Source organism: Actibacterium sp. (assembly GCF_055134745.1).
In genome coordinates this window covers 1-55996 of sequence record NZ_JBSRVX010000055.1, presented here as the reverse complement: position 1 = coordinate 55996, position 55996 = coordinate 1, and the positions used below count along the sequence as shown (strand labels likewise).

Here is a 55996-nt window from a genome sequence, read left to right as displayed (position 1 = left end):
CCCGACAGGCCCAGACTGCCGCCCAGCATCAGCCCCAGAATGGCGCGCGGCAGGCGGATTTCACGCATCACCAGCACCTCGGCCTGCCCCTGCCCCCCCAGCAGCGCGCGCAGGCTGTCACCCAGCCCAAGGCCCGCCGGACCGATCAGCAGCGATGCGGTGAACAGCAGTGCCACCAGCAGCGACAGAAGCAGGATGAGGGTGCGGAATGTCATGACATTCCCCCCGACCACAAAGGGCCGCGCCCGAACCGAGGGGGGGGCGTAAAGCGCCCGCCCCGTGGGGGCGGTTCGGGCGCTGCCCGGCGTTGCCGCCGGGCGGAACAGGATGGACCGGATAACACCCCGTCAACCAAATACCCGCGATCATGGCGCGGCCCTTGGGGGCAGACCGAAAGGATCATCCGCGCAGCGTTCACTCCCCCGCCTCCCACCGCTGCCGCGCATCCACCAGCGCCGCCACCGCGTCCAACACAAAAGGCGTCCCGCAGACCCAGTTGGCATCCGTCACCGGCGCATCCGCCCGGGTCAGCCCGGCCAGCGCGGGGTGATCCATCAGCGCCTCGGCCTGCGAGGCACCGGGATAGCGGCTGGCGGTGATGATCATGTCGGGGGCCAGCATCACCAGAACCTCCAGCGGGATGGTGCCGCCGCCCGGCACCCCGGCCTGCCCGGCGATATTGTCATAACCGGCTGCGGCCAGAATATCGCCGGGCAAGCCGCCCTGCCCGGTCGTATAGCCATTGGCCGAATAAAGGGCGGCGCGCGGGCGGCGCGCGGGATCGGATCGCAAAGCTGCCAACCCGGCTTCGAACTGCGCGATCATCTGCGCCGCGCGGGTCTCGCGCCCCAGCAGGTCGCCCATCCGCGTCAGGTTCCGGCGCACATCGTCCAGCGATGTTTCGACCGGGAATTCTTCGACCGCGATCCCCAACCGGCGCAGCATCGCCACGGCGGGACGCGATGTATAGGTGCCCGCCAGCACCAGATCGGGGCGCAGCAGGAATACCTCTTCGGCGCGCCCGTGGTTGATCGGGTATTGCCCCGCCTGCCCGGCCATCGCCGACAGGCGCGGCTCGCGCGACAAGAACGACACCGAGGCCAGTTGCCCCGGTGCCGCCAGCAGCATCGCCAGCTGATCGGTGCACAGGTTCAGCGAGACGACGCGCTGGGGCGCGGCCCCCAGCGGCACAGCCGTCAGGATAAGCGCCAGCGCCCCGATCCCGCCCTGGCAGACCCGCAACGCCGCAGCGATCCTGCGCGAAGGGCAGCGCCCGGCCCAAGGCCGGGCGACACACCACCCAAACCACCGGAAAACGGCGCCGACATACCTCATCGCCCCCTTCCCCATATGGTTTGGCCCCACCATCCTAGAACCGCTTGCGCAGGCCGATATAGAAGGCCCGATCGGATGTGCCATAGCCCGGAACCATCTGATATTCCGCATCAAAGACGTTTTCGATCCGCAGATAGGCATCCGTGCTGTCATTCACGGCATAGCTGAACGCGGCATCCACCACCGTCATATCGGGCAACCCGGCCCGGTCCGCCCCGTGCAATGCGGTCAGCGTCGTGGTCAGGTCCGGCGTCAGGTCATAGCTGGCCGATGCCGACAGCAGATGCCGCGGCGTGCTGGTCAGCCAGCTTGAACTGTCCAGAACCACCTGCGACTGGCTGTCGGTATAGGTATAGGATGCCTCGACCCCCAGCCGATCCGTGATCTGGCCGCCCGCCGACAGTTCCAGCCCGCTGCGCCGCGATGTGCCGACCGCCTGATAATAGGCAAAGGTGGTATTGTTATAGTCAATGATATCCTTGGCTTCGATATAGAACGCCGTGGCCTTGACAAAGCCCTGCGCGCCAAAGGTTTTCTCGATCCCCAGTTCGGCGCTGGTGCTGGTTTCGGGCTGCAGCGCCGCATTGCCGGCAAACGCATCGAACAGCTCATAATTCGATGGCGCGCGGTATCCGTTGGCCAGGCTGGCGCGCAGGATCAGATCTTCGCGAGGGCGAAAGGCCCCGGCCAGACGCCCGGTGACAAAATCGCCGAATTGCGAATGATCGTCCAGGCGCAGGGTGGCCGTCAGATCGGTGCGCGCATCGGGGGCAACCGACAGTTCGCCGTAAGCGCTGTTGGTGCGGCTGTCATAGCCGGTGACGCCAAAGCCGAAATCGTTTTCATAGGTCTGCTTGACCGTTTCCAGCCCGAAGACCAGCCGCCATACCGCCCCCAGATCGCTGGCGCCGCGATAGCCCAGCGTCTGGCGCTGGCCGGTATAGTTGAAACTGAACGGGCCAAACCCGTTGGTGCCAGTCAGGGTGCGGTCGATGTTGAACAGGGCCAGCTCCAGCTGGTTTTCCACCGTGCCCGTGTCAAACTGCACCGCGGCGCGCAAACCGGCGGTGTCGTTTTTGGTCACGTCATCGGGTGTGCCGTCAACGGGGCCGCTTTCGTCATAGTCGAACCGGCCCTTTTCGCCGAAACCCGACAGGATCAGCAGCGCGCCATTGTCCAGCGCCTTCTGGCTGTAAAAGCTCAGCCTGTCGGCGCGAAAGCCGTCAGCCTCGGGATTGCCGGCATTTTCATCGGCGGCGGAAAAGCCGTCCGTTTCGACATGCGACAGGGTAAAGGCCAGCTCATCCGCGCCGCGCCGCGCGGCAAAGCTGTAGCTGCCCTTGAGCGTGCCATAGCTGCCAAATTCCAGCCCGACCTCTTGTTCCACGCCGTCCTTTGTGGCGCGTTTGGTGGTGATATCGACCACGCCGCCAATGCTGCCCGACCCGTACAGCGCCGATTGCGAGCCTTTCAGAACCTCGATCCGGCCGATATCCATCGTCGTCAGGCTGCCGAAATCGAAGGCCACCTGCGGGCCGGAGGGGTCAGAGACATCAATGCCATCAACCCGCACCGCGATATTGGTCTGGCTGACGCCGCGAATGGTCATCCCGGTCTGCGATCCCAGCGGGCCACGGGCGCGGATATTCACGCCCGGCAGGCGTTTGAGAACATCCGTGGCGCGGGTATCGCCGGTTCTGGCGATGTCATCGGCGGTCACGATCTCGACCGAGCTGCCCGAACGGGCGGTATCGGTGTCTTCCAGATTGGCGGATGCGGTGATGCGATCCAGCACGATCACCTCTTGCGCGGTCACGCCAAAGGGGGCGAACCCGGCCAGAAGTGCGGCGGTTGCTGTAGCTGTGGTTTTCATGGTCTTGCCCTGATGCAACGGGCCCGCAGGCCCGCATGGTCCGATGATATGTCATTGAACAGGGCATGGCCCCGCCGCCGACGGTGAAACGTCACCGCTGCGGACAGGCCGCCTCCGGCACACGCCCCGCGTGCAGGAAAGGGTGATCACCTCGGCAGGTCTCCTGGCTTGCGGGTCTGGGCTTGGCTGGCCTTCCCGGGGATCGCCCCAGTGGCATAGTCAGCTTTCGCTCGCCGCTTACAGTTGCGGGGGCAGCCGCGGATTGGCCTGACAGGCATCACCGCGTTCCCTTTTCATCCGCCCCGAAGGGCGGAACCGAAGTAGGATTGTGATGAACGGATCACCGAGCAGAGTCAACTCTCATTGCGACCCTGCGCACAGGGATCGGGTTTGCATTGTCCGCAGGACGCTCTGCACGATAGCATCGCAGGGCAAGCCCCGATCGGGCATGGTGCAAGGGGGGATATGATGGCCAAACTGATTATCGAGGCGCGGATTAATGAATATACGATGCGCGACCAGAACCGCCACGTGCCCTGGACCGTTTCTGAAATTGCCCGCACCGCCCGCGATTGTGCCCGGGCCGGGGCGGCAGTGATCCATTTTCACGCCCGCAGGCCCGATGGCGCCCCCGATTTCAGCTATGACACCAATCGCGACATCATCCGCGCGATCCGGTCGGAATGCGATGCGCTGGTCAGCCTGACATTGGGGGCGCATGCCCTGCAGAATGCCGGGACGGATCAGCGAATCGAGCATGTCATGCGTCTGGCCGAGGACGGGTTCGCGCCCGATTTCGCGCCGGTCGACATGGGGTCGACCAATGCCGACCGCATCAATGACGATGGCAGCTGGTTTGCCAGCGAAGACCGCGTCTATGTCAATTCCATCGCCACGCTGAAACATTTTGTGCGGCGGTTCCGGCAGGCCGGCATCCGGCCGCAATTCGTGCATTGGAACATGGCGATGCTGCGCAGCACGCAGATGTTCATGGCGGCCGGGCTGGTCGATCCGCGCGCCTATGTGCAACTGGCGCTGGGGGCCACCAACCTGTCGATGCCGCCGCCCAGCGCAGCGGGTCTGGCGACCTATCTGCCGTTCTTGCCGGATTTTCCGCTGGAATGGTCGGTGTTCTGCACCGGCGGGTCGATGCTGCCGCTTCTGTCGGGGATTTTGCAGGCGGGCGGGCATGTGTCGCTGGGGCTGGGCGATCATGGCTATCGCGAACTGGGTGCGCCGACCAATGCCGATGTCATCGCCCATGTCGTCGAACTGGCCCGTCAGGCCGAGCGCGAACCGGCAACGCCGGATGAGGTGCGTGCCCTTTTGGGCCTGGGGGGCTGAGTGTCAGCCCGCCCCCTTGGCCAGCCCGGTCAGGATCGGGCAGTCGGGGCGGTGATCGCCCGCGCAGGCAGTGATCAGATCGGACAGGGTGGCGCGCATCGCCTGCAATTCGGCGATCTTGGCGTCGATCTGGGCAAGATGGGTCTGGGCGATCTGTTTGACATCGGCGCTGGCGCGGGCCTTGTCGGTGTAAAGTGCCAGCAGCGCGCGGCATTCTGGAATCGTGAAGCCAAGCGAACGGGCGCGGGCCAGAAAGATCAGGCTGTGCACATGGGTATCGCTGAAATCGCGATATCCGTTTTCACCCCGGTCCGGGGTGATCAGGCCGATCTCTTCGTAATAGCGGATGGTTTTGGCGGGCAGGCCCGCCCGATCCGCCGCCTGCCCGATATTCATATCTTCGCCCCCACAAAGCGCAGCCGCAGCGCGTTGGTCACGACGAACACGCTGCTGGCCGCCATGGCCCCCGCCGCCAGCATCGGCGACAGCATCGGCCCGCCGAACATGTGCAGCGCCCCCGCCGCGACCGGGATCAGCAGCACGTTATAGCCGAAGGCCCAGAACAGGTTCTGGCGGATATTGCCCATGGTGCGGCGGCTGAGGTCAACGGCGTTGACCACGCCGACCAGATCGCCCGACATCAGCACAACATCGGCGGTTTCGATCGCCACATCGGTGCCGGTGCCGATGGCGATGCCGATATCGGCGCTGGCCAGCGCGGGCGCATCGTTGATGCCGTCACCGACAAAGGCCAGCCGGCCTTGTGTCTTCAACGTATCCAGCGCCTCGACCTTGCCCTTGGGCAGCACGCCCGCGATCACCGTATCGATGCCCAGTTGCGCGGCGATGGCATCGGCGGTGGCCTGGGTATCGCCGGTGATCATCGCGGTTTTCACCCCGGCGGCGTGCAAGGCATCAATGGCCACACGCGCCGAGGGTTTCACCGGATCGGCCACGCCCATCACCGCCACGGCCCGCCCGTTGATGGCCGCGAACACCGGGGTGGCCCCGGATGCCGCAAGGCGGGCGGCCTGTCGGGGCAGATCCCCCGGCGCAATGCCTTCGCGCACCAACAGCCGTTCGGCCCCGACGACCACGGTTTTGCCTTCGACAACCGCGCGCAGACCAAAGCCGGGGATTTCCTCGAATTCGGTGGCGGGCGGCAGCGGGGCATCCCCCGCCGCCTTGGCGATCGCCCGCGCCACCGGGTGATCTGACAGGCTTTCGACCGCGGCGATCAGGCGGTGCATCTCAGCCGCATCCACGCCATCGGCGGTGATGGTTTCGACCAGTTCGGGCCGCCCCATCGTCAGCGTGCCGGTCTTGTCGAACGCCACGACCTGCACACCCTGCAAGGCCTGCAACGCATCGCCCCGCCGGAACAGCACCCCCAGTTCCGCCGCGCGCCCGGTGCCCACCATGATCGACACCGGCACCGCCAGCCCCATCGCGCAGGGGCAGGCGATGATCAGCACCGACACCCCCGCCACCAGCGCCGATTGCAGCGCGGGCGCGGGGCCGAAGACCAGCCACAAGATCACGGTCAGCACCGCCGTTGCCAGAACCGCCGGCACGAACCACGCGGTGATCCGGTCGACCAGCCCCTGAATGGGCAGCTTGGCGCCCTGGGCGTCCTGAACCATGGCGATGATGCGGGCCAGCACCGTGTCATGGCCGATGCCGGTGGCACGATAGGTGATCGCGCCCTGCCCGTTGATCGTGCCGCCCGTGACCGCATCGCCGGGGCCTTTTTGCACCGGCACCGGTTCGCCCGTGATCATGGATTCGTCCAGATAGGATGTGCCGCTGTCCACCTGCCCGTCCACCGCCACGCGTTCGCCCGGACGCAGGCGGATCAGATCGCCCAGCGCGATGGTGTCGATGGCGCGTTCCTGCGGGCCGGTTTCGGTCACCACCAGCGCCGTGTCGGGCCGCAGCCCCATCAGCGCGCGGATCGCGGCGCCGGTGCGGCCCTTGGCGCGGGCCTCCAGCATCCGGCCCAGCAGGATCAGGGTGACGATGACGGCGGCGGCCTCATAATACACATCACGCGCGCCGTCGGGCAGGATGGCCGGGGCAAAGGTGGCCACGGTCGAATAGACCCAAGCCGCCGCCGTGCCCAGCGCCACCAGTGAATTCATGTCCGGCGTGGCCCGCAGCAGCAGCGGCACGCCATGGCGAAAGAACCGCCGCCCGGGCCATGCCAGCACCAGCGTGGTCAGCGCGAACTGGATCAGGTTATTGGCCGTATGGCCGATGCTGCGCGCGATCAGGTCGTGAAAGGCCGGGATGAAATGGCCGCCCATCGCAAGAATTACCACCGGCAGGGTCAGAATGCCCGCGATCCACAGATCGCGCCGCAATTGCGCGCCTTCGGCCTGTTGCGGATCGACATGCTGTTCGCTGTCGGCCACCGGTCTGGCCTGATAGCCCGCGCCCTGCACCGCCGCGATCAGGGCGGCGGTATCCTGGTCACCGGCCACCTGCACCCGCAATTGCCCCGTGGCCAGGTTCATCGTGGCCGCCGTGACGCCCGGCTGGGCCAGCGCCGCCTTTTCGATCCGCCCGACGCAGGACGCGCAAGTGGCACCGGTTACATCCAGCAAGACCTGCGATGTATCCACCCCGAACCCGGCGGCGCGCACCGCGTCGATCACCGGCGCAATGGGGCCGTCAAAACTTATATCGGCGGTCTTGGTGGCCAGATTGACCTGGGCCGACCCCACCGATGGCACCGCGTTCAGCGCCGTTTCGGCCCGGCGCACGCAGGATGCGCAATGCAGGCCGTCAAGGTGAAGGCGCGTGGTTTGCTGGGCAGTCATGGCATGGACCCTTTCATGGTTCCTGTCTCAGATAGGGGTTCCAGTCACCGGAAGGTCAAGGGGCAATCGCCGCTTTTCCGCCGCCCCACCCTTGACGAGGCCCAAGCCGGACCCCATTAGCAAACCAGCACATACCAAGGAGCCTGCCATGCCCTTTGATCGTTCCATCAAGATCGCCCCCTCGATCCTGTCCGCCGATTTCGCCAATTTCGGCGCCGAGATCCGCGCGATAGAGGATCAGGGCTGCGACTGGGTGCATGTCGATGTGATGGACGGGCACTTCGTGCCGAACATCACCTTTGGCCCGCAGATGTGCCGCGCGATCCGCCCGCATGTGAAAACGGTGATGGATGTGCATCTGATGATCGCGCCCGTCGATCCCTATATCGACGCCTTCGCCGATGCCGGCGCCGATATCATTTCCGCGCATCTTGAGGCAGGCCCCCATATCCACCGCACCTTGCAGGCCATTCGCGGCGCTGGCTGCAAGGCCGGTCTGGCGATCAATCCCGGCACCGGGATCGAGGATGTCGAATACCTGCTGGATATGATCGACCTGATCTGCGTGATGACGGTGAACCCCGGCTTTGGCGGCCAGAAATTCATTCACAGCCAGATCGACAAGGTGCGCAAACTGCGTGCCCTGATCGGTGATCGCCCCATCCATATCGAGATCGACGGCGGCATGACGCCGCAAACCGCGCCGCTGATGGCGGCGGCGGGCGCGGATGTGTTCGTGGCCGGTTCGGCGGTGTTCAGCGGCGGCAGCGTTGACAAACCAGCCGTCTATGGCGCCAATATTGCCGCGATCCGGGCCGCGGCCCAGGCGGCCGCGCGCTAGGCCACCCCTATAACGGAGATGACGATGGATATCCGCCCCCTGACCCCCGGCCTGGCCGTTTCACCGCAGATATCGGCCGCGGATGTGCCCGCCATTGCCGCGCTGGGATATAAAACGCTGGTCTGTCACCGCCCTGACGGCGAAGCCCCCGATCAGCCCCCCTGCGCGCAGATCGAACAGGCGGCCCGCGCGGCGGGCATGTCATTTCACTATCAGCCCTACAGTCCGGGCATGGCGATTGATCCGGTCGTGGATGCCTTTGCCGCCGTTCTGGGGCAATCGACCGATCCGGTTCTGGCCTATTGCCGCACCGGCACCCGCTGCACCACGTTATGGGCGCTTGGCGCTGCCGCCACGACCGACATGGATACGATCCTGTCTGCGGCGGCAACGGCAGGATATGATCTGTCCGGCCTGCGCCCGCAACTGGCGGCACGCCAAGTTGGCTAGATGCCAGCAAGGCCTCTCAAACTTCTTGCCACAGTAACTTTCGTAAAATATCAATTGTAAGTCGGTTACATTATTTCTGGGAGGAAATACCACATGAAACGAATTCTGTCGGGCGCGGCAATGGCCGTAGCCCTGTTTGCAGGCGCGGGTCAGGCGCTGGCCGCCGATGTCACGCTGAAGATGTCGAACTGGTTTCCCCCCGGCTATTACGGCTGGACGGAAATTCTTGGACCATGGGTGGAACAGGTCGAGCGCGTGACCGAAGGCCGGGTCAAGATCGACGTTCTGCCCAAGGTCGTGGGCACCGTGCCGGGCCAGTTCGACGTTGTGCGCGACGGTCTGGCCGATATCGGCTATATCGTGCCGGGCTATACCCCGGGTCGGTTCGACTTGATCGGCTTTGGCGAATTGCCGCTGCTGGCGGGTGACGTTCAAAAGCTGGGCCCGTCCTTCGATGCGGTTTATCGCAAGCATCTGGAACCGCTGGGCGTTTTTGATGGCGTGCATGTGCTGTCCATCTTTGCGATTTCGCCCCTGCAGATGCACACCAAGAACAAGAAAGTTGAAACACCGGCAGATGTCAGCGGCCTGAAACTGCGCGCCTCCAGCGCGGTTCTGACCGATGCCGTCAAGCTGATGAATGGCGTTCCGATCGTCAAATCCGTGTCGGAGGCATTCGAATTGCTGTCTTCGGGCACGATTGACGGCCAGATCACCACCCCATCGGCGGCTTATGGTTTCAACATGCTGGACCTGCACAACCAGCTGCTGCTGGTCGATGGCGGCTTCAGCAATTCGGTCAATATGCTGGCCATGAATGAAAAGTCCTGGGCCAAGATTTCGCCCGAGGATCAGGCCGCAATCACATCCGTGTCCCAGTCCGCGCTGGCAGCCCTTGCATCGAAAGTGTCATGGGAAAAGGATCTGGAAGCATTCGAAGCCATGCGCGCGGCCGGTTATACCATCACCGAAGCGACGCCCGAAGCCACGGCCGAATTCGCCAAGGTGCTGGCCCCGATCGAAGCCGCCTGGCTGGACAAGGCCAAGGCAGCCGGCCTGGCTGATCCCGCCGCAGTTCTGGCCGAATACCGCGCGATGATCGCCAAGTAATACCTTCGCGAAAACGCGATCACGCATATCTGAAACGGGCGAGGCAAGAACTCGCCCGTTTTTTTATGTTTAACGGGTATATGGTTAGGCGAAGCAGTTGCTTTTTGCGCAAAACACTGCTCGAATATCACTATCGGATAATTTGCCGAAAATATGGGAGGACTACCATGAACAAGATTCTGACTGGCCTTGCGCTTGCAACGGCCATGGCGGCCGGCACCGTGGCGGCACACGCGGAAACTGTCACCATCCGCTATTCCAACTGGCTGCCGCCCACCTATTATGGCTGGATCGAGGTGATTGAACCCTGGACCAAGGAAATCGAGCGCGTCACCGAGGGTCGCGTCAAGGTAGAGGTATTGCCCAAGGTGGTGGGCAGCGTTCCGGGCCAGTTCGACGTGGTGCGTGACGGTCTGGCCGATATGTCGCTGATCATTCCGGCCTATACCCCGGGCCGGTTCAACATGATCAACTTCGCGGAACTGCCGCTGCTGCCGGGTGATGTAAGCAAGATCGGCGCCGCCGTGAACCAGATCTATCGCGAAGATCTGGAGGGCAAGGAAAAGTTCGACGGCGTAAAAATTCTGGGCGCCTGGGGCATTTCGCCGATGCAGCTTGCCACCAAGGGTAAATCGGTCACGACCATGGACGATTTGAAGGGGCTGAAGATTCGCGCCTCTAACGCCGGGGCGACCGAAGCCCTGAAGCTGACGGGCGCGGTGCCGGTGCAAAAGTCGATCGCCGAGACCTTTGAACTGTTGGCCGGGGGCACGATCGACGGCCAGATCAACACCGCCTCGACCATCGTCGGCTTCAACATGGTGCCGCTGACCGATCATTTCCTGATGATCCCCGGCGGTCTGGCCAACAGCGTCAGCATCATGGGGATCAATGAAAAGACCTGGGCAAAGATTTCGCCCGCTGATCAGGAAGCGATCATCGAGGCCACTCTGAAGGGCCCGGTAATCGTCTCGCCGGCTGTGGACAGCCGCAAGTCCAAAGAGGCTCTGGTGGCGATGAAAGAGGCCGGATACACCATCACCGAGGCCTCGCCCGAAATGACCGCGGCGTTGACCGAGGCGTTGGACCCCATCCGTCAGGACTGGATCGACAAGGCAAAGGCCGCCGGTCTGGAAGACCCGCAGGCGATCCTGGACAAGTATCTGGCGCTGATCGCCGAATAACCACAGGCCCGGCGGCCCCAGCGGCCGCCGGGACATCACAGGCATTAAGGGCAGGTTTCTTACCTGCCCTTTTTTCGTTACCGATGCCCAGCGGTGAGCGCAGGCGCTTTCGTGTCTGTGGGCCATCGCCGGGCCGTTGGCAGCGGCCCCCCTCTCCTCCTGACGGGTCAGAACAGGTGCGGCGCTGGAACAGCCCCACACGGCTAACCCCGAACGCAACAGGGGCGCCCGAAGGCGCCCCTGCCGGTCAGGTATCGTATACGAAGGGATCAGCCAAACAGCAGATGCGGCAGGAACAGCGATATGATCGGGAAGAAGGCGATCAGCGCCACCCGTATGATATCAACGACAATGAAGGGCACGATGCCGCGAATGATGCTGCCAAGCGGCACATCGGGCACCACGCTTTTCATCACGAACAGGTTCAACCCGATCGGCGGCGTGATCAGGCCCAGTTCGACCAGCACCACCAGAAGAATACCGAACCAGACCGGATCAAAACCCAATCCGACCACCACCGGAAAGAACAGCGGCACGGTCAGCAATATCATGGATGTGGTATCCATGATCATACCCAGAATGATATAGATCACCACGATCGCCGCGATCACCATCGCGGGCGAGAAGTTGGATTCGGTGACAAAGCTGAGCAGGGCCTCATGCGCGCCGGAATAGTTCAGAAACTCGGTAAAGATCATCGCACCAATCACCAGGGCGAACAGAACCGCCGATGTCTTGGCGGTGTCCAGCAGGATATGATAGAATTGCTTGAACGAGATGCGGCGACGCAATCCGGCGATCAACACGGCACCCATGGCCCCAAATCCGGCGGCCTCGGTCGCGGTGAAAAAGCCCGAATAGATGCCACCGATCACCAGAACGAACAGCAACAGCGCCGACCAGACGCCCGACAGGGCCCGTATGCGCTGCCGCCAGGGTGTGCGAAAGGCCGCCGGTGCCGCCTTTGGGTTGCGCATCACGATCCATTGCACCGCGCACAGATAGAGCGCCACCCCAAGCAGGCCGGGGATCAAGCCCGCCGCATACAGCTTGCCGATATGGGTTTCGGTGATGATGCCATAAAACACCAGCAGCACGCTGGGCGGGATCAGGATGCCCAGTGTGGCGCCGGCCGCGATGGTCGCGGTGCTGACGCTGTCGGCATATTTGAATTCGCGCATAGACGGGATGGCGACCTTGCCCATCGTCACCACAGTGGCCACGCTGGAGCCGCAGATCGACGCAAAACCCGCGCTGGCCACGATGGTGGCCGAGGCCAGACCGCCACGCCGCCCCCCCAGAAACGCCTGGGCCGAACGGAACAGATCGGCCGAAATGCCGGTGCCCGCGACCACGTTCCCCATCAGGATGAACAGCGGGATCACCACCAGCGTATAGGTCATCGACCCCTCGCGCGCGGTATTGGCGATCATCGTCATGGATTGCGGCCAGCCGACAAGATAGCCGAAACCCACAAATCCTGTGGCGGCCATGGCCAGCGCGATCGGGACGCGCAGAAAAATCAATGTAAAGGCGAACAGAAAACCAAGGCCAGCGATCAGCATGGGCGATATTCACTTTCTTTTGAAGGATTGACCGAGGCGCGCAACATCGGCGCCGCCCCACACTGTGTCATTCAGCGCTTTCCGCCATGCGGCGCGCCGCTTCCATTTCCGCCGATTCCTTGCGGGTATGCATCTTGAACAGCAGCACAACAAAGGCCAATGCTGTCGCGCCGGACATGATCGCAATGGCATACAGCGCTGGCGCGAGCGGCAGGCGCAACGCCGGGGTCAAATCATTATAAGACACCGCCCGCCCGGCCTGTATCCACAGATGCCAAGCGATCATGCCAAAGATTGCCGCGCCAAGCACCCCGGTCAGAATGTTGCGGATGGCGTTGAGAACCGGACCGGCGATGGAGTCGATCAGATCGACCGAGATATGATCTTGAGACAGCGACACGACCGGCAGCAGCACAAAGATCATCACCGCCAGACCGATTTCGGTCAATTCTCCGGCCCCGACAAGCGGCCGGTTCAGGAATGTCCGCCCGATCACGTCGATAAATGTCATAACTGTCAGGATGAACAACAGCACAGACGCGATAATACCCGCACCTGTCCTGAACATCGAAATCAAGCCCATTCATATTCTCCCTTTTTGGCGGCTCGCACAGCAGCGATCCGCCCGACACTCCGCCCTTTCAGCCCAAGCCAAGGTGGGATGACAGATCGTTGTGAAAACGCCTGCCCGGACCCTTGCGCAAAGATGAAAGTGACCCTCCCCGGTCATCTGGTTGAAATGTAACCAGAATGGCCAGGCGGGTCAAAGCTATTTACAGAGAATTTCCGGCATCATGTGCCAAGGCGCGCAGAACGAGGCAAAATGCATGCTCTGCGTGCGCAGCTTCACCGCAAACCCAAGGGGATCGCAGTCAGGTCTTCAGTTTTGCCTGTCTTTTCCGGCGCTTTGCAGCAGCTCGTTGCCAATCTGCAAAATCTTGCCCGTTTCGACGGCATATTGTTCCATCGCGGTCTTCATGAACCGGGCCTGAATTTCAGCCAGTTTGGTCATGTCGCGGCAATTCAGCAATTCATGCTGCGTCTTGGCGTCCTCTTTCAGGCGCATATTGACGAATTCCGCCCATTCGGTGCCAAGGCGCGCCATGTTCTGCATCATTTCGGCGCCATAGCGGCCCAGCATGTAAAAGGCTTCGGGCTGTGACGAATCGCGGGGCTTGGCTGCAGTATCGTCTTGCACCATCTGCTTGAGTTGCGGCTGTGTCATGACATCCTCCCTTTTGGCCCCGCCCTGTCCATCAGGGGCGCGGGTCGTTTCCCTAACGTCAAGATAAGGCAGAATCAGCAATTCCCAATGCGTCATTGTGTCTGATCGGCGAACAATCTCTTATGCCACACGGCGTCCGCGCACCCAGGTCTCGCGCACCATGGGCGTGCCGTCCACCCGCGCCACCCGGATCAGATCGGCCCGCGCACCCGTCTGCAGCCGACCACGATCGATCAACCCCACCGCATCGGCGGGCGCGCGGGTCACTGTGGCGATACCACGCGCCAGATCGCCCCAGATATCGCCCAGCATCACCGCCGACATCAGCAGGGCGGATGGCACGTAATCGGATGACACGATATCCAGCAGGCCCATATCGGCCAGATCGCGGGCCGCCACATTGCCCGAATGCGACCCACCCCGGATCAGGTTGGGCGCGCCCATCATCACCGCGATGCCATGGGCGCGGCAGGCGCGGGCGGCCTCGACCGTGGTAGGAAATTCGGCCAGCCGGATCCCATGCGCCGCCGAAACCGCCACATGGGCGTCGGTTGTATCGTCATGGCTGGCCAGCACGGCCCCAAACCGCGCGGCCTCGGCCACCACGGCGGCTTCGTGGCGGTCGCCCAGCCGGTCGCGCATCTCTTTCAGATTGGCGATATGCGCGGCGAATTCCGTCTCGGACAGGTTCTTTTTCCCCATCACATAAGCCTTCAGCTTGGATATATCGCGAAACTGCCGCTGGCCCGGCGTGTGGTCCATCAGGCTGACGATGCCCACCCGGTCATCGCGCCCGAAGGCGGCCATTTCCTCGATCAGGGTTTCCGAACAGACCTCGGCGCGCAGATGCAGGAAATGGCTGATCCGCAGTGCATCACGGTCGCGCAGCGCCAGCAATTCACTGGCCAGCCCGCGCGCATAGACCATATAGCCGCCCTTGCCCGATGGAATGGACCCCACGCGCAGCGCATCGAACACGGTGGTGATGCCAACCCCGGCCAGTTCGGCATCATGGGCGATGATCGCGCTGGCATGGGGCCAGTCCACGCCGGGGCGCGGCTGGATATGGCGTTCCAGATTGTCGGTATGCAGCTCGATCAGGCCGGGCGCGATGATGTCGCCGCTGCAATCGACCGCGCCCGCGGGCACGGCTGAACCGCTGTCGATATCGGTGATATGGCCATCCTGCACCCGGATCGCGCCCCGGATCACCTGATCGGGCAGCACCAGCGTGGCATTGGCAAAGATGGTCTGGCTCATGCCGGTCTCCTTGATATGTTTGTGTGACCCGTGCGATGCCTGTCATGCTGACGTTGCGCAGCCCCGTTATGGGACGGACCATGGAAAATTACGACCGATACGCGATCTATTACGCGCCCGAACCCGGGCCACTGGCCGATTTCGGCGCGCAGTGGCTGGGATGGGATGCGCAGATGGGCGAATGGCGCGAACCGCCCGCCCTGCCCGGCCTGCCGCTGCCCGCCACCGACATCACCGCCACGCCCCGCAAATACGGATTTCACGGCACGATCAAGCCGCCATTCCGGCTGGCCAGCGGCATGAATGCCGTCGGGCTGCACCGGGCGATGGCCGCCCTTGCCCGCCGCCTGCCCCCCGTAACCTTGCCGCGCATGGTGCTGTCGTGGATCGGCTCGTTCGTTGCGATCATTCCCGACGGGCGGGCCACCGAACTGGCGAATATGGCGTCGCAGGTGGTGATGGAACTGGATCGTTTCCGCGCGCCCCTGACCGCCACCGAAACCGCCCGCCGCCGCCCCGAAGGGCTGAGCGAGACCCAGCGCGCGCTGCTGAACCGCTGGGGCTATCCCTATGTGATGGAGGAATTTCGCTTTCACCTGACCCTGTCGGGCAGCCTTGACCCTGATGATGCCGCCGCCACGCTGGCGGCGCTGGCGCCGGTCGTCGGCCCGCTGATCCCGCAACCCTTTGCCATCACCAGCCTGTGCCTGTTCGGTCAGGCCAAAGACGGGCAGTTCCACAATCTGCACCGCTATACCCTTTCGGGCTGAACGGCGTTCAGCATCGCGGCCCGGGCCACTTCCAGCGCGCCGTCATTGCGGATCACCCGAACGTCCAGCCCCGCGGGCAGGTCATATTCGGCACGCTGCAGCCGGCGGGCAATGTCCGGCGCATCCTCGCGCCCGCGTGCGGCCAGCCGGTCGGCCAGAACCTGCGGCGCGGCGGTGATCAGCAGAACGCGCAGGCCAGGATAGGTGGCCGCCGCCTGCGCCAGCACCGTGCGTGACCCGTTGAACAAAACGGTCTTGCCTGCGGCCAGCGCAGCGTCGATCGTGGCGGGGATACCGTAATAAAGCCCATGCGCCTGCCACCAGATCGCGAAATCGCCGGCATCGCGGCGGCGCATGAATTCGGCCTCGCTCACGCCCTCAAAATCCTCGCCCCCGGCCTCGGCGGGCCGTGTGATCACCCGGCGCGCCAGAACCAGATCGGGGCGCACGGCCTGCACTGCCGCCATCAGCGTATCCTTGCCCGCCCCCGACGGGCCGACCACGGCAAACAACCGCCCCGCCATCAGGCGGCCTGCGGCGTGAACGCCGTTACATCCACCACCCGGTCGCAGACCCGGTTGCGCGCCGCCTCGTCATGGAAGATGCCGACAATCGCCGCCCCGCGCGCCTTGGCCTCTTCGATCAGGGCCAGCACGACCTCGCGGTTCTTCACATCCAGACTGGCGGTGGGTTCATCCAGCAGCAGCGCCGGATAGTCATGGGCAAAACCGCGCGCGATGTTCACGCGCTGTTGCTCGCCCCCCGAAAAGGTGGTGGGCGACAGGCCCCAAAGCCGCTGCGGGATGTTCAGCCGCCCCAGCAGCCCGCGCGCATGGTCCAGCGCGGCCTCGCGCGGGGTGCCGACATTCAGCAGCGGCTCGGCCACCACCTCGACCGTGGGCACGCGCGGCACGACGCGCAGGAACTGGCTGACATAGCCCAGCGTATGCCGGCGCAGTTGCAGGATCTCGCGCGGCTCGGCGGTCGCAACATCGACCCCGCCCACCAGGATGCGGCCCGACTGGGCCAGGTAATTGCCCCAGATCATCCGCATCAGCGTCGATTTTCCCGCCCCCGATGCCCCCACCAGCGCCACGCATTCGCCCGCCACTACCGACAGATTGGCCCCGCGCATCACCGGGATGACGGTGCCGCCCTGATTGTGCAGGGTAAAGGATTTGGACAGGTCGGATATCTCGATCATCGCAAGGGGCCTTTCGCGCCTAAAGCCAGTGGCGCCATTTGAAGTAGAAATAGGTTATCAGCGCCGAGGCCACCATCGCCCCGACCGCCAGCGGATATCCCCAGCGCCAGGCCAGTTCCGGCATATGGGAAAAGTTCATGCCATAGGCAGATGCGATCAGCGTCGGCGGCAGGAACAGCGCCGCCACGACCGACACGATGCGCACCGTATCGTTCTGCGCCAGATTGATCATGCCCAATGTGGCCTCCGTGGCCAGGCTGACGCGGCTGGACAGGAAATCGGCGTGAACCTCAAGCGCCTGAATGTCACGGCTTTCGGCCTTGATCAGCGCCCGCAGCGCCGGGCCTTCGGGCCGTTCGGCAGCCGTGACGGAATAATAGCTGAGCATCCGATCCAGCGTCAGCAGGCCCAGACGGACCCGGGCCAGCGCCTCGCCCTCGCGGCCGATCTGTTCCAGAAGCTTGCGCAGAAGATCGGGCTTCTTGACCGCATCGCCGCCAAAGACCGTGCTGGCGGCGCCATCCAGCGCCTTGCCCACGGCCTCCAGCAGATCGGCCAGCCGGGCGACGATCTCTTCGACCAGTCCCAGAAACAGCCGCTCGGGCGTGCCGCAACCTGCGGAACTTTTCTCGGCGCGTTCGGGATAGGTCACGAAGGGGCGCGGCGCGTGATGGCGCACGGTGACCAGCCGCGCGGGCGTCAGGATGAAGGTCACAGGACCGGCCATCGCCTGTTGGTTCACCGACAGGCCGGGCAGAACCACGGTCATGTAATCCACCGATCCTTCGCGATAAAGCCGGTTGGAGATCTCGATTTCTTCCATATCGGCCAAGGTCGGCACATCGACCCCCAGCGCGCCCGTCTTTGCCACCTGCGCATCCAGCGGGCGATAGAGATCGACCCAGAGCGCGGGCGTGATATCGTCCTGCGGCGAGAGCTGATGCAGACGACCGGCATCGTGGCGATAGGCAAACAGCATGGCTTAGACCTGCAATACAGAGCTGACCAGCAACTGAGTATAGCCATGCTGCGGATCGTCAAGCACCTGATCGGTCAGGCCGGTTTCCACCACATGCCCCGATTTCATCACCATCAGCCGGTCGGCCAGCAACCGCACCACGGCCAGATCATGGGTCACGATCACCGCCGACAGCCCCATCTGCCGCACCAGCCCGCGCAGAAGATCAAGCAGCCGCGCCTGCACCGACACATCAAGCCCGCCGGTGGGTTCGTCCATGAACACCAGCCGCGGGCCGGTGACCAGATTGCGCGCGATCTGCAAGCGTTGCTGCATGCCGCCCGAAAAGGCGCTGGGGCGGTCGTCGATCCGGTCGCCGGCGATCTCGACCCGGTCCAGCCAGTCCAGCGCCTGGCCCCGGATAGTGCCATAATGCCGCGCCCCCACCGCCATCAGGCGTTCACCGACATTGCCGCCCGCGCTGACGCCCATCCGCAATCCGTCGCGCGGGTTCTGGTGGACAAAGGCCCAGTCTGTGCGCCCCAGCATCCGGCGTTCCGGCTCGGACATCGTCAGGGTGTCTTTCGGCCCCTCGGCGCGGGTGTCGAACAGCACCTTTCCGGCATCGGGGGTCAGATGGCCTGCCAGACAGTTCAGCAGCGTCGATTTGCCCGACCCGCTTTCGCCGACGATCCCCATCACCTCGCCCGGATAAAGGTCAAAGGACACATCGGCGCAGCCGATCCGCCCGCCATAAGTCTTGGCCAGACCCTGAACCTGCAACAATGGCGTCATGACCGCGCCCTTTCCATCGAAGACCAAAATTTTTCCCGAAAAATTTTCGGATGAAAAATCTTCGGTAAGATTTTTCCGCCCCCCGTCATGCCGCATCCTCGGCCACGCCCAGTTCGCCCAGATGACCCTCGGCCCGGCGTCCCGCGCAGTAATCGGTATCCGAACAGACGAACATCCGCTTGCCCTGATCGTCCAGAACCACCTCATCCAGATAGGTATCGTCGGCGCCGCAGAGCGCACAGGGGTGATCAGCCTTGCTGGCCTGAAACGGGTAATCCTCGAAATCCAGGCTGACGACGCTGCAATAGGGCGGCACGGCATAGATGCGCTGTTCGCGCCCGGCGCCGAACAACTGGATCGCGGCCATTTCCATCTTGGGGTTGTCGAATTTCGGAATGGGCGAGGGATCCATCACATAGCGCCCCTCGACCTTGACCGGATAGGCATAGGATGTGGCGATCGCGCCGTGGCGCGCGATGTCTTCGTAAAGCTTCACATGCATCAGCCCGTATTCCTGCAGCGCGTGCATCTTGCGCGTTTCGGTCTCGCGCGGCTCCAGAAAGCGCAGCGGTTCGGGGATCGGCACCTGATAGACCAGGATCTGATCCTCGGTCAGGGTGGCCTCGGGGATGCGGTGGCGGGTCTGGATGATCGTGGCATCGGCGGTGTGTTCGGTCACCGCGACCCCGGCGGTCTTTTGGAAAAACTTGCGGATCGACACCGCATTGGTGGTGTCATCGGCCCCCTGGTCGATCACCTTGAACACGTCATCCGGCGTCAGGCAGGCCGCGGAAACCTGCACCCCGCCCGTGCCCCAGCCATAGGGCATCGGCATTTCCCGGCTGGCAAACGGCACCTGATAGCCGGGGACAGCCAGACCTTTCAACAAGGCGCGGCGGATCATCCGTTTCGTCTGTTCGTCCAGATAGGCAAAATTGTATTGACCAGAATACGTCATTTTTTCGCCCTTTTTCCTTGCGAAAACCGCGTTGTGACCACCAAGGAGCACCAAGAATGGCCTGGCTTTCGACCATCACACTTGACCAAATCGCGATAAGCGCCCTGACGCTTGGCCTGATCCGCGAAATTATGATCATGCTTCTGCCCGATGATGTGGCCGGCCCCGGTGGCTGGCTGGTGAATACCGGCGAAGAATAAACCCTGCCCCGCCATTTGGGGGGCGGCAATGTAACCGCAAAGCCCCCTCATAACATGCCCCGATGCATCAATGCCTGTTCCAGCGCCTGCGCGTCGGTGAACCTGATCGCATCAAAGCCCAGCGCCCGGGCCGTGTCACAATTCCCCGCGGCATCATCGATAAAGACAATATCGGACGGATTCCTGCCGATGCGGGCCGCCGCGATGCGGAATAAGGCCGGGTCGGGCTTCACAATCCCTTCAGCCCCCGACGCAATCACATCGCGCAACAGCCTGATCGCAGGCGCGACGCCAGAAACAATCGCAACGGATTCGACCGCCGCATTGGTTAATCCATAAAGCGGATACCCCGCGCCATGCAGGCGCGTGATAAGCTCTGACGTGCCCGGCACAAGATCGGAATGCGCGGCCGCCAGCCCTTTGTAATAGGCGTGGAACAGCTCTGCATCCCGGGGCTGGTCCTGCGCGATTGCGGCCAACCCATCCGCCCAGCTGCGCCCGCGATCCTGTTCTTTGTTCCAGGCGTCGAACCCGGCGCGTTCCAGCGCCTGCGACATCGCCGCACGGGTTTCAAACAGATGCGACAGGGCGCGAAACGGGTCCCAGCGAATGATCACATTGCCAAAATCGAAAACCACCGCTTTCATTCCGCCGCCTCGCGCATCTGGCCGGCGGTGGCCTCGGCCCGCAACTTGCGCACCAGTTCCAGTTCCGACTGGAAATCGACGTAATGGGGCAGCTTGATATGCTCCAGAAAACCCGTCGCCTGAATGTTGTCGCTGTGGCTGAGCACGAATTCCTCGTCCTGCGCCGGCGCGCCGACATTATCCTCGCCCAGTTCCTGCCAGCGCATCGCCCGGTCGACCAGCGCCATCGAGATCGCCTTGCGTTCGGTATGGCCGAAGGTCAGCCCATAGCCGCGGGTGAATTGCGGCGGCTCGGTCTTTGAGCCGGCGAACTGGTTGACGGTCTCGCATTCGGTCAGGGTGATCTCGCCGATCTCGATCGCGAAACCGAGTTCGGGAATATCCATCTCGACCGCCACGCGCCCCACCCGCAATTCGCCCACGAACGGGTGGTTGCGCCCGTAACCGCGCTGGGTGGAATAGGCCATCGACAGCACAAAGCCTTCGTCGCCGCGCGTCAGCGCCTGCAAGCGCAGCGCGCGGTTGGCGGGAAATTCCAGCGGCTGGCGGGTCAGATCGGGCGGCGTGTCATCGACACGATCTTCGGTCTGGATCAGCCCGTCGCGGTTCAGGATATCGGTGATATGGGGCACGCGGGGCGGCAGCGGGTCGGCCACCGGGGCTGCGGGCGCCTGACCCTCGGCGGCCAGCATGAAATCCAGCAGCCGGTGGGTATAGTCAAAGGTCGGCCCCAGCACCTGCCCGCCCGGCGCATCCTTGAAGGTCGCAGAAATGCGCCGGTCACAGACCATCTCGGCGGTTGCCACGGGGCGCGAATGGCCGATGCGCGGCAAGGTCGTGCGATAGGCGCGGATCAGAAAGATCGCCTCGATCAGATCGCCGCGCGCCTGCTTGATCGCCAATGCGGCCAGATCGGGATCGTAGAGCGAGCCTTCGGCCATCACCCGGTTCACGGCCAGCGACAGTTGTTCGCGGATCTGGTCGATTGACAATTCTGCCACGGCGGTATCGCCGCGCCGTTCCTCGGCCAGCCAGGCATGGGCATTGTCGATGGCGCGTTCGCCACCCTTGACGGCGACATACATCAGGCAGCCTCCACTTTCGTCGTGCGCGGCAGTGCGGCCAGTTGGTCGCCGGCGGTGAAATAGAAATCCAGCCCCAGCGGGAACAGGACCGCGTTGCGCTGAAAGGCGGCGATATCGGGCAGGCCCAGCGTTTCGTGGTTCTGGATACCGGGGCCACGCAGAACCGCGCCGGGTTTCTTCAACGCGGCCATCTCGACGATCAGCGTGGCGGAACGATCGGGATAGTCGGGAGTGCCGATCGCGAACCGGTCCAGCGGTCGCAGCGCCGACCAGCCCCCGACCGCAAAGACCGCATCCTGTGGCGCGCAGACCGGCGCGCCGGTGTGAAAGGCCAGCCAGTCGCGGATATCGGGCAGATCATGCGAGGGCGCCAGCCAGACCGGCGTTTCGGCATCGGCGAGTGTCAGCAACAGCGTGCCGGCGGCCACCGACATCGGTGCGGGCGGGGTGGCACCGGCGATCTGGTATATCCGGCCGGGCCGGGCCATCGCGTTCAGCGCGGCGCGAAAGGCATGGGCGGACTGCACAGGCGCATCGGCAAAGCCGCCGGTAAGGGCTGCGGTCTGCATGGTCTAATCCTCTCCGCGCACCATCGTGAAGAAATCCACCCTGGTCGCCGCAGCCTTCGCGGCGCGACGGTCCCGGGCCGCGATCATGTCCGCCAGCAACGGGTCCAGCACCACCCGGCGCACCGCCTGTGCATGTTCCGTCTGCATCAGCGCATCTATCAGCGCCGCCCGCCGCGCCTTGTCATGGTCGCGACCCTGAACATAGGCATGGCCGACCGTCCCATCCTCCAGCTTCAGCGCACAGCGCGTCACCGTCATTTCGCCCAGGTTGAACGGGGCGCCGGTGCCGCCGGTCCGCCCGCGCACCATGACGCCCCCGGTTTCCGGCGCGCGCAGCCAATTGAAACGCGGCGCCAGCCCCAGCGCCAGCCAGCGCTGCGCAATCGCCCCGGCGGATGCCTTGGCCAGCACCGCCATCCAACCTTGTCTTGCTGAAATTTCCGTCATGTGGACATCTTGCCAATTTGTCTAGGAATATATACAACTAGACAAATCCTATGCGCCGCCGCGCTTGCAGGCAAGCCGTTTGATGTGAATTTTTGGTGACACATGCCCCGCACGACACTTTGGAAATCCATCGCCGCAACCCTGACCGCCGATATCGCCGCGGGACATTATCAGCCGGGCGACAAGCTGCCGACCGAGGCGGATCTGTCACAGCGCTTTGGCGTCAACCGGCACACGGTGCGCCGGGCGCTGGCGGATATGGGGACGCTGGGGCTGGTGCATGCCCGGCGCGGCGCCGGCGTGTTCGTGGCCGCCAAGCCCACGGATTATCCCATCGGGCGCAGGGTGCGCTTTCACCAGAACCTGCGCGCGACAGGCCAGTTGCCCGACAAGCGGATCCTGCGCCTGGAAACCCGCGCCTCTGACATGCGCGAGGCCGAGGCGCTGACACTCTCTCCCGGCGCGGCGGTGCATGTGTATGAAGGTATCTCGCTGGCCGACGGGGCACCGCTGGCGCTGTTTCGCAGCGTCTTTCCCGCCGACCGGCTGCCCGGCCTGCCGGACGGGCTGCGCAGCACGAAATCGGTCACTGCCGCCCTGTCACGCGAAGGCGTTGCCGATTACATCCGCGCCCAGACCCGGCTGACCGCCAAACTGGCCACGCCCGCCCAGGCCGTGCATCTGCGCATCCGCCCCGGTGCGCCTATCCTGCGCGCGATCAGCGTGAACACCGATCCGCAGGGTCGGCCTGTCGAATATGGCCATACCTGGTTCGCGGGCGATCGTGTCAGCCTGACTGTTTCGCCCGAAACCGACGAAGCATGAGTATTTGGACCAAGAAGATGAAGCCATTCTCTTTCCCATCTTCTTGGCGCAAATACTCGCGCCGCAGGCTTCCGGACCCTGCGCACAGCGGCGCCGGTGCAAGGGTGTCACATCCACGATACAGATTCGGGTTATCCACAGGGAAAACCAAAGCCATCCGAGCAGCGAAATGCAACAATTCCTGCCCCCCCTGCGCCTGACCGGCGCAACCGTCCTGCGCGACGGTGCGTTACAGCAGCGCTCCATCGCGATTGCCGATGGCCGCATCACCAAGGGGCCCCTGCCCGAGGTGGATCTGCGCGGCTATCTGATCCTGCCGGGCATCATCGACCTGCATGGCGATGCGTTCGAACGCCATATCGCGCCGCGCCCTTCGGCCCCGTTCGATCTGGCGATCGGGCTGGCGGGCACCGACAGGGATGCCGCGGCCAATGGTGTGACGACCGCCTGGCTGGCGCAAAGCTGGTCCTGGGAGGGTGGGCATCGCAGCCCCGAGGCCGCCGAGAAGATCATGGCGGCCCTGCAGGCCCATCGTCCGCGAGCCCTGACCGATCTGCGGATTCAGGTACGCTGTGAAACCCATCTGGTGGATAGCGGAACGCGCCTGCTGGAGGCGATCAGCCGGTTCGGAATCGACTATGTGGTCTTCAATAATCATCTGGATGAGGCCCATGAGATGATGCAGTCGCGCCCGCATGCGCTGGCCATCTGGGCCGCGGCGGCCGGGCGCAGCCCGGAACAGCATCTTGCGCTGGTCGGGGCCGCGCGGGCGCGCGACAAGGACGTGCCGCGCCATCTGTGCCGCCTGGCCGATGCCTTTGACGAGATGGGGGTTGTCTATGGCAGCCACGACGATCCCGACGGCGAGACCCGCGAACGGTTTTCCATGATCGGGGCCCGGATCGCGGAATTTCCAACCTCGCGCAAGGCCGCCGCCGCGGCGAAGGCGATGAATGATCCGGTGTTGATGGGTGCGCCCAATGTGGTGCGGGGCGGATCGCAGGCAGGCAATATCGCCGCCCGTGATCTGATCGCGCAGGGGCTGTGCGATGCGCTGGTGTCGGATTACTATTATCCGGCGCTGGCCGCCGCGGCCTGGCGGCTGGTGGATGAGGGCGTGATGCCGCTGCCCGCCGCCTGGGCGATGATATCCGAAAAGCCCGCCGACATCTTGCGCCTGCCCGATCGCGGGCGGCTGGATTACGGCAAGCGCGCCGATCTGTGCGTGGTCAACAAACAGACCCGACAGGTGGAAATGACCATCGCCGGGGGGCGGCTGAGCTTTATGGCGGGTGAGGCCGCGCATCGTTTTGCCGGGCGGATTTCGATGCTGGACATGGCCGCCGAATAAGGTTTCCGACTTTCGTTACATTGGCATTACGGCACTGTCACAGCCGTGGTGCATGGCTTGCGGATGACAGTCATCCAGCAAGGGAATCGACATGCTTTCCAGAACCGCGTTCATCATGACCGCTGCGGCGTCAATCGCAGCCAGCGCCGCCCTGGCCGACAGGGTAGAGGTCGGACCCCGCCCCTATTATCTGATCGACCGGATGCAGGACGGGCCGCTGAAGGAAAAGCTGGCCGCTTGCGGCGATCAGCCCGTTCAGCGCACGCTGTTTTCGATCGGCCACCGGGGTGCGGCCCTGATGTTCCCCGAACATACGATGCAAAGCTATCGTGCCGCCGCCCGGATGGGTGCGGGCATCGTGGAATGTGACGTGACCTTTACCAAGGACAAGGAACTGGTCTGCCGCCACGCCCAGAACGACCTGCACACCACCACCGATATTCTGGCCACCGATCTGGCCGCAAAATGCACCACGGGCTTTGTGCCCGCTTCGGGCGATACCAAGGCCAAGGCCGAATGCCGCACATCGGACCTGACGCTGGCAGAATTCAAGACGCTGACCGGCAAGATGGATGCCGCGAACGCCATGGCAACCACGGTCGCCGGTTATATGGCGGGCACGCCCAACTGGCGCACGGATCTGTATTCGGTGCAGGGCGGCACGGTGATGACCCATGCCGAATCCATTGACCTGTTCAAGTCGCTGGGCGTGAAATTCACGCCAGAGCTGAAATCGCCCTCGGTCGAGATGCCTTATGACGGGTTCAGCCAGGCCGATTACGCGCAGAAGATGATCGACGAATACAAGGCCGCCGGCGTGCCCGCATCCGATGTCTGGGCGCAGTCGTTCAATCTGGATGATATTCTGTACTGGATCGAGAACGAGCCCGATTTCGGCAAGCAGGCGGTGTTCCTGATCGAGCCCTATGACGGGTTCGACAACATGACGCCCGACACATGGAAACCGGCGCTGGCCGATCTGCGGGCGCAGGGCGTGACCTATCTGGCACCGTCGATGAACATGCTGGTGACGGTCAAGGATGGCAAGATCGCCGCCTCGGATTATGCGAAGGCCGCGAAAGAGGCCGGGTTGAGGCTGATCAGCTGGTCGCTGGAACGGTCGGGCCCGCTGACCACCGGTGGCGGCTGGTATTTCAACAGCGTTACCGATGCCGTGCGCAGCGATGGCGATTATTACGAAGTGCTGGATGTGCTGGCGCAGGATGTCGGCATCGAAGGCATGTTCAGCGACTGGCCGGCGACCGTCAGCTATTACGCAAGCTGCATGGGTCTGGACTGAGCTGCAAGGGAACGGACGGGATGGGGCGGCCTGCGGGTCGCCCTTTCCTTTTGGCGGCAGATCTTGTCGTGATCGGGATCAGCCCCGGTGTTTTTCCAGAAAGGCCTGAACCGACAGCGCGCGGAAATCATCCAGCGCGGCGCGCAGGGCGGCATGATCCCAATCCCACCAGGCCAGCGCCAGCAGGCGGTCGGCGAGTGCGGCCGGGAAGCGTTCGCGCAGCGGTGTGGCCGGAACGCCCGCCACGATCAGATAGGGGGCAACGTCTTTGGTGACGACCGCCCCCGCCCCCACCACCGCGCCATGGCCGATGGTGACCTCGGGGCGGACGACCGCACCGTGGCCAATCCAGGTATCATGCCCGATCACCGTGCGGCGTGACCGGCGATGGGCAAAGAATGCGGGATCATCCTGCGCATCATCCCAATAGCTGGCCGAACGATAGAGAAAATGGTGCAGGGATGCGCGCGCCATCGGATGGTCGGTCGGGCCGATGCGGGTGAAGGCGGCGATATTGGCGAATTTGCCGATGCTGGTATTGGCGATGTCTGAATACTGATCGCAATAGGAATAATCGCCGAATTCGGAATGGGCGATGCGGCTGCCCTTGCCGATTTCCACGTAACCGGCAAAGCGGCTGTCGGTGATCGTGCAATCGGGATGGATGAGGGGATCGGTTTCATGCAGGCGGGGCATGGCGTGGCTTTCGTTGTGCAATGAGTATTTGGACCAAGGTGATGAGGACAGGTTAGTGCCCCCCGCCGCCCTTGATCAGGCGGCGGCGCAACTGGCCCGAGATCCAGTCCATCAGCATCACCATCAGGATGATCAGCACTATGAAATAGCTGACCTCCTCCCAGTCTTTCTGGGTGATGATCGCCTGCGTCAGCAGCAGGCCGATGCCGCCGCCGGTGATGGCCCCGATGATCGTTGCGCTGCGGGTATTGGATTCCAGGTAATACAGGATCTGCGACAGCAGGATCGGCGTGATCTGCGGAATGACCCCGAAGCGATAGCGTTGCAGCGCGTTGGCGCCGGTGGACTGCACGCCTTCGATCTGCTTGTCATCGACGTTTTCCAGGGCTTCCGAGAATATCTTGCCGAAACTGCCGGTATCGGTGACCAGAATGGCCAATGCGCCGGTCAGCGGGCCGGGGCCGAAGGCGCGTGACAGGATGATCGTCCAGATCAGCCCGTCCACCCCGCGCAGGAAATCGAACAATCGGCGAAAACCGAACCGCACCGGCATCAGCGGCGTGAAATTGCGTGCCGCCAGAAAGGCCATCGGCAGCGCGAACAGCGCGGCACCCATCGTGCCCAGAAAGGCCATCAGGATGGTTTCGAACAGGGCCCAGACCACCTCGGCATGGCGCCAGACCGGGTTATGCCAGAAATCCTGCCAGGCACCGGCGATATTGGGGCGGGCCGGGTCGATCCGGTCGCCCAACAGGATGGCGGCAAGCCCATGACCGCTATAGGGGCTGTCGAGTGCGAAAAAGAACATCTCCCAGCCGAAGGAATAACGGAACACTTCGGTGCGGTTGCGGGTCATGGTGATGCGGCCCGCGCCATCAGTTATGGCCAGCCTGTTTCGCGACAGGCTGATCCAGTCGGGCAGATCGCCCGGGGTCAGGTTGGTTTGCACACCGCCGGCGCCGGCCTGCGCGGTGATCAGCGGATAACCGGGCGTGCGATAGGTCATCCCGCCATCGGCCAGGAAGGTGACGATATGGCCCCCGCGCAGGTCGATCACCGTATCCCCGCCCGAGCGCACCACCCAGCCGGGCAGGCTGTCATCGGCATAGGTGCCGTTGCGTTCGCCTTCGATGGCGACCTCGATCATGCCGGTGCGATTGTCGCGCGTGACATTGGTCTTGTAGCTGTAGCTGTCGGCAACCAGCGTTCTGGCATTATCCACCCGCAGGCGGTCGGCAAGGCCGGGAATGTCGAAGGCGAAAAAGATATAGGCCAGATAAAGCAGCACCAGCAGGGGCAACCCGAAATTGAACAGGCGTTTTCGTGCGAAGAGGGCGTCGGTGCGCGCCTTGAGTACGAGTGTCGTCATGCCCCTGCCCCCGTTGTCAGCCGGTTGCGCAGATGGCTGGAAATCTGGTCGAAGAATACGATCGAGGCGAAAAGCAGCACGAAGATCGCGGCGGCCTCGTCATATTTGCCCTGGCCCCAGGACATCGCGTTCTTCAGCTCATAGCCGATGCCGCCCGCCCCCACGAAGCCCAGAATGGCCGAGGCGCGGATGTTGATCTCGAAGCGCAGCAGCGCATAGGACAGATAATTCGGGGCGACCTGCGGGATCACGCCCAGCCACATGCGCTGTGACCAGCTGGCACCGACCGATTCCAGCCCTTCGATGGGCTTGAGATCGGCATTCTCGTTCACCTCGGAAAACTGTTTGCCCAGCGCGCCGCCGGTATGGAAGGCGATGGCGATCATCGCGGGCACCGGCCCGCCGCCCATCAGGAAGATCAGCACCAGGGCGATGACGATCTCGGGCATGGCGCGCATGATATCCATGATGCGGCGAAACAGGCCGATCAGCCGGGGGAACCGGGCCAGGCCCCGGGTGGACAACAGCGACAGCACCGTGCCGATCATCGCCCCCAGCAGGGTCGAGACCGCCGCGATATTGATGGTTTCCAGCAGTGCGGGGAAGAATGTCGCCAGATGCGCGGGCATCAGGGCAATCTTGTCCCAGGCCTCTGACACGACCTCGGAGGGAAAATCGAACACATGGCGGATGCCGTCCCAGAACCCGCCCGCGTTGCGTTCGTTGGCGGTCATGAAACCGGCTGTCATCAGCAGCACGAACAGCGTCAGCATCAGCCCGCCATAGATCCGCTTGCGCCGGATCAGATCCGTGTAATGGCCGCGTATGGCGGCTGCGTTCGCGCCGTTGCCCGGTGTGGATGTCAGATGTGCCATTGCCCGCTTTCACGAAAAAAGACGGGTCCCGCCAAGGGGGCGGAACCCGTCACAACCATATCGGGCCTAGTTGGATTTGGCCTTGCGAACCGCGATGATCGATTCGTAATAGTCATGCGTGATCGGAACGAAGCCAGAGGTGTCGCCAGCGGCCACGTTATAGGCGCAGTCGGGATCTTTTTCCTGCAGGCCCTGCACCAGCGCGATCATGGTTGTCTTGGCCTCTTCGGGCAGGGCGCGGCGCACCACGACCGGGCCTTCCGGGATCGGCTTCGATTTCCAGATCTCGACCAGATCGTTCATGTCGACCAGCCCGGCATCAACGGCCTTGCGCAGCGCGCCCGAGTTATAGCCGTCTTCCCAGTTACCCTGACCATCGGCCCAGGTGACGCCGGCGGCGATATCGCCGTTGTTCACGGCGACGATGGTTTGTTCATGGCCACCGGTGAACTTCACCTCGCCGAAATAGTCTTCCATCTTGCCGCCGATCTGGGACGGAATTTCAACCGAAGGGATCAGATAGCCCGAGGTCGAGTTGGGATCACCAAAGCCGAAGATCTTGCCCTTGGCGTCTTGCAGTGACTTGATCCCGCTGTCTTTGCGGGCGATCCCGATGGAATGATAGGTATACGAGCCATCCACATTGGCCTTGACCAGGGCCACATCAACGGCCTCGGGATCGGTCAGATAGACCTTGGCATAGCCCGAAGCGCCCAGCCAGGCCATGTCCAGCGTGCCGCCCAGCAGGCCTTGGATCACGCCGTCATAATCGGCCGGCGCGAACAGTTTCACAGGCACGCCCAGCGCTTCTTCGGAATATTTGCGCAGGCATTCATGTCCGCTCAGCCGGTTCTGCGCGTTCTCGCCGCCCAGAATGCCGATGCGGAATTCGGTGATCTTGTCCTGCGCCATGACCGGCGCGGCCAGTGCGGTTGTGGCCACAAGGGCAGCTAGCAATGTTTTCATCGTTTCTCTCCAGGTTAAGTGCGCCCCGCAAATATTTGGGGCGGATGAATTTTCAGGCTTTGACCGGGGCAGCGCGCGACGACAACGCGGGCTGGTTGAGTGCTTCGATCGAGGTCGAGGTTGCGGATTCGGAAAACGAGGCATCGGCGCCATAAATGTCGCGCGCGACGCCGGTGGTCAGTTGTTCGGGCGTGCCGTCGAACACGATGCGCCCGTCACGCATGCCGATCACCCGGTCGCAATAGCGCCGCGCGGTATCCAGCGTGTGCAGATTGGCCACGACCAGCCGGCCGTCTTCCTCGTGGATGCGGCGCAGGGCATCCATCACGACCTGCGCGTTCATGGGATCAAGGCTGGCGATGGGTTCATCGGCCAGGATGATCCTGGGGTCCTGCATCAGGGCGCGGGCGATGGCGACGCGCTGTTGCTGGCCGCCCGACAGGGCCTCGGCCCGTTTGGGGGCCTGTTCGGCGATGCCCAGCCGGTCGAGGATATCAATGGCGCGGTGAATGTCATCCCGCGGAAACAGGTTGAACATGGTCGCAAAGGTCGACCGGCGGTTCAGCGTGCCATGCAGCACGTTCGACACCACATCCATGCGCGGCACCAGGTTGAACTGCTGAAAGATCATCGCGCATTCGGATTGCCAGGCGCGCTTGGCCGCGCCCCTCAGCCCCAACACATCGCGCCCGTCACACCGCAAAGCGCCGCTGGTGGCATCGGTCAGCCGGTTCATCATCCTCAGAAGCGTGGATTTCCCTGCCCCCGACCGGCCGATGATGCCGATCATCGCAGGCTTCTCGACCGCAAAGCAGGCGTTATCCACGGCTTTGTTCCGTCCGAATGATTTCGTGACGTTTTCAACGCTTAGCAGCATACCATCCCCACCGATGTTCCATCGCCGGATACAGGCGGGGTGCGAAGCGAGTGTTTCAGTTTTCTGAAGGTTTGATGACGAGAGCCACCGCCCTTTTGGCCAGAAATGCCCGAAATATGGCCTTTCGATATGATTTGACTGTAATTATTTGCCGGTTCGGGCTAACCCACTGGAAAATTCCGTTGAATAGAATTATCTGAATGTGTGGATTGTGATCCACGAACGAAAACAACTGACGAAGGCAACTGGCTTCATGGGCGTTAATGTAAAACTTGCTGCGGCAGATGATCTCGCCGGGAATGGCAGTGAACTGGTAACCAGCATGGGGGCCAAGGCAGAGATGGCCGCGGCTCTGCTCAAGGCGCTGTCGCATGAAGGGCGGCTGATGATCCTGTGTCACCTGTCCACCGGCGAAAAATCCGTGACCGAACTGGAAACCCTGCTTGATTCACGTCAGGCTGCGGTCAGCCAGCAACTGGCCCGGCTGCGTCTGGACGGTCTTGTGGGCTGTCGGCGCGACGGCAAGGTGATCTATTATTCGTTGTCCGACGACCGCGCCCGCCGGGTGGTGGAACTGATGTATGACATGTTCTGCGGCGAACCTGGCTGAACCTGCGGCGTTCCTCCACGAATCTGATACATACCGGGTGCAATCTGTGCGGATCACGCCGCAGGCGGTGATCGTCAATCTGATCTGTGTCATGGGCCGGGTCGTAAAGGCGTGATCTGCTGGGGGCGTGATCGGGGTTGGTGATTCACCATCCGCCCCCGACCATTCCAGATGGCAAAGGCCCGCGCATGACCCAGACCTTTCACAACACCCCCTTTGACGCATTGGAAATCGGCATGCAGGCCAGCGCCGAACGGCTGTGCGTGGCGGATGATCTGTATGTCTTTGCCCATGCCAGCGGCAATCTGAACCCGATGCACCTGCCGCGTGAAGACGGCGATGGCGATGGCAAGCCCGAGGCCATCGCCCCTTCCATGTGGCTGGCGGCGTTGATTTCGGGGGTGTTGGGCAACCGGCTGCCTGGCCCCGGCACCTTGTATCACAGCCAGACGCTGCGCTTTGTCGGGCGCGCCCACGCGGGCGACAAGCTGACGGCAAACGTGCGCCTGACCGGCAAGCGTGATGGCCGCATCGCGGTGTTTGACACCTGGGTCACCGGCCCCGATGGCACCCGCATCGTCGAGGGCGAGGCCCAGGTGATCGCCCCCGACAAGGCGTTGAATTTTTGCGCCGATGACATGCCGGGGCTGACCGTTCAAAGCCATGTGCATTTCGACCGGCTGCTGGATCAGGCCGCCCCCCTGCCCGCCATCCCGACGGCGGTGGTGGCCCCCGAGGATGTGCAATCGCTGAACGGGGCGCTGCTGGGGCTGGATCACACGCTGATCACCCCGATCCTGATCGGCTGCGCCAGAAAGATCGCCGCCGCCGCCGCCGAACTGGACCGCGATCTGACCGGAATGCAGATCATCGACCTGCCCGATCACGATGCCGCAGCGGCCCGCGCCGTGGCGCTGGTGCATGAAGGGCAGGCACGCGCATTGATGAAGGGACAACTGCATACCGATGTGTTGCTGCGCGCCGTGCTGAAAAAGGACGGCGGGCTGCGCACCAACCGCCGCCTGACCCATGTCTTCGTGATGGATGTGCCGGGGCTGTCGCATCTGCTGATGGTCACCGATGCCGCCGTCAACATCGCCCCCGATCTGGCCTGCAAGGTCGATATCGTGCAAAACGCCATCGATCTGGCGCATACGCTGGGGGTTGAACAGCCCAAGGTGGGTATCCTGTCGGCGGTGGAAACGGTGAACCCGGCGATCCCGTCAACGCTGGATGCCGCGATCCTGTCGAAAATGGCCGACCGTGGCCAGATCACCGGCGGGCTGGTCGACGGGCCGCTGGCGATGGATAACGCCATTGATCTGGGCGCCGCGCGCACCAAGGGCATCAAGGGGCTTGTGGCGGGGCGGGCCGAAATTCTGATCGTGCCGAACCTGGAGGCCGGCAATATGCTGGCCAAGGAACTGACCTTTATCGCCCATGCCGAGGCCGCCGGTATCGTCATGGGGGCGCAGGTGCCGATCATCCTGACCAGCCGCGCCGATGATGACAAGGCGCGGCTTGCCTCTTGTGCGGTGGCGGCCCTTTACGCGGCGGCCACCAAGACATGAACGTGATCGTCACGCTGAATGCGGGGTCGTCCTCGCTCAAATTCGGGCTGTATGATCTGGGGGCCGAGCCTGCGCTGATCGTGTCGGGTCAGGCCGAACGGCTGGGCCCGGCTGCGCGGCTGATCCTGAACGATGGCCCCGCCCCCAGGACAACCGATCTGGGCGCGGCCGATCACGCGATTGCCCTGTCGGCCATATTTCAGGCGCTGGCGCCTTATCTGAACGGGCGTTCTGTGGCCGGGATCGGCCACCGCATCGTGCATGGCGGCGTCGATTATGCCGCCCCCCAGCGCCTGACCCCTGATGTGGTGGCGAAACTGGAAACCCTGATCCCGCTGGCCCCGCTGCATCAGCCGCACAACCTGGCCTGTTTTCGTGCCGCACTGGCGCTGTTTCCCGATGCGCCGCAACTGGGCTGTTTCGACACCGGTTTTCATCGGGGCCACCCCTGGGTGAACGACACCTTCGCCCTGCCCCGGTCATTTTACGGCGAAGGCGTGCGCCGATACGGGTTTCACGGGCTGAGCTATGATTACATCACATCGGTTCTGGCGACAGATTACCCCGACCTGCATGATGCGCGCGTGGTGATCGCCCATCTGGGCAATGGCGCGTCGATGTGCGCGGTGCGCGGCGGTAAAAGCGTGGGGTCAACCATGGGGTTCTCGGCGCTGGACGGGCTGCCGATGGGCACACGCTGCGGCCAGATCGACCCGGGCGTATTGCTGTATCTGATGGATCAGAAAGGCATGGACGCAGCCCGGATCAGCGATCTTTTGTACAAGGAAAGCGGGCTGAAGGGCCTGAGCGGCATCAGCGGCGACATGCGCAGCTTGCAGGATTCCCCAGCCCCCGAAGCCGCACAGGCCATTGATTACTACGTGTTCCGCATCCGGCGCGAACTGGGCGCGATGGCGGCGGTGCTGGGCGGGCTGGACGCGCTGGTCTTCACCGGCGGCATCGGCGAAAACTCTGCCCCGATCCGCGCCCGTGTTTGCGACGGTATGGGCTGGTTGGGCATCGGCGTGGATGCGGCGGCGAATAAGGCGCGGGCCGTTGAAATCGGCACCGGCGCGGTCCGCGTTCTGGTCATCCCCACCGATGAAGAACAGGTGATCGCGCGGGCCGTGGCCGGTATGCTGCGCATCTGACGCCCCAAGACGTGACAGATGGCACAGAATCCCCGATACATGGATTCCACAGGGATCATGCAGGAGGAGACCACCATGAGCCGCATTTTCGGCCCCATCACCCAGAATGGATATGTCGTTGAAGACCTGGATCAGGCGATTGACCACTGGACCCGCGTTCTGGGCATCGGCCCGTTCTTCATGCTGCCGCCGCTGGTCTTTGACCGCTATACCTATCATGGCAGGGACAGCGCCCCTGAACTGCGCGTCGCGCTGGCCAATAGCGGTGATCTGCAGATCGAACTGATCGAACAGGTCAATGATGCGCCTTCGTTCTATAAGGATTTTCTGAACGACCACGGGCCGGGCCTGCAACATCTGTCGGTCTGGACCAAAACCTATGACGCCGATACCGCCCGGTTTCAGGATCACGGACTGAAAATACTGTGTGAAGGGATCATCCGCGACGGCATCCGCTTTGCCTATTATGACACCGAATTGCACAATGGCTGCGTGATGGAGGTGCTGGATCTGCACCCGTCATCCGAAGCCCTGTTCACCGTTATCCGCGACGCCGCGCGCGACTGGGACGGGTCAGACCCGGTGCGCCATCTGGTGCCGCCAAAGGGTTGAAGGCAGGCACGGACCGGCCGAGGGCAACCCGGCCTGTCCCCACGCCGACACCACCGAATCGTGATGACACCGATCTTGCCGCCCCGTATGGTTGCGGCGGCGAGTCTGTCGGTGTCACCATGCTTTGCGCGCTTCAGTCTGGTCTGAAACGGCCCCCGTTCGGGGGACAGCCTGCCCTTGCCCCATCCATTTTTCTTCGGGATTGCGATCGTGCTGTTTGATTTAGGCGCAGCGGCGCCCTTTCTGGCCCTTGCGTTGATTGCAGGGGTGTTCCTGGCCTTCATGCTGGAGCTGCGATCGCCCGACATCACCGCCTTTTGCGGGGCAACCATCGCATTGGCGCTGGGGTTGGTGAATACAGACGATGTTCTGAAATCGGTTGCAAACCCCGCCCCGGCGACCATCGCGGCGATGTTCGTGCTGTCGGCGGCCCTTGTGCGCACCGGCGTGCTTGAGGCGGCGACCGACTGGCTGCGCAAGCGTGCCACGACGCGGCCTGCCCTGTCGCTGCTGTTGTTCTTTGGAGCGGCCACGCTGGCCTCGGCCTTCATGAATAACACGCCGGTGGTGATCGTGCTGATCCCGGTGGTGATAACGCTGGCGCGCGATCTGGCGATCCCCTCATCGCGGCTGCTGATCCCGCTCTCCTATATGGTGATCCTGGGCGGCACCTGTTCGCTGATCGGGACATCCACGAACCTGCTGGTGGACGGGATGGCGCAAAAGATCGGCATGGCACCGTTTTCGCTGTTTGAAATCGCGCCGCTGGGGATTGTGGTTGCGCTGGTGGGCGGGGGGTTTCTGGCATTGGCCGCGCCGCGCCTGTTGCCCAAGCGCCAGACCGTCGGCGCGACCCAGTCGGGGCGCGGCCAGCGCAGCTGGCTGGTTGAATTGCTGATCCCGGCGGCCTCGCCGCTGGCGGGGCAACTGGTGCATCAGGTCGAAGGGTTCCGGCGTGGTGGCGGGCGGGTGGTCGATCTGATCCGTGGCGATGTCTCGCATCGCCACGCGCTGGCCAGCATGCCGATCCAGCCGGGTGATGTGGTGGTCATCAAGACCGCCGATACCGAGGTGATGGGCTTTCGCGACGGTCAGGCGGCGGGCGTGACCATCCATGGCACCGAACCCTCGACCGCGCGGCGCAGTTCAGTGACCGAGGTTCTGATCGGACCCAAAAGCCGGGCCGCGCATCGCGCGGTGGGCCCATTGCGCTGGCGGCGGCGCTATGGTGTTTATCCGGTTGCGATCCACCGCGAAGGGGCGGCGCTGGATGTGCGGATGACGACCCTGACGCTGGAGGTCGGCGACACCCTGTTGCTGGATGGCGCCCCCGAAGACATCGCGCGCCTGGTTCAGGATGAAGGCCTGATCCTGCTGTCGCCCAGCACGGCACGCGCCTATCGCCGCGCCAAGGCCCCTGTCGCGATTGCGGTGATGCTGGGCGTGGTGGTTCTGGCGGCGTTCGATCTGGCACCGATCCTGCCGCTGGCACTGATCGGGGCCGCCATTGTGTTGCTGACCGGCTGCGTCGATGCCGATGAAGGCATGGGCGCGATTGACGGGCGGTTGATGCTGTTGATCGTCTCCATGCTGACGCTGGGGCTGTCGCTGGAAAATTCCGGCGCGCTGGGGCTGATCGTCGATGGCGTGACACCGCTGTTGCAGGGCGTGCCTCCGCTTCTGGCCCTGGCGCTGGTCTATGCCTTCACCTCGATCCTGACCGAGATCGTCACAAATAACGCGGTGGCCGTGCTGATGACCCCGCTGGCCGCCGGCCTAGCCACGCAACTGGGGCTGGACCCGCGCCCCTTTGTCGTGGCGGTGATGTTCGGGGCCAGCGCCAGTTTCGCAACGCCCATCGGTTATCAGACCAACACGCTGGTCTACAACGCCGGTGGCTATCGCTTTACCGATTTCTTGCGCATCGGGGTGCCGATGAACCTGATCGTCGGGGCCATCACGGTTCTGGTTGCGCCGCTGATCTGGCCGCTGTCGGGCTAGGTCGCCGGGGCAGCCTATAACAGGCTGCCCTGTTCGGGCGGGTCATCACGGGCGGCTGCCAACAGACAGGCGGCCATCCTGAAATTCGATTTCCAGCGCGCTGGCGGCTTCGGCCCCGGCGCGCGTGGTGATCACCTGATCGCCCGCACGCACCACCGCATAGCCGCGTTTCAGTGTTTCAGTATAGCCCAGACTTTGGCGCATGCGTTTCCCCGCCTCCAACGGCTTCTGCCAACGCTGAACCTGCCCATTGGAAACCGCGCCCAGCCGGGCGACAGGTTCGTCAGATCCTGTCGCTTGCGCTGCGCATCGGGGCGCCGGCGCCAGGCAGGCGTTCGCCTGCCCGGCCCAGCCGCATCATTCCAGCGTCAGGCCCTCCAGTTTACCATCATCCCACCAGGCGTTCATGACGGCGCCGTATTCCAGCGGTCCGGCCCCATAGGTTTCGATCAGCAACCCCTTATCCAGATCACCTTCGCCGCTGTAATAGCCGGGCGTGCATTGCGCCAGAAATGCGCGGGCGATCTTGGCCTTGTCCTTGATCACCTGCACCCACATTTCTTCGGCCTCGGCCGTGGGTTCGACCACGGTTTTGCCCGCCGCCTTCATATGCGTCAGCAGGCGAACGGTATGTTCGGCCTGTTCTTCCAGAATATGGGTGAAATTGGCTTTGAATGCATTCTGGCTGATCCCGAAATGAAAGAAATTGGGAAAGCCATGGCTGTAATAACCATGCAGTGTGCGTTGCCCGTTGGCATAATGATCGCTGAACTTGCGCCCGCCGCGCCCGGTGATTTCGAACCCGGACCGACGGGTATAGCCGGTGCCGACCTCAAACCCGGTGGCAAAGATGATGCAATCAACCGGGTATTCCACCCCGTCCACGACCAGCGCGTTTTCGGTGATCCGTTCAACGCCCTTCCCGTCAGTATCAACCAGGGTCACGTTCGGGCGGTTGAAAGTCGGCAGATATTCATCATTGAAGGTCGGGCGCTTGCAGAACAACCTATACCAGGTCTTCAGCTTTTCGGCAGTGTCCGGATCGGTCACCGTTTCATCAATGCGCTGACGAATTTCGTTGGTTTTTTCGTGGTCGGCAATTTCCAGCGCCAGCGCGGCCAGATCGGGCGGCAGTTTGTCCAGCCCCCTGGCCGTCAGCGCACCGCGCCCCACATTGCGGATCGTATCGGTCCAGCCATCATGTACCAGATCTTGATCCGCAAAACCGCCATTGGTCAGGATGGTAAAGTTTTCCATCCGTTCCTTTTGCCAGCCCGGTTTCAGGCTGGCCGCCCATTCCGGATCGGTCGGGCGGTTGTTGCGGTAATCCACCGTCGAAGGTGTGCGCTGGAACACATACAGATGCTTGGCCGACTGTCCGACATAGGGCACGCATTGAATGGCCGTGGCCCCGGTGCCGATCACCGCCACCCGCTTGTCCGCCAACCCGGTCATCCCCCCGGTGTGATCCCCACCGGTATAGCCGTAATCCCAGCGGCTGGTATGAAATGTGTGGCCCTTGAACGTGTCGATGCCGGGAATGCCGGGCAATTTGGGCCGGTCCAGCGGGCCACCGCAATTGATGATATACCGGGCCTTGATAACATCATCGCGGTCGGTCTTGATCGTCCACATCTTTTCGGTTTCATCCCAGCGCACATCGGAAACCGCGGTCTGGAACATCGCCCCGTCGTACAGGTTGAATTGGGTGCCGATCCGCTTGGCCTGTTCCCGAATTTCCGGCGAATAGGCGTATTTTCTGGTCGGGATATATCCGGTTTCTTCCAGCAGCGGCATATAGATATAGGCGTCAATATCGCATTGCGCGCCCGGATAGCGGTTCCAATACCAGGTGCCGCCAAAATCGCCGCCCTTTTCGATGATCCGGAAATCGGTGATCCCGGCCTCGGCCAGGCGGGCGCCGGCAATCAGGCCGCCATACCCGCCGCCGATGATGAACACCTCGACTGTGTCGATAATCGGGGCACGGGAAAAATTGGGGTCGGCATATGGGTCATCGACATAATGCTTGAAGTCGCCTTTGACTTCGACATATTGATCATTTTTCTTGTCGTTAAGACGCTTGTCACGCTCTTCGATATATTTGGCACGCAAGGCTTCCAGGTCAAAATTGATTGACGCCAGAAGGTCCTCCTTGGTGATATCTGCAATGGGTTTGTTCATGTCTCTCTCCCTTTTGGTGCCGCGATCGGGCTGCCGGTTGTGTTGCTGGCCTGTCAAAGGGCCGCGTCCCGCACCAATCTGCGGCGCCATGCCCCCTTCGATATTCCCGAATAAATCCTGATAACGGGCGGATTACCATCCCCCGCCCCGGTGTCCATGGCGTTGCGCAATTATGTGACGCGTCGGGGCAAAGTGTCAATCAATGCCATGCCGTCGTTCTAAATCAGGCTGCCCTGTTCTGGCGGATCGTCGCGGGTGCGTTTTTTGCGCGCCGGGCGATTGCCGACAGCCAGGCGGCCATCCTGAAATTCGATTTCCAGCGCGCTGGCGGCTTCGGCCCCAGCGCGCGTGGTGATCACCTGATCGCCCGCACGCACCACCGCATAGCCGCGTTTCAGTGTTTCAGTATAGCCCAGGCTTTGGCGCATGCGTTCCAGCGCCTCCAGATGGTCGCGCCAGCCCTGAACCTGGCCGCCCGCCACCACGCCCAACCGGGCCGACAGGCGTTCCAGATCCTGCTGTTTGCGCTTCACATCACGCAGTAACGCATCGGGGCGCAGTCGCGCGGCGCGGGCATCAAACTGTTCGCGCCGCTGCGCCGTGCCGCGTGCCAGCCCCGGCATCAGCCGTGCGGCCCAGTTGTCCAGTCCGCGCCGCTCTGCCTCGATCCGGCGCGACAGGCTGGACGGACGCAGCGGCGCGGCGATGCGCGCCAGATGCACGCGCCGGCCCTGCGTTGCCGCCCGCAGCGCGGCAGGCAGGCGTTCGCCCGCCCGGTCCAGCCGCTGTGCCGCCATCTGCACCAGCGTATCGGGACGCGGCAGCGCGCGCGCCAGATCGCGCAGCCGCTGGCCGCGTAGCCCAACCGCCTGCGCCGCCGCCCGCGACAGGCGCGCGCCCTGCCCGTCGGCCCAGGCCAGCAATTCGATCCGCACCGGCACCGCCAGTTCCGCCGCCGCCGTGGGTGTCGGCGCGCGCCTGTCGGCGGCATAGTCGATCAGCGTGGTATCGGTTTCATGCCCCACCGCCGAAATCAGCGGGATCTCGGAGGCCGCCGCCGCGCGCACCACGATTTCCTCGTTGAAGCCCCACAGATCCTCCAACGACCCGCCACCGCGCGCGACGATGATCAGATCGGGCCGGGGGATGGCCCCGCCGGGCGTCAGCGCGTTGAACCCGTTGATGGCGCGTGCCACTTCGGGGGCGCAGGCCGCCCCCTGCACCGCCACCGGCCAGATCAGCACCCGGCGCGGAAACCTGTCGCGCAGCCGGTGCAGAATATCGCGGATCACCGCCCCCGAGGGCGATGTCACCACCCCGATCACGCCGGGCAGATAGGGCAGCGGTTTCTTGCGATCGGCGGCAAACAGACCTTCGCCCGCCAGCGCCTGCTTGCGCTTTTCCAGCATCGCCATCAGCGCGCCCATGCCCGCCGGGGCGATGTCTTCGATCACGATCTGGTATTTGGACTGGCCGGGGAAAGTGGTCAGCCGCCCGGTGGCGATCACCTCCATCCCCTCTTCGGGCTGGGTGGCCAGGCGTGCGGCCACGCCCTTCCACATCACCCCCGCGATCACCGAACGGTCATCCTTGAGGTCAAGATAGACATGGCCCGACCGGGGCCGCGACACGCGCCCAACCTCGCCCCGCACGCGGACATGGGCGAACTCGCCCTCGATCACCCGTTTGACCGAACCTGACAGCTCGGACACGGTGAATTCGGGGGCGTTCTGCCCCGGCGCGGGCTCTTCGAACAGATCTGACATGGGGCCTCGCTTGTCATGGGCGCAGGCGCAGCTTAGAACGCGGGCCAGCGAAGGCCAAGCGGGGGCAGCAAATGAATATCCTTATTCTGGGTGGTGGCGGGCGTGAACATGCGCTGGCCTGGGCAATCAAGCAGAACCCGCGTTGTGACCGGCTGATCGTGGCGCCGGGCAATGCGGGCATCGCCGCCCTTGCCGAATGCGCCGATATCAATATCGAAGATGGCGATGCCGTGGCCACCTTCGCTGAAGAAAACGCCGTTGATTTCGTGGTGATCGGCCCCGAGGCGCCGCTGGCCGCTGGCGTGGCCGACCGGCTGCGCGCCGCCGGGCTGCTGTGCTTTGGCCCCTCGAAACAGGCCGCACAGCTTGAGGCCTCAAAAACCTTCACCAAGGAAATCTGCGACGCCTGCAAGGCCCCGACCGCCGCCTGGGCCCGGTTCGATGCCGCCGAACCGGCCCGCGCCTATATCCGCAAAATGGGCGCGCCGATCGTGGTCAAGGCCGACGGGCTGGCCGCAGGCAAGGGCGTGGTCGTGGCCATGTCCGAGGCCGAGGCCATCGCCGCCATCGACGACATGTTCGCCGGTGCCTTTGGCGGCGCAGGGGCGCAGGTGGTGATCGAGGAATTCATGCAGGGCGAAGAGGCGTCGTTCTTCGTGCTGTGCGACGGAAAAACCGTGCTGCCCATCGGCACCGCGCAAGATCATAAACGCGTAGGCGACGGTGATACCGGCCCCAATACCGGCGGCATGGGCGCCTATTCCCCGGCCCCGGTCCTGTCCGACGCGGTGGCCGAGGCCGCACTGGAACAGATCATCCGCCCGAGCGTGGCCGAAATGGCCCGGCGCGGCACGCCCTATCAAGGCGTGCTTTATGCCGGGCTGATGATCCAGAACGGTCAGCCCCGTCTGGTGGAATATAACGCCCGTTTCGGCGATCCCGAATGCCAGGTGCTGATGATGCGGCTGGGCGCACAGGCGCTGGACCTGCTGCTGGCCTGCGCGCGGGGTGAACTGGACAACGCTCAGGTGAACTGGGCCGACGATCATGCCATCACCGTGGTCATGGCCGCCAAGGGCTATCCGGGCGATTATGCCAAGGGATCGGTGATCGCGGGGCTGGATACATTGCCCGAAGACAGCCTGAACATGGTCTTTCATGCCGGCACCAAGCAGATCGACGGCCGCATCACCGCCAATGGCGGACGGGTGCTGAACGTGACGGCGCGCGGCGCAACCCTGGCCGAGGCCCGCGCGCGTGCCTATGAAATGGTCGACCGGATCGACTGGCCCGGCGGCTTTTGCCGCCGCGATATCGGCTGGCGCGCCCTGTAAGCCCGCCTGGGTTTATTCTTGGGTCAAATACCCCCGCGCGCAGCGCGCGATTTTTCGCAGAAAAATCGTTCTTCTGCGGCACTGCCGCGCGGGTGTCACAGGGCGAATTTGAGTATTTTCGCCAAGAAGATGGGGCTATCGGCAGCTCATGGCCGCCGTGAAACCCGCCTGCGATGTATCGCTGCCGATGGCGCGTGCGCTCAACAGGCCTTCCGACAGGGAAATCGCCATCAGCCGTGACCAATCGGCATTGGCCGTGATGATCTGCGGCCCTTGCCCGCAGTTGCGGATACCGCCCGAAATGAAATCCTGTCCGATCCGGTGATTGGTCAGCCCGGCCAGATCGGCCACCGGCGTCAGGGCGCCATTCTCAAAGCGCCACAGGTGCAGGGTTTTCACCAGATGCGGCCGGTCGATATAGGCGATTTCCACCTGCCCGTCGCCATCCAGATCGCCCGCGCCGATTGGGGCCAGCCAGCGGTGGGATTGGCCGATAAAGGGCGTGGCGGCGATCAGGCCGGTTACGCCGTAAACCGACAGACGCGCCCCGCGCGCCAGGTCGGTTTCGACCACGATCACCTCGGGCGCGCCGTCGCCGTTCAGATCGGTCAGGCGGGGGGCCAGGTCTTCGAAGACGCGACCCGGGGGCAGTGTGATCTGCCGGGAGCCGCCATCAGAGAGTTGCATCACCAGCGCGCCATATTCCACATTGTCGCCTAGGATCGCGTGGTCATAGCGGGTTGTTGGATCGGCAAAGCCCGCCGATGTGATGTCGGCCCGGGCGGCGCAGGCGCCGGTCACGACCAGCGACAGGACCGCCGCGCGCCACATCAGATCTGTTTTTCCGGCAATTGCACCACCAGACCGTCCAGCGCCTCGGTCACCTTGATCTGGCAGGTCAGGCGTGAGCGGCCCGGCTGCGGCTGCCAGGCGAAATCCAGCATGTCTTCTTCCATCGCTTCGATCTTCGGCAGGCGGCCCATCCATTCGAGCGTAACATAGGCATGGCAGGTCGAACAGGCACAGGCGCCACCGCAATCGGCATCGATTCCGGGGATACCATTGTCGCGCGCGCCTTCCATCACGGTTAGGCCGGGTTTCACGTCCACGACATGTTCAGTGCCGTTATGCTCGATATAGGTGATCTTGGCCATCTGCGCCCTCGTCTGTGTTTGAACCTTGCGAAGACCAGATAGGCGATACCGGCCCGGGATGCCAGTGTCCGCCGTGCCGCAGCCGCGCATGAAAAGGGGCGCCGGTCAGGGCGCCCCGGGTCCGGCAGGGTGAACCGGATCTTGATTAATCCAGCGACAGCGCCACGAAACGCGGATCGCCATCGCGACGGATCAACAAGAGCAGGGTCTTGCGGCCGGCCTCTTTGGCCTCGCCCATCCGGTTTTCCAGATCGGACACCGTTGTGACCTTTTGCTGCCCGGCCTCGGTAATGACATCGCCGGCACGCAGGCCCTTTTCATAGGCTTCGGTGGACTCGTCGACATCGGTCACGACCAGGCCATCGGTCGATTTGTCCAGTTGCAGCTGGCCGCGCATCTCGTCTGTCAGCGGGGTCAGGGTCAGACCCAGGAATTGCGATGTGGCCGGGGCCTGCGGGGTAGTGGGCGATGCGGCGGCCGGAACGGCGCCCTCGGCGGTTTCGCGGCGGCCCAGCGTCACTTTGAGGGTTTCCGTCTTGCCCTCGCGATAGACGACCAGCCGCACCGATTTGCCAACGGCGGAATTGCCGACCAGGCGCACCAGTTCGCGGGTATCGGTGATGTCCTGCCCGTCGAAGGACTGGATCACATCACCCGATTTCAGCCCTGCCTCGGCGGCGGGGCCTTGCGGCACGTCTGTCACCAGCGCGCCGGCGGGTTTGGGCAGGCCCATCGCCTCGGCCACGTCGGGGGTGACATCCTGAATGCGCACGCCCAGCCAGCCGCGCCGGGTTTCGCCGAATTCACGCAACTGATCGGCGACGTTCTTGACGACATTCGAGGCCATGGAGAAGCCGATACCGATCGAACCGCCATTGGGCGACAGGATCGCGGTGTTCACGCCGATCACCTGGCCATCCATGTTGAACAGCGGACCGCCCGAATTGCCGCGGTTGATGGCCGCGTCGGTCTGGATGAAATCGTCATAGCTGCCTGTCAATGCGCGGTTGCGGGCCGATACGATCCCAGCCGAAACCGAAAATCCCTGGCCCAGCGGGTTGCCCACGGCCATGACCCAATCGCCCACGCGCATCACATCACTGTCGCCAAAGCTGACAAAGGGCAGCGGTTCCGGGCTTTCGACTTTCAGAAGGGCGATATCGGTATTGGGGTCGGTGCCGATCAGCTTGGCGTCCAGCACCTTACCTGAAAAGAATTCGACCTTGATCTCGTCCGCCTTGTCGATGACGTGGTTATTGGTGACGATATAACCGTCCTCGGAAATCACGAAACCAGAGCCAAGGGCCTGGCTGCGGCGCGGCCGGTCGGGCATGGGCCCGTTGGGGTTCATGAATTCCTTGAAGAAATCCTGAAAGGGTGATCCTTCGGGCAGTTGCGGCATCCGCTGATCCGAAGAGGCGGCGACAGTGGTGGTGGTGGTGATGTTTACCACGGCAGGGCTGACCTGTTCCGCCAGATCGGCAAAGCTGTCAGGCATGCCGCGCGCATAGGCCGACATGGTTTGCGCCGCCAGCAATGCCAGACCCAGCATCAGCGCCCACAGCCAGCGCAAGGCCAGCGCAGTGCGATCCTGCCGGGCGGAAAGTGTAATGGCCTGGGAATTCACGAGACGTCCTCCTGATTTTTTCGAAAAGGAATGTCCCCGCCGGAAACGCGCGGGGATGACCTTGCTGCTTTACATCAGATAGGCATACCGAATTTCAATTCAAAGCCCATCGCGCGGTCTCACTTCGCTGTGATAACGCTATCGGCGGCAAATTGCACGGTGTGGTTTCTCGCGGCCCGGCGCCGATCACGCGATCGACGCCGGGCTGCAGGACGGCCAAGGCCCTGTCAGGGGCGATCGGCATTCTTCAAATAGTTGAAGAATTCGCTGTCCGGGGCCAGGACCATGGTTGAATTGCCCGCCTGAAAAGCCCGGTCATAGGCGGTCAGCGAACGATAGAATTCAAAGAATTCCTGATCGGCGCCAAAGGCTTCGGCATAGATGCGGTTGCGTTCGGCATCGGCCTCGCCGCGGGCGATTTCGGCCTGACGCTCGGCATCCGACACCAGTTCGACCACGGTGCGGTCTGCCTGGGCGCGCACACGCTGGGCGGCTTCTTCGCCGCGGGCGATCTCGTCTGCGGCCTCGCGCTCGCGCTCGGCGCGCATGCGGGCAAAGGTGGCTTCCAGGTTCTGTTCAGGCAGGTCGGTGCGTTTGAGCCGCACATCGACGATTTCCAGACCCAGATTGCTGGCCTCGGAAATCGCGGCGTTGCGGATGCGCAGCATCAGCGCGGCCCGATCTGATGACAGGATGTCGTTCGAGCTGACCGACCCCAACACCTCGCGCGTGGCGGCGCGCAGGACGCGATCCAGCCGGTCTTCGGCCGAACGGATGCCCCCCACCCCGACAGCGCGGCGGAACTGCACCACATCGGCGATGCGGAACCGGGCAAAGGCATCGACGACCAGGCGGCGGTCATCCAGCGGCGTGACCTCCAGCGGGTCGATATCGCGGCTCAGGATACGGTCGTCATAGCGCACGATTTCCTGAATCAGCGGGATCTTGAAAGCCAGACCCGGAGTTTCCTTTACCGCCTTGACCTGGCCGAATTGCAGCACCAGCGCCTTTTCACGTTCGTCCACGATGAAAATCGAAGACAGGGCCAGCGCCACGACCACCACGACCGCGATCAGTGCAATCATCATCCTGTTCATTGGCTTGCTCCCCCGGTGGTGGCGGGCGCGGTGCGCCGCAATTCATTCAGTGGCAGATAGGGCACGACGCCATTTCCACCCTCTGCCGACGGGTCGATGATGATCTTGTCGACACGGCCCAGCACCTCTTCCATGGTTTCCAGATACAGGCGCTTGCGCGTCACCTCGGGGGCCTTGCGATATTCGGTCAGCACGGCGGAAAAGCGGCTGGCCTCACCGCTGGCTTCGTTCACCACGCGGGCGCGATAGCCCTCGGCCTCTTCAGCACCTGAGCGGCTTCACCCCGCGCCCCGGCAACCACGCGGTTGGCATAGGCATCGGCCTGTTTTTCCAGCCGGTCGCGTTCCTGTTCGGCGGCCTGCACCTCGCGGAAACTGTTGATGACCTCGCGCGGGGGGTCGGCTTTGTCAAAGTTCACGCGAACCACATTCATGCCGCTGTCATAGCTGTCGAGCGTCTGCTGGATCAGATCCTGCAGGCGCACGGCGATCACGCCACGGTCGCGGTTCAGAATGGGCGACAGTTCCGATTGCGCGATAATCTCGCGCATGGCCGATTCCGACACCGCGCGGATCGTCTGGTCGGGATCGCGCAGGTTGAACAGGAATTCGGCCGGATCGTTCACGTTCCAGACCACCTGAAAGTCGATATCGACGATGTTTTCATCGCCTGTGAGCATCAGTCCGGCATCGCCGCCACCCCGGCCCACCCCGATATCTTCGGTGCGTTCACGGGTCACGGGGATCACCTCGGCGGTCACGACGGGCCAGGGCGCGAAATTCAGCCCCGGTTCGCCGACAGCGTAAAATTCGCCCAGGAACAGCTCGATCGACTGTTCTTCCGGCTTGACCGTATAGAAAGAGGCAAAAAGCCACAGCGCCACCGCCGCCAGCACCGCGATGACGACTGTGCCGCGTGTAACCGCCGGCCCGCCACCACCACCGCTGCCGCCGCCCGGACGGGCCTGGCGGCCACCGCCGCCGCCCATCAACACGCGCAACTGTTCCTGTCCCCGCTTCATCAGATCGTCGATTTCGGGGATTTGCGAGCCTTCGCCGCGGCCCCCCTTGCCGGTATTGCGGTTACCACCATCCTTGTTAGAACCGCCACCTCCCCAGGGGCCACCGTTATTGCCAGTCATCCAGGCTATTACCTCTTTTGATTTTATCACGATCTTGCCTTCCTAATTGGTCACTGGCCTGCGAAAATCAACCGGCACGCACCGGGGTTTTCATCGTCACCAGTTCTTCGGCCATGGTCGGATGCACCGCGACGGTGCGGTCGAAATCTTCCTTGGTCGCGCCCATCTTGATGGCGATGGCCGCCAGTTGAATCATCTCGCCTGCATGATCGGCCACGATATGGCAGCCCAGCACCTTGCGCGTGGCCTGGCTGACGATCAGTTTCATCATCACCCGGTCGGGCCGTCCCGCAAACAGGGTCTGCATCGCGCGAAACGATGTGCAGTAGACGTCGATCGGTTCACGCTCGCGCGCGGCTTCCTCGGTCATGCCCACCGATCCCAGTTCGGGCTGGGTGAAAACGGCGCTGGCCACAAGGTCATGATCGGGCCTGGTGGGCGTGCCCTTGAACACGGTTTCGACAAAGGCCGCCGCCTCGCGGATGGCGACAGGCGTCAGGTTCATCCGGTCTGTCACATCGCCCACCGCAAAGATAGAGGGCACCGAGGTTTGCGAATAGTCATCCACCTGCACCTGCCCCCAACGGCCCAGAGTGACCCCGGCCGCCGCCAGCCCCAGCCCGTCGGTATTGGGTCGCCGGCCAGTGGCATACATCACCTTGTCATAGACGGCCTCGCGCCCATCCGTGCTTTTGACCCAGACGCCGCCGTTCTGCGCCCGCAGGTCCAGAACGTCGGTGCCGACATGCAGGTTCATCCCGCGGGCCCGCATTTCCTCGGCGACATGGCCGCGGGCTTCCTCATCGAAGCCGCGCAGGATCTGCGCGCCGCGATACATCTGCGTCACCTGCACCCCCAGCCCATGCAGGATACAGGCGAATTCGCAGGCGATATAGCCGCCGCCCACGATCAGGATCGACCGGGGCAGTTCATCCAGCTTGAAAATGTCGTTCGAGGTGATCACCAGGTCGGACCCGTCGCGTTCGGGCACGAAGGGGCGACCGCCGGTCGCAATCAGGATATGCTTGGCTGTCAGGCGTTCACCGCTGGACAGGGTCACGGTATGGGCATCTTCCAGAACCGCACGGGCGTTGAATATCTGCACCCCAGCCTTTTGCAGGTTGGTGGTATAGGCAGCCTCTAGCCGGTCCAGTTCGGCATCCAGTTTCGCCCGAAACACCGACCAGTCGAACCCGCCGGCCGTCACATCCCAGCCATAGGCGCGCGCATCCACCATCGCCGGCGCATAGGCGGATGCAAACACCATCAGTTTCTTGGGCACGCAGCCACGAATGACACAGGTGCCGCCCATGCGGTATTCCTCGGCCAGGGCCACGCGCGCGCCGCCTTCGGACGCGGCCAGCCGTGCCGCGCGCACGCCGCCCGATCCGCCGCCGATGACAAAAAGATCATAGTCGAAGGTCATGCCCCGCCCTTTACATGTCGGCGAACAGGTTATCGTTTTCCAGCAGGTCGATCCGCTCTTCCTCGACGGTGCCCTGATTGATGTCGCGCACTTCGACCCGGCCATCGCCATGGCCGATCACCACGATATCACAGATGTCGATGAACAGCCCGTTTTCGACAACCCCGGGGATCTGGTTCAGGATCAGCGCCAGCTGGCGCGGGTTGCCGATACGGTGCAGGTGCAGATCGACGATGTAATTGCCCTCATCCGTGACGAAGGGCGCATCGCGGTTCATGCGCAGCGATGTGTCGCGCCCCAGCACATCGACACTGACCAGCGTTTCCTCGATCAGGGCCTTGGTGGTCTGCCAGCCAAAGGGGATCACCTCGACCGGCAGGGGGAAGCCGCCAAGCTGGCCGACCTCCTTGGCCACGTCGGCGATCACGATCATCTGGTCGGATGCTGTGGCCACGATCTTTTCCTGCAACAACGCGCCGCCGCCGCCCTTGATCAGGCACAGATCGGCATCGAATTCATCCGCGCCGTCGATGGTCAGGTCCAGCCATTTTGCCTCGTCCAGCGATACCACATCAATGCCCACCTCGCGCGCCAGTTGCGCGGTGCGGGTCGATGTCGGCACCCCCTTGATGCGCAGACCTTCGTCGCGCACCAGCTCGCCCAGGCAGCGCACCATCCAGGCGGCTGTCGATCCGGTCCCCAGCCCCACGCGCATACCGTCCTCGACGAAATCCACGGCGCGCCTGGCGGCAACGAACTTGGCCTTGTCGATAGGGGAAAGCTCTCCGGTCATCGCGGTCTCCTGACTGTGTTTCCCGGTGTTATAAGAGAAGTGACGCTGGTCTGCGAGTGGCAATTGCGCGCGCCCCTCTCAGCGCGGCCAGACGGGGGCCGCCGACAGTGCCGCCATGGCGGCCGGCAAACACTCGCGCGGCATGATCACAACCATGCGGGGCCCGTCCACCGTGATCCGCTGTCGTGGCGCCGTCACCCTGTTGGATGTTCCGATCATGGCATCGGGCGCGAAGGCCAGCCCCGCGATGGGCCAGTGCAGCCCGCTGCTGTGCCCCGCCACCGCCCCGAAGGGAAACAGCGACAGCCGCGTGCCCGGCGCCAGGCCCAGCACCAGTTCGGACGGGCACAAGAAGGCGATATCCTGTGCGCCCAGCAGGATGCAGCGCGTGGCGGGCTGGCGCGTCAGTCCGCTCAGCGTGGCCAGAAGGTGATCCAGCCGCGGCCCCATGAAACCCAGCCCCAGGATCAGCGGCGCCCGGATCGCCCCCAGACATTTGTCGAAATCGGTGCTGTCCTGTTCGGCGACCGCGAACAGCCGGTCGGGCGGAATTGCCGCGCGCACGCTGGCTTGAATCGAATCCATGTCGCCGATCACCGCATCGGGCAGATGGCCCGCAAGGATGGCGTGATTGGCCCCGCCATCGGCCGCCACCAGCACCGGCGCACGCCCCAGCGCCTGCACCAGATCGGCGGCATCAACCGCCCCACCGCCCAGCAGCGTCACGTTTTGCTTTGTGTTCACAATCGGTTCAAACATGCTGTTCATCCTGCCCGAACGGGCGGGCGGCCACAATCTGAACACTAATAATCCCCCCAAATATCCCAGTTCTGTTCAATTTCAGGAAACAACTTATGTTAATTACTATCTTGCGAGTACCTTGAGAAAGTGAGCGACCCATGGTTGGTGCAAGTAAAATCCTGACGGTTTCCTATGGAACCTTCTCATGCACCCTCGAAGGATTCGACGATTCCTTTGGCACGATGAAAGCCATCGCGGAATATTTCCGTGATCTGGCTTCAGACGATCGGTATTTCGGGGCCGAGCCCCCGACGCCCGATGCCGAGATGCTGCAACGCATTGCCGAACGCGAGATCAGCCGCCGGGTCGAGGCCCGCATCAGCCAGGGTGGCGTCGTGCTGCGGGCCGACCGCGAAACCGCGCTGCCCGACAGGGCCGAACCCACACCCGAGCCAACCGCGCCGCCCGCGCCTGATGTTGCCGATTATGCCGCGCCGCCGCAGGCCGCCGCCGCGCCGGCCGCTGCATCCGATATGGGATCGGTCGCCGCCAAGCTGGCCCGTATCCGTGCGGTTGTGCAGACCGCCCGCGCCGCCGGGCCGGATTATGCCGAAGATGCGGATGTCGAAGACGCCGAGATCGCGCCGGCCGATACCGCCGAAGACGCCCCGGCCCAAGTCATGGCCCCGGTCATGGCCGACCTGCCCGACGCGCCCTTCATCGAGGACGAGCAGCCGGATGAGACCGGTGCCCTGCCCGATGCGATACTGCATGACGAGGATGACCAGTTCGCCACCGCCGCCGAACCCGAAACGGACGCGCCCGAATTGCACGCCGCGTCAGAGGACGAGGACGAGGACGACGAAGATCTTCTGGCCGAAGCCGAGGATTACGACGAAGATTATGACCCTGCGGCGATCTCGGCGCTGGAAAACGATGAGGCCCTGTTGTCGGCGCTGGCCGAAACCCTGAGCGCGCCCGAAGAAGCCTTTCCCGATGAAGACGAGGACGAGGCCCTGGCGCAGGATGACAGCGATCAGGCCACGCAGGATGACGCCCTGACCGGGGATATGGACGAGGCGCCGACGGTCGAGACCGGCGATTTCGACCTGGCCGAGGCCGAGGATATCGAGGCCGAGGATGACGCGGCACCCGCAGAGCTGAGCGCCGAGGATCACGATGCCTGGCCGGACGAAGACAGCCGCGACAGCGATAAAACGGCCGACAGCGAAATCGACGATGACGCCGGACAGATGGCCGCCATCGCCGGCGCAATGGCCGAACCGGAAGACACGAAGCCCGACAGCGCCGCGCCGGAAACCGACGCCCGTCCGGGCCGGGATCGTCGCCGCGAACGCCGCCGCAAGGCCCGGCATGCCGCACCGGTCCGCGCTGACCGTCTTGCCCCCGAAGAAGCGCGCGGCGCCGCCGCCCGCGCCCGGGCGCGTGTGCTGAAGGTGCGTCTGGCGGATCTGGCCGATGACGAAACGGATGACAGCATCACAGCCGCCATGGATGACGAGAAACCCGACTCCGTCACCGCCACGGCCCAGTTCGACATTGATGTCGCGATCGTCGATACCGATGCTGCCGAACCCGGCACCGTTCTGTCGCCCGAGGAAGAAGCCGATCTTGCGGCCGAGCTTGCCGATCTGGAACGCGACGCGCCCCCGGCCCCCGCCCGCGCCGAACCCCCGGCCCAGGACGACGCCGCCGTCGACCGGCTGGTCGATCAGGTCAATACCAAGATGGAAGGCACCGAAAGCCGCCGCCGCCTGTCGGCCATTGCCCATCTCAAGGCTGCCGTCGCGGCCACCATCGCCGAACGCCGCCTGCGTCCCGCCAGGGACAGCGAGGCACAGGCCGAGGTAGAGCGCATGCCCTATCGTCAGGATCTGGCCAAGGTCGTGCGCCCGGCCAGCGGCGACAAGGGTGCTGCGAAAATGCCGCCGCTGATGCTGGTTTCGGAACAGCGCATCGACCGCGCCCGACCCGCGGCGCAATCGGGCACCGGCCCGGCCGTGCTGCGCCACCCCAGCAGCAACGGCAATCTGGCGCTCAACCATGACAACGACCATGCCGAGCCTGACGAAGATCAGGAAGGCGCGGTCAATATCTTCCGCGACGATGAAAGCTTTGCCGAATTCGCAGCCCGCATGGGGGCCGACGATCTGGGAGAATTACTGGAGGCCGCCGCCATCTACAAGACAGCCGGCATATCGACCGTGCCCTTCACCCGGCCCGAAGTAATGCAGATCGTGGCCGATCACTGCGGGGACGATTACATCCGCGAAGATGCGTTGCGGGCCTTTGGCCGGTTGCTGCGCGAGGGTCAGATCATCCGCCAGAAACGCGGCGAATTCACGATTTCGAAAGCCTCGCGCTATATCGGTGCCTTTGGCGACTGACGCAGCGCCGCCGGCCTGCGGGTCGCGTGTTGGACGAGTGGCGGGCGGGGGATCAGATCTGATCCTTCGCCCGATCCTTTTGCTGCTCCGGGTCTTCCTTGCCGATGCCGCGGAACACGAAGCGGAACGGCAGCGCCCAGGCGATGCCCAGCCCGATATAGATCGCCAGTTCGAATATCATGCGCGGCCGGTCCATCTGGCTGACCAGCCACAGCGCCGCGGCGATATAGATCGGCAGGAACATCACCAGGATCACCAGCGCCCAGCGGCGGCGTTCCCTGTAGGACAGCCCCTTCATCGCGCGAACGGATCGGTGACAAGGATGGTGTCGTCACGCTCGGGCGAGGTGGACAACAGCGCGACCGGGCACTGGATCAGTTCTTCGACACGGCGCACATATTTGACGGCGGCGGCGGGCAGATCGGCCCAGCTGCGCGCGCCTGCGGTGCTGTCGGACCAGCCGTCCATGGTTTCGTAAACCGGGGTGACGCGGGCCTGCTGGTCGGCGGCGGTCGGCAGATAGTCCAGCATCGTTCCGTCCAGTTCATAGCCTGTGCAGATCTTAAGTTCGTCGAACCCGTCCAGTACGTCAAGCTTGGTCAGCGCGATGCCCGACACGCCCGATGTCGCGCAGGTCTGGCGCACCAGCACCGCATCGAACCAGCCGCAGCGCCGCTTGCGCCCCGTCACCGTGCCAAATTCATGCCCCCGCTCGCCCAGCCGCTGGCCGACCGTGTCGGTCAGTTCGGTCGGGAACGGGCCTTCACCGACGCGGGTCGTATAGGCCTTGACGATGCCCAGGACAAAATCAATCGCGGTCGGTCCCAGGCCTGATCCGGTCGCGGCCATTCCGGCCGTGGTGTTGGACGAGGTCACGAACGGATAGGTGCCGAAATCGACATCCAGCAACGACCCCTGCGCGCCCTCGAACAGGATACGTTTTCCGGCGCGGCGGTCCTCGTTCAGAACCTTCCAGACCGGGGCGGCAAAGGGCAGGATTTTCGGCGCGACCTCGGCCAATGCCGCCAGCAGCGCATCGCGGTCCACCTCTGGCAGACCCAGGCCCCGGCGCAGCGCGTCGTGATGCACCAGCAGCCGGTCAACGCGCGCCTGCAATGTGGCCGCATCGGCCAGATCGGCCACCCGCACCGTGCGTCGGCCCACCTTGTCCTCATAGGCCGGGCCGATACCCCGCCCGGTGGTGCCGATCTTGGCCACGGTGTTCTGGCTTTCGCGGGCGCGGTCCAGCTCGCCATGCACCGGCAGGATCAGCGGCGTGTTTTCCGCGATCATCAGATTGTCGGGGGTGACGGTAACGCCCTGCCCGGCCAGCCGCTCGATCTCGGCCAGCAGCGCCCAGGGGTCCAGCACCACGCCATTGCCGATCACCGACCGCTTGCCCGGCCGCACGATACCCGACGGCAGCAGCGACAGCTTGTAGACGGTGCCGTCGATGACCAGCGTGTGGCCTGCGTTATGCCCGCCCTGAAAGCGCACGATGACATCGGCGCGTTCCGACAGCCAGTCCACGATCTTGCCTTTTCCTTCGTCACCCCATTGGGCGCCGACGACGACGACATTGGCCATTGCTGATCCTTGCTTTTGCAGAAAACCCGTGCCCGTATAGCGGCCCGCGCCCGCGCCCGCAAACGCCAAATGCACGCCAAGGCTGGACAGGGCAAATCAGTTCCGCCACCTTCCGGGCAGCCAACCGAAAGGAACCGCCATGACCGGAATCGCCCTGCGCTGGGGTTTTGCCTTTGTCCTGCTGGCGGCGACCTATAACCCGACGCGGTGGAATTTCACCCGCTGGGCGGCGGACGGGTATCCCGACAACCTGCCGCTGGCGGTGCTGTTCGGGCTGATCCTGCTGGTGGGCTATGTGATCTATCTGCGCGCCACGCTGCGATCCATCGGCGCCTTTGGCATGATTCTGGTGGCCGCACTGGTCGGTGCGCTGATCTGGGTGCTGATCGACTGGGGCGTGCTGACGCTGAACAACCCGACGCTGAACCTGTGGCTGGGGCTGATCGTGCTGTCGGCGATCCTGGGCATCGGGCTGAGCTGGAGCCTGGTGCGCCGCCGCCTGTCGGGCCAGCTGGATGTGGATGAGCTGGACGAGTGACGTTTGTGGGGTTGCGGCAAGGCCCCCGACGATCTAGATACGCATCGTCGCATCTGAACCGGACTGCCCATGGAAAATGTCGTTCTCATCATCCACCTTGTTCTGGCGGTCTGCCTGATCGGGATCGTTCTGCTGCAACGCTCGGAGGGCGGCGGCCTGCTGAGCAGTGGCGGCGGTGCGGGTGGTGGTGTGATGTCGGGCCGTGCGGCCGCGACGGCGCTGGCCAAGCTGACCTGGGTCTTTGCGATATTGTTCATCGGCACCTCGATCTTCCTGACCATCATCGCCGCAGAAAAATCCGCCGGCACATCGGTTCTGGATCGTCTGGGCACATCGGCGCCGGCCCCGGTGGAAACCACGCCGGCCACGCCTTTGGGCGACAATCTTCTGCCCCCCAAAGGCAGCACCGCGCCGCTTTTGCCACCCCGCGCCGAATAAACGATAACTACTAAACATTGGTTCGGGCAGATTATCTGCCCCAGCATCTTGCGGTCTGGTTGCAGCGCGGTCACGAATCCGTTATAGCTTAAACCCCGTGATGCTTTGGCCTTTCCGGGCCGAATCAAACATTCTGAAACCGACAGATCACGGGGGATGCCAGCCTATGGCACGTTACATTTTCATCACGGGCGGCGTCGTTTCATCCCTGGGCAAGGGGCTGGCCTCGGCCGCGCTGGGGGCCTTGTTGCAGGCCCGCGGCTTTACCGTGCGGCTGCGCAAGCTGGACCCCTATCTGAATGTCGATCCGGGCACGATGTCGCCCTTTGAACATGGCGAGGTCTTCGTGACCGATGACGGCGCCGAAACCGATCTGGATCTTGGCCATTACGAACGCTTCACCGGCGTGGCGGCGCGAATGACCGATTCCGTCAGTTCGGGGCGCATCTATTCCACCGTTCTGGAAAAGGAACGCCGCGGCGATTACCTGGGCAAGACCATTCAGGTCATTCCTCACGTCACCAACGAGATCAAGGATTTCCTGTCGATCGGCGAGGATGAGGTCGATTTCATGCTGTGTGAAATCGGCGGCACCGTGGGCGATATCGAGGGCCTGCCGTTTTTCGAGGCGATCCGCCAGTTCGCGCAGGACCGCCCGCGCGGCCAGTGCATCTTCGTGCATTTGACGCTGCTGCCCTATATCGCCTCGGCGGGAGAATTGAAAACCAAGCCGACCCAGCACAGTGTCAAGGAATTACGCTCGATCGGGATCGCGCCCGATGTGCTGCTGTTGCGGTCCGAACACCCGATCCCCGAAAAGGAACGCGCCAAGATCGCGCAGTTCTGCAACGTGCGCAAGGATGCCGTGATCGCCGCCCCCGATCTGAAGACGATCTATGAGGCGCCGCTGGCCTAT

Annotated in this window: 54 protein-coding genes, 2 pseudogenes and 1 riboswitch (1 of these 57 cut by a window edge); of the genes and pseudogenes, 20 read left to right on the top strand and 36 right to left on the bottom strand. The window is 63.7% G+C overall.

What is annotated here, in order from left to right; all coding sequences use genetic code 11:
- The 3 genes from ACTCHC_RS11770 to ACTCHC_RS11760 form a co-directional block, all read right to left on the bottom strand.
- Positions 1–215, bottom strand: the 5' end (the start) of a protein-coding gene (locus tag ACTCHC_RS11770) for a FecCD family ABC transporter permease (protein WP_463022688.1). The gene continues 775 nt to the left of window position 1, outside the view; 215 of the gene's 990 nt are visible here — the first part of the coding sequence; its start codon is at positions 213–215; the stop codon falls past the left edge of the window.
- 199 nt (positions 216–414) lie between these two features.
- The gene (locus ACTCHC_RS11765; protein ID WP_463022687.1) at positions 415–1242 is read right to left on the bottom strand and encodes an ABC transporter substrate-binding protein; all 828 of its coding nucleotides are present in this window, start codon (positions 1240–1242) and stop codon (positions 415–417) included.
- A 127-nt stretch (positions 1243–1369) separates the two neighbouring features.
- Positions 1370–3208, bottom strand: coding sequence for a TonB-dependent receptor plug domain-containing protein (locus tag ACTCHC_RS11760; protein WP_463022686.1), 1839 nt, complete (start codon positions 3206–3208; stop codon positions 1370–1372).
- A 136-nt stretch (positions 3209–3344) separates the two neighbouring features.
- Positions 3345–3543, bottom strand: a riboswitch (cobalamin riboswitch).
- 133 nt (positions 3544–3676) lie between these two features.
- Here ACTCHC_RS11760 and ACTCHC_RS11755 point away from each other — a divergent pair.
- Positions 3677–4552: a beta-keto acid cleavage family enzyme gene (locus ACTCHC_RS11755; protein WP_463022685.1), complete on the top strand. Its 876-nt coding sequence runs from the start codon at positions 3677–3679 to the stop codon at positions 4550–4552.
- Between the two features lie 3 nt (positions 4553–4555).
- On the opposite strand, the gene cueR is transcribed toward ACTCHC_RS11755, so the two are convergent.
- Positions 4556–4948, bottom strand: a complete 393-nt coding sequence (gene cueR / locus ACTCHC_RS11750) for a Cu(I)-responsive transcriptional regulator (protein ID WP_463022684.1) — start codon at positions 4946–4948, stop codon at positions 4556–4558.
- Positions 4945–7374 carry a heavy metal translocating P-type ATPase gene (locus tag ACTCHC_RS11745; RefSeq protein ID WP_463022683.1) on the bottom strand — a complete coding sequence of 810 codons (2430 nt, stop codon included), beginning with the start codon at positions 7372–7374 and terminating at the stop codon, positions 4945–4947. The genes cueR and ACTCHC_RS11745 overlap by 4 nt, the downstream gene beginning before the upstream one ends.
- A gap of 148 nt (positions 7375–7522) precedes the next feature.
- On the opposite strand from ACTCHC_RS11745, the gene rpe reads away from it, so the two are divergent.
- The 4 genes from rpe to dctP all read left to right on the top strand — a co-directional run bounded on the left by rpe (position 7523) and on the right by dctP (position 10959).
- Complete coding sequence (gene rpe / locus ACTCHC_RS11740) at positions 7523–8215, top strand: ribulose-phosphate 3-epimerase (RefSeq protein ID WP_463022682.1); 693 nt, start codon at positions 7523–7525, stop codon at positions 8213–8215.
- Between the two features lie 24 nt (positions 8216–8239).
- Positions 8240–8665 carry a TIGR01244 family sulfur transferase gene (locus ACTCHC_RS11735; protein ID WP_463022681.1) on the top strand — a complete coding sequence of 142 codons (426 nt, stop codon included), beginning with the start codon at positions 8240–8242 and terminating at the stop codon, positions 8663–8665.
- 93 nt (positions 8666–8758) lie between these two features.
- Positions 8759–9775 (top strand): TRAP transporter substrate-binding protein, encoded by a 1017-nt coding sequence (locus ACTCHC_RS11730; RefSeq protein ID WP_463022680.1) that lies wholly within the window; start codon positions 8759–8761, stop codon positions 9773–9775.
- 167 nt (positions 9776–9942) lie between these two features.
- The gene (gene dctP, locus ACTCHC_RS11725) at positions 9943–10959 is read left to right on the top strand and encodes a TRAP transporter substrate-binding protein DctP (RefSeq protein WP_463022679.1); all 1017 of its coding nucleotides are present in this window, start codon (positions 9943–9945) and stop codon (positions 10957–10959) included.
- A gap of 269 nt (positions 10960–11228) precedes the next feature.
- On the opposite strand, the gene ACTCHC_RS11720 is transcribed toward dctP, so the two are convergent.
- The 4 genes from ACTCHC_RS11720 to ACTCHC_RS11705 all read right to left on the bottom strand — a co-directional run bounded on the left by ACTCHC_RS11720 (position 11229) and on the right by ACTCHC_RS11705 (position 15009).
- A complete protein-coding gene (locus tag ACTCHC_RS11720; protein ID WP_463022678.1) occupies positions 11229–12524 on the bottom strand; it encodes a TRAP transporter large permease in 1296 nt (431 codons plus the stop codon).
- Positions 12525–12591: 67 nt separating this feature from the next.
- Positions 12592–13107: a TRAP transporter small permease gene (locus tag ACTCHC_RS11715; protein ID WP_463022677.1), complete on the bottom strand. Its 516-nt coding sequence runs from the start codon at positions 13105–13107 to the stop codon at positions 12592–12594.
- A gap of 297 nt (positions 13108–13404) precedes the next feature.
- Positions 13405–13749, bottom strand: a complete 345-nt coding sequence (locus ACTCHC_RS11710) for a phasin family protein (protein WP_463022676.1) — start codon at positions 13747–13749, stop codon at positions 13405–13407.
- Positions 13750–13869: 120 nt separating this feature from the next.
- Complete coding sequence (locus ACTCHC_RS11705) at positions 13870–15009, bottom strand: alpha-D-ribose 1-methylphosphonate 5-triphosphate diphosphatase (protein ID WP_463022675.1); 1140 nt, start codon at positions 15007–15009, stop codon at positions 13870–13872.
- A gap of 80 nt (positions 15010–15089) precedes the next feature.
- Between ACTCHC_RS11705 and ACTCHC_RS11700 the strand changes: the two genes are divergently transcribed.
- Positions 15090–15779, top strand: a complete 690-nt coding sequence (locus tag ACTCHC_RS11700; RefSeq protein ID WP_463022674.1) for a DUF1045 domain-containing protein — start codon at positions 15090–15092, stop codon at positions 15777–15779.
- Here ACTCHC_RS11700 and phnN read toward each other — a convergent pair.
- The 5 genes from phnN to ACTCHC_RS11675 form a co-directional block, all read right to left on the bottom strand.
- Positions 15761–16303: a phosphonate metabolism protein/1,5-bisphosphokinase (PRPP-forming) PhnN gene (gene phnN / locus ACTCHC_RS11695; protein ID WP_463022673.1), complete on the bottom strand. Its 543-nt coding sequence runs from the start codon at positions 16301–16303 to the stop codon at positions 15761–15763. The two genes, ACTCHC_RS11700 and phnN, sit on opposite strands and share 19 nt — an antisense overlap.
- Positions 16303–16983, bottom strand: a complete 681-nt coding sequence (gene phnL, locus ACTCHC_RS11690; RefSeq protein ID WP_463022672.1) for a phosphonate C-P lyase system protein PhnL — start codon at positions 16981–16983, stop codon at positions 16303–16305. Before phnL ends, phnN begins: the two co-directional genes overlap by 1 nt.
- Positions 16984–17002: 19 nt before the next feature.
- Positions 17003–17962 (bottom strand): magnesium transporter CorA family protein, encoded by a 960-nt coding sequence (locus ACTCHC_RS11685; RefSeq protein ID WP_463022671.1) that lies wholly within the window; start codon positions 17960–17962, stop codon positions 17003–17005.
- A 3-nt stretch (positions 17963–17965) separates the two neighbouring features.
- Positions 17966–18736: a phosphonate C-P lyase system protein PhnK gene (phnK, locus tag ACTCHC_RS11680; RefSeq protein ID WP_463022670.1), complete on the bottom strand. Its 771-nt coding sequence runs from the start codon at positions 18734–18736 to the stop codon at positions 17966–17968.
- 85 nt (positions 18737–18821) lie between these two features.
- Entirely contained in the window at positions 18822–19694 is an 873-nt protein-coding gene (locus tag ACTCHC_RS11675; protein ID WP_463022669.1) for an alpha-D-ribose 1-methylphosphonate 5-phosphate C-P-lyase PhnJ, read from the bottom strand.
- Positions 19695–19750: 56 nt separating this feature from the next.
- Between ACTCHC_RS11675 and ACTCHC_RS11670 the strand changes: the two genes are divergently transcribed.
- Complete coding sequence (locus tag ACTCHC_RS11670) at positions 19751–19894, top strand: hypothetical protein (RefSeq protein ID WP_463022668.1); 144 nt, start codon at positions 19751–19753, stop codon at positions 19892–19894.
- 47 nt (positions 19895–19941) lie between these two features.
- On the opposite strand, the gene ACTCHC_RS11665 is transcribed toward ACTCHC_RS11670, so the two are convergent.
- The 4 genes from ACTCHC_RS11665 to phnG are packed head-to-tail and all read right to left on the bottom strand — an operon-like array spanning position 19942 to position 22642.
- Positions 19942–20541 carry an HAD family hydrolase gene (locus ACTCHC_RS11665; protein WP_463022667.1) on the bottom strand — a complete coding sequence of 200 codons (600 nt, stop codon included), beginning with the start codon at positions 20539–20541 and terminating at the stop codon, positions 19942–19944.
- On the bottom strand, positions 20538–21626 hold the full coding sequence (locus tag ACTCHC_RS11660) for a carbon-phosphorus lyase complex subunit (protein ID WP_463022666.1): 1089 nt from the start codon (positions 21624–21626) through the stop codon (positions 20538–20540). The genes ACTCHC_RS11665 and ACTCHC_RS11660 overlap by 4 nt, the downstream gene beginning before the upstream one ends.
- The gene (phnH, locus tag ACTCHC_RS11655; RefSeq protein WP_463022665.1) at positions 21626–22195 is read right to left on the bottom strand and encodes a phosphonate C-P lyase system protein PhnH; all 570 of its coding nucleotides are present in this window, start codon (positions 22193–22195) and stop codon (positions 21626–21628) included. The genes ACTCHC_RS11660 and phnH overlap by 1 nt, the downstream gene beginning before the upstream one ends.
- A gap of 3 nt (positions 22196–22198) precedes the next feature.
- Positions 22199–22642: a phosphonate C-P lyase system protein PhnG gene (phnG, locus tag ACTCHC_RS11650; RefSeq protein WP_463022664.1), complete on the bottom strand. Its 444-nt coding sequence runs from the start codon at positions 22640–22642 to the stop codon at positions 22199–22201.
- A 102-nt stretch (positions 22643–22744) separates the two neighbouring features.
- Here phnG and phnF point away from each other — a divergent pair, with 102 nt between their 5' ends.
- The 3 genes from phnF to ACTCHC_RS11635 all read left to right on the top strand — a co-directional run bounded on the left by phnF (position 22745) and on the right by ACTCHC_RS11635 (position 26118).
- Positions 22745–23467, top strand: coding sequence for a phosphonate metabolism transcriptional regulator PhnF (phnF, locus tag ACTCHC_RS11645; protein ID WP_463022663.1), 723 nt, complete (start codon positions 22745–22747; stop codon positions 23465–23467).
- 169 nt (positions 23468–23636) lie between these two features.
- Positions 23637–24818, top strand: a complete 1182-nt coding sequence (locus tag ACTCHC_RS11640; protein WP_463022662.1) for an alpha-D-ribose 1-methylphosphonate 5-triphosphate diphosphatase — start codon at positions 23637–23639, stop codon at positions 24816–24818.
- 91 nt (positions 24819–24909) lie between these two features.
- Complete coding sequence (locus ACTCHC_RS11635) at positions 24910–26118, top strand: glycerophosphodiester phosphodiesterase family protein (protein WP_463022661.1); 1209 nt, start codon at positions 24910–24912, stop codon at positions 26116–26118.
- A 78-nt stretch (positions 26119–26196) separates the two neighbouring features.
- Here ACTCHC_RS11635 and ACTCHC_RS11630 read toward each other — a convergent pair whose 3' ends face one another.
- From ACTCHC_RS11630 to phnC, 5 genes are all read right to left on the bottom strand, one after another.
- Positions 26197–26814 carry an LbetaH domain-containing protein gene (locus ACTCHC_RS11630; RefSeq protein WP_463022660.1) on the bottom strand — a complete coding sequence of 206 codons (618 nt, stop codon included), beginning with the start codon at positions 26812–26814 and terminating at the stop codon, positions 26197–26199.
- Positions 26815–26866: 52 nt separating this feature from the next.
- Positions 26867–28183: a phosphonate ABC transporter, permease protein PhnE gene (gene phnE, locus ACTCHC_RS11625; protein ID WP_463022659.1), complete on the bottom strand. Its 1317-nt coding sequence runs from the start codon at positions 28181–28183 to the stop codon at positions 26867–26869.
- Positions 28180–29058, bottom strand: coding sequence for a phosphonate ABC transporter, permease protein PhnE (gene phnE, locus ACTCHC_RS11620; protein ID WP_463022658.1), 879 nt, complete (start codon positions 29056–29058; stop codon positions 28180–28182). Before phnE (ACTCHC_RS11620) ends, phnE (ACTCHC_RS11625) begins: the two co-directional genes overlap by 4 nt.
- Positions 29059–29124: 66 nt before the next feature.
- Positions 29125–30024: a phosphonate ABC transporter substrate-binding protein gene (phnD, locus tag ACTCHC_RS11615; RefSeq protein WP_463022657.1), complete on the bottom strand. Its 900-nt coding sequence runs from the start codon at positions 30022–30024 to the stop codon at positions 29125–29127.
- A 52-nt stretch (positions 30025–30076) separates the two neighbouring features.
- Entirely contained in the window at positions 30077–30901 is an 825-nt protein-coding gene (gene phnC / locus ACTCHC_RS11610; protein ID WP_463022656.1) for a phosphonate ABC transporter ATP-binding protein, read from the bottom strand.
- Between the two features lie 322 nt (positions 30902–31223).
- Here phnC and ACTCHC_RS11605 point away from each other — a divergent pair, with 322 nt between their 5' ends.
- The 5 genes from ACTCHC_RS11605 (at position 31224) to ACTCHC_RS11585 (ending at position 36846) form a co-directional block, all read left to right on the top strand.
- Complete coding sequence (locus ACTCHC_RS11605; RefSeq protein WP_463022786.1) at positions 31224–31511, top strand: ArsR/SmtB family transcription factor; 288 nt, start codon at positions 31224–31226, stop codon at positions 31509–31511.
- Positions 31512–31699: 188 nt separating this feature from the next.
- Positions 31700–33082 (top strand): bifunctional enoyl-CoA hydratase/phosphate acetyltransferase, encoded by a 1383-nt coding sequence (locus ACTCHC_RS11600; protein ID WP_463022655.1) that lies wholly within the window; start codon positions 31700–31702, stop codon positions 33080–33082.
- Positions 33079–34233, top strand: coding sequence for an acetate/propionate family kinase (locus tag ACTCHC_RS11595; protein WP_463022654.1), 1155 nt, complete (start codon positions 33079–33081; stop codon positions 34231–34233). The genes ACTCHC_RS11600 and ACTCHC_RS11595 overlap by 4 nt, the downstream gene beginning before the upstream one ends.
- A gap of 75 nt (positions 34234–34308) precedes the next feature.
- A complete protein-coding gene (locus tag ACTCHC_RS11590; protein ID WP_463022653.1) occupies positions 34309–34845 on the top strand; it encodes a VOC family protein in 537 nt (178 codons plus the stop codon).
- Positions 34846–35055: 210 nt separating this feature from the next.
- Entirely contained in the window at positions 35056–36846 is a 1791-nt protein-coding gene (locus ACTCHC_RS11585; protein WP_463022652.1) for an SLC13 family permease, read from the top strand.
- Between the two features lie 14 nt (positions 36847–36860).
- Here the strand turns inward: ACTCHC_RS11585 and ACTCHC_RS11580 are convergent.
- From ACTCHC_RS11580 to xseA, 3 genes and pseudogenes are all read right to left on the bottom strand, one after another.
- Positions 36861–37119, bottom strand: a pseudogene (locus ACTCHC_RS11580) (exodeoxyribonuclease VII large subunit); the annotation flags it as partial.
- An 84-nt stretch (positions 37120–37203) separates the two neighbouring features.
- Entirely contained in the window at positions 37204–39030 is a 1827-nt protein-coding gene (locus tag ACTCHC_RS11575) for a flavin-containing monooxygenase (RefSeq protein WP_463022651.1), read from the bottom strand.
- Between the two features lie 218 nt (positions 39031–39248).
- Positions 39249–40796, bottom strand: coding sequence for an exodeoxyribonuclease VII large subunit (xseA, locus tag ACTCHC_RS11570; RefSeq protein ID WP_463022650.1), 1548 nt, complete (start codon positions 40794–40796; stop codon positions 39249–39251).
- Between the two features lie 71 nt (positions 40797–40867).
- Between xseA and purD the strand changes: the two genes are divergently transcribed.
- The gene (purD, locus tag ACTCHC_RS11565; RefSeq protein ID WP_463022649.1) at positions 40868–42130 is read left to right on the top strand and encodes a phosphoribosylamine--glycine ligase; all 1263 of its coding nucleotides are present in this window, start codon (positions 40868–40870) and stop codon (positions 42128–42130) included.
- Between the two features lie 135 nt (positions 42131–42265).
- Here purD and ACTCHC_RS11560 read toward each other — a convergent pair whose 3' ends face one another.
- The 8 genes and pseudogenes from ACTCHC_RS11560 to ACTCHC_RS11525 all read right to left on the bottom strand — a co-directional run bounded on the left by ACTCHC_RS11560 (position 42266) and on the right by ACTCHC_RS11525 (position 50127).
- Complete coding sequence (locus ACTCHC_RS11560; protein WP_463022648.1) at positions 42266–42961, bottom strand: FG-GAP repeat domain-containing protein; 696 nt, start codon at positions 42959–42961, stop codon at positions 42266–42268.
- Positions 42961–43284 carry a 2Fe-2S iron-sulfur cluster-binding protein gene (locus ACTCHC_RS11555; protein WP_463022647.1) on the bottom strand — a complete coding sequence of 108 codons (324 nt, stop codon included), beginning with the start codon at positions 43282–43284 and terminating at the stop codon, positions 42961–42963. Before ACTCHC_RS11555 ends, ACTCHC_RS11560 begins: the two co-directional genes overlap by 1 nt.
- A 145-nt stretch (positions 43285–43429) precedes the next feature.
- The gene (locus ACTCHC_RS11550) at positions 43430–44911 is read right to left on the bottom strand and encodes a DegQ family serine endoprotease (RefSeq protein ID WP_463022646.1); all 1482 of its coding nucleotides are present in this window, start codon (positions 44909–44911) and stop codon (positions 43430–43432) included.
- Positions 44912–45138: 227 nt separating this feature from the next.
- Positions 45139–46008 carry a protease modulator HflC gene (gene hflC / locus ACTCHC_RS11545; RefSeq protein WP_463022645.1) on the bottom strand — a complete coding sequence of 290 codons (870 nt, stop codon included), beginning with the start codon at positions 46006–46008 and terminating at the stop codon, positions 45139–45141.
- A pseudogene (gene hflK / locus ACTCHC_RS11540) lies at positions 46005–47149 on the bottom strand (FtsH protease activity modulator HflK). Before hflK ends, hflC begins: the two are co-directional and overlap by 4 nt.
- A 67-nt stretch (positions 47150–47216) precedes the next feature.
- Positions 47217–48575, bottom strand: coding sequence for a glutathione-disulfide reductase (gene gor, locus ACTCHC_RS11535; RefSeq protein ID WP_463022644.1), 1359 nt, complete (start codon positions 48573–48575; stop codon positions 47217–47219).
- 10 nt (positions 48576–48585) lie between these two features.
- Positions 48586–49368, bottom strand: coding sequence for a ribose-5-phosphate isomerase RpiA (gene rpiA / locus ACTCHC_RS11530; RefSeq protein WP_463022643.1), 783 nt, complete (start codon positions 49366–49368; stop codon positions 48586–48588).
- A 78-nt stretch (positions 49369–49446) separates the two neighbouring features.
- Positions 49447–50127 carry a thiamine diphosphokinase gene (locus ACTCHC_RS11525; protein ID WP_463022642.1) on the bottom strand — a complete coding sequence of 227 codons (681 nt, stop codon included), beginning with the start codon at positions 50125–50127 and terminating at the stop codon, positions 49447–49449.
- Positions 50128–50267: 140 nt separating this feature from the next.
- On the opposite strand from ACTCHC_RS11525, the gene ACTCHC_RS11520 reads away from it, so the two are divergent.
- A complete protein-coding gene (locus ACTCHC_RS11520; RefSeq protein ID WP_463022641.1) occupies positions 50268–52517 on the top strand; it encodes a hypothetical protein in 2250 nt (749 codons plus the stop codon).
- A gap of 52 nt (positions 52518–52569) precedes the next feature.
- Here the strand turns inward: ACTCHC_RS11520 and ACTCHC_RS11515 are convergent, their stop codons facing one another.
- Both ACTCHC_RS11515 and ACTCHC_RS11510 read right to left on the bottom strand, forming a co-directional pair.
- Positions 52570–52815 (bottom strand): DUF2842 domain-containing protein, encoded by a 246-nt coding sequence (locus ACTCHC_RS11515; protein ID WP_463022640.1) that lies wholly within the window; start codon positions 52813–52815, stop codon positions 52570–52572.
- Complete coding sequence (locus tag ACTCHC_RS11510; protein WP_463022639.1) at positions 52812–54104, bottom strand: adenylosuccinate synthase; 1293 nt, start codon at positions 54102–54104, stop codon at positions 52812–52814. Before ACTCHC_RS11510 ends, ACTCHC_RS11515 begins: the two co-directional genes overlap by 4 nt.
- Before the next feature lie 139 nt (positions 54105–54243).
- On the opposite strand from ACTCHC_RS11510, the gene ACTCHC_RS11505 reads away from it, so the two are divergent.
- The 3 genes from ACTCHC_RS11505 to ACTCHC_RS11495 form a co-directional block, all read left to right on the top strand.
- Complete coding sequence (locus tag ACTCHC_RS11505) at positions 54244–54642, top strand: DUF6524 family protein (protein ID WP_463022638.1); 399 nt, start codon at positions 54244–54246, stop codon at positions 54640–54642.
- Between the two features lie 69 nt (positions 54643–54711).
- The gene (gene secG, locus ACTCHC_RS11500; RefSeq protein WP_463022637.1) at positions 54712–55080 is read left to right on the top strand and encodes a preprotein translocase subunit SecG; all 369 of its coding nucleotides are present in this window, start codon (positions 54712–54714) and stop codon (positions 55078–55080) included.
- Positions 55081–55246: 166 nt separating this feature from the next.
- The coding region (locus ACTCHC_RS11495) for a CTP synthase (RefSeq protein ID WP_463022636.1) at positions 55247–55996 on the top strand (750 nt) is incomplete at its 3' end.

Coding starts and splice junctions, on each gene's coding strand:
- ACTCHC_RS11670 (WP_463022668.1), top strand. CDS start 19,751: ATGGCCTGGCTTTCGACCATCACACTTGACCAAATCGCGATAAGCGCC.
- ACTCHC_RS11595 (WP_463022654.1), top strand. CDS start 33,079: ATGAACGTGATCGTCACGCTGAATGCGGGGTCGTCCTCGCTCAAATTC.
- rpe (WP_463022682.1), top strand. CDS start 7,523: ATGCCCTTTGATCGTTCCATCAAGATCGCCCCCTCGATCCTGTCCGCC.
- ACTCHC_RS11705 (WP_463022675.1), bottom strand. CDS start 15,009: ATGAGCCAGACCATCTTTGCCAATGCCACGCTGGTGCTGCCCGATCAG.
- ACTCHC_RS11735 (WP_463022681.1), top strand. CDS start 8,240: ATGGATATCCGCCCCCTGACCCCCGGCCTGGCCGTTTCACCGCAGATA.
- phnG (WP_463022664.1), bottom strand. CDS start 22,642: ATGACGGAAATTTCAGCAAGACAAGGTTGGATGGCGGTGCTGGCCAAG.
- phnD (WP_463022657.1), bottom strand. CDS start 30,024: ATGAAAACATTGCTAGCTGCCCTTGTGGCCACAACCGCACTGGCCGCG.
- ACTCHC_RS11700 (WP_463022674.1), top strand. CDS start 15,090: ATGGAAAATTACGACCGATACGCGATCTATTACGCGCCCGAACCCGGG.
- rpiA (WP_463022643.1), bottom strand. CDS start 49,368: ATGACCGGAGAGCTTTCCCCTATCGACAAGGCCAAGTTCGTTGCCGCC.
- phnE (WP_463022658.1), bottom strand. CDS start 29,058: ATGGCACATCTGACATCCACACCGGGCAACGGCGCGAACGCAGCCGCC.
- ACTCHC_RS11505 (WP_463022638.1), top strand. CDS start 54,244: ATGACCGGAATCGCCCTGCGCTGGGGTTTTGCCTTTGTCCTGCTGGCG.
- phnN (WP_463022673.1), bottom strand. CDS start 16,303: ATGGCGGGGCGGTTGTTTGCCGTGGTCGGCCCGTCGGGGGCGGGCAAG.
- ACTCHC_RS11590 (WP_463022653.1), top strand. CDS start 34,309: ATGAGCCGCATTTTCGGCCCCATCACCCAGAATGGATATGTCGTTGAA.
- ACTCHC_RS11660 (WP_463022666.1), bottom strand. CDS start 21,626: ATGTATGTCGCCGTCAAGGGTGGCGAACGCGCCATCGACAATGCCCAT.
- phnC (WP_463022656.1), bottom strand. CDS start 30,901: ATGCTGCTAAGCGTTGAAAACGTCACGAAATCATTCGGACGGAACAAA.
- dctP (WP_463022679.1), top strand. CDS start 9,943: ATGAACAAGATTCTGACTGGCCTTGCGCTTGCAACGGCCATGGCGGCC.
- ACTCHC_RS11600 (WP_463022655.1), top strand. CDS start 31,700: ATGACCCAGACCTTTCACAACACCCCCTTTGACGCATTGGAAATCGGC.
- phnH (WP_463022665.1), bottom strand. CDS start 22,195: ATGCAGACCGCAGCCCTTACCGGCGGCTTTGCCGATGCGCCTGTGCAG.
- ACTCHC_RS11635 (WP_463022661.1), top strand. CDS start 24,910: ATGCTTTCCAGAACCGCGTTCATCATGACCGCTGCGGCGTCAATCGCA.
- gor (WP_463022644.1), bottom strand. CDS start 48,575: ATGACCTTCGACTATGATCTTTTTGTCATCGGCGGCGGATCGGGCGGC.
- ACTCHC_RS11515 (WP_463022640.1), bottom strand. CDS start 52,815: ATGAAGGGGCTGTCCTACAGGGAACGCCGCCGCTGGGCGCTGGTGATC.
- ACTCHC_RS11685 (WP_463022671.1), bottom strand. CDS start 17,962: ATGCTGTTTGCCTATCGCCACGATGCCGGTCGTCTGCATCAGCTCTCG.
- purD (WP_463022649.1), top strand. CDS start 40,868: ATGAATATCCTTATTCTGGGTGGTGGCGGGCGTGAACATGCGCTGGCC.
- ACTCHC_RS11555 (WP_463022647.1), bottom strand. CDS start 43,284: ATGGCCAAGATCACCTATATCGAGCATAACGGCACTGAACATGTCGTG.
- hflC (WP_463022645.1), bottom strand. CDS start 46,008: ATGAACAGGATGATGATTGCACTGATCGCGGTCGTGGTGGTCGTGGCG.
- ACTCHC_RS11525 (WP_463022642.1), bottom strand. CDS start 50,127: ATGTTTGAACCGATTGTGAACACAAAGCAAAACGTGACGCTGCTGGGC.
- phnE (WP_463022659.1), bottom strand. CDS start 28,183: ATGACGACACTCGTACTCAAGGCGCGCACCGACGCCCTCTTCGCACGA.
- ACTCHC_RS11745 (WP_463022683.1), bottom strand. CDS start 7,374: ATGACTGCCCAGCAAACCACGCGCCTTCACCTTGACGGCCTGCATTGC.
- ACTCHC_RS11575 (WP_463022651.1), bottom strand. CDS start 39,030: ATGAACAAACCCATTGCAGATATCACCAAGGAGGACCTTCTGGCGTCA.
- ACTCHC_RS11630 (WP_463022660.1), bottom strand. CDS start 26,814: ATGCCCCGCCTGCATGAAACCGATCCCCTCATCCATCCCGATTGCACG.
- phnF (WP_463022663.1), top strand. CDS start 22,745: ATGCCCCGCACGACACTTTGGAAATCCATCGCCGCAACCCTGACCGCC.
- ACTCHC_RS11605 (WP_463022786.1), top strand. CDS start 31,224: ATGGGGGCCAAGGCAGAGATGGCCGCGGCTCTGCTCAAGGCGCTGTCG.
- secG (WP_463022637.1), top strand. CDS start 54,712: ATGGAAAATGTCGTTCTCATCATCCACCTTGTTCTGGCGGTCTGCCTG.
- ACTCHC_RS11730 (WP_463022680.1), top strand. CDS start 8,759: ATGAAACGAATTCTGTCGGGCGCGGCAATGGCCGTAGCCCTGTTTGCA.
- ACTCHC_RS11510 (WP_463022639.1), bottom strand. CDS start 54,104: ATGGCCAATGTCGTCGTCGTCGGCGCCCAATGGGGTGACGAAGGAAAA.
- cueR (WP_463022684.1), bottom strand. CDS start 4,948: ATGAATATCGGGCAGGCGGCGGATCGGGCGGGCCTGCCCGCCAAAACC.
- xseA (WP_463022650.1), bottom strand. CDS start 40,796: ATGTCAGATCTGTTCGAAGAGCCCGCGCCGGGGCAGAACGCCCCCGAA.
- phnL (WP_463022672.1), bottom strand. CDS start 16,983: ATGATCGAGATATCCGACCTGTCCAAATCCTTTACCCTGCACAATCAG.
- ACTCHC_RS11520 (WP_463022641.1), top strand. CDS start 50,268: ATGGTTGGTGCAAGTAAAATCCTGACGGTTTCCTATGGAACCTTCTCA.
- ACTCHC_RS11755 (WP_463022685.1), top strand. CDS start 3,677: ATGGCCAAACTGATTATCGAGGCGCGGATTAATGAATATACGATGCGC.
- ACTCHC_RS11560 (WP_463022648.1), bottom strand. CDS start 42,961: ATGTGGCGCGCGGCGGTCCTGTCGCTGGTCGTGACCGGCGCCTGCGCC.
- ACTCHC_RS11760 (WP_463022686.1), bottom strand. CDS start 3,208: ATGAAAACCACAGCTACAGCAACCGCCGCACTTCTGGCCGGGTTCGCC.
- ACTCHC_RS11665 (WP_463022667.1), bottom strand. CDS start 20,541: ATGAAAGCGGTGGTTTTCGATTTTGGCAATGTGATCATTCGCTGGGAC.
- ACTCHC_RS11675 (WP_463022669.1), bottom strand. CDS start 19,694: ATGACGTATTCTGGTCAATACAATTTTGCCTATCTGGACGAACAGACG.
- ACTCHC_RS11710 (WP_463022676.1), bottom strand. CDS start 13,749: ATGACACAGCCGCAACTCAAGCAGATGGTGCAAGACGATACTGCAGCC.
- ACTCHC_RS11715 (WP_463022677.1), bottom strand. CDS start 13,107: ATGGGCTTGATTTCGATGTTCAGGACAGGTGCGGGTATTATCGCGTCT.
- ACTCHC_RS11640 (WP_463022662.1), top strand. CDS start 23,637: ATGCAACAATTCCTGCCCCCCCTGCGCCTGACCGGCGCAACCGTCCTG.
- phnK (WP_463022670.1), bottom strand. CDS start 18,736: ATGACGCCATTGTTGCAGGTTCAGGGTCTGGCCAAGACTTATGGCGGG.
- ACTCHC_RS11720 (WP_463022678.1), bottom strand. CDS start 12,524: ATGCTGATCGCTGGCCTTGGTTTTCTGTTCGCCTTTACATTGATTTTT.